This is a genomic window from Pantoea sp. Lij88, from assembly GCF_030062155.1.
Lineage (GTDB): Bacteria > Pseudomonadota > Gammaproteobacteria > Enterobacterales > Enterobacteriaceae > Pantoea.
Window position 1 is genome coordinate 2471446 of sequence record NZ_CP118269.1, and the last position, 57154, is coordinate 2528599.

Annotated in this window: 55 protein-coding genes (1 of these 55 cut by a window edge); 10 read left to right on the forward strand and 45 right to left on the reverse strand. The window is 55.9% G+C overall.

Features of this window, described 5'->3' with window-relative positions; all coding sequences use genetic code 11:
* Positions 1 to 1121, forward strand: the 3' portion of a protein-coding gene (locus tag PU624_RS15330; protein WP_283545675.1) for a ribosomal protein uL16 3-hydroxylase. The gene continues 7 nt to the left of window position 1, outside the view; the window shows 1121 of its 1128 coding nt (coding positions 8-1128); its start codon lies off the left edge, out of view; it ends in the stop codon at positions 1119 to 1121.
* Positions 1122 to 1190: 69 nt separating this feature from the next.
* Here PU624_RS15330 and pepT read toward each other — a convergent pair whose 3' ends face one another.
* From pepT to lolC, 5 genes are all read right to left on the reverse strand, one after another.
* A complete protein-coding gene (pepT, locus tag PU624_RS15335) occupies positions 1191 to 2420 on the reverse strand; it encodes a peptidase T (protein ID WP_283545676.1) in 1230 nt (409 codons plus the stop codon).
* A gap of 235 nt (positions 2421 to 2655) precedes the next feature.
* Entirely contained in the window at positions 2656 to 3489 is an 834-nt protein-coding gene (gene cobB / locus PU624_RS15340; protein ID WP_283545677.1) for a Sir2 family NAD+-dependent deacetylase, read from the reverse strand.
* 146 nt (positions 3490 to 3635) lie between these two features.
* Positions 3636 to 4880 carry a lipoprotein-releasing ABC transporter permease subunit LolE gene (gene lolE, locus PU624_RS15345; RefSeq protein WP_283545678.1) on the reverse strand — a complete coding sequence of 415 codons (1245 nt, stop codon included), beginning with the start codon at positions 4878 to 4880 and terminating at the stop codon, positions 3636 to 3638.
* Entirely contained in the window at positions 4880 to 5584 is a 705-nt protein-coding gene (gene lolD / locus PU624_RS15350; protein ID WP_283545679.1) for a lipoprotein-releasing ABC transporter ATP-binding protein LolD, read from the reverse strand. Before lolD ends, lolE begins: the two co-directional genes overlap by 1 nt.
* Positions 5577 to 6776: a lipoprotein-releasing ABC transporter permease subunit LolC gene (lolC, locus tag PU624_RS15355; RefSeq protein ID WP_283545680.1), complete on the reverse strand. Its 1200-nt coding sequence runs from the start codon at positions 6774 to 6776 to the stop codon at positions 5577 to 5579. The genes lolD and lolC overlap by 8 nt, the downstream gene beginning before the upstream one ends.
* A 247-nt stretch (positions 6777 to 7023) precedes the next feature.
* Here lolC and PU624_RS15360 point away from each other — a divergent pair, with 247 nt between their 5' ends.
* Entirely contained in the window at positions 7024 to 7233 is a 210-nt protein-coding gene (locus PU624_RS15360; protein WP_090962155.1) for a hypothetical protein, read from the forward strand.
* Positions 7234 to 7461: 228 nt separating this feature from the next.
* A complete protein-coding gene (gene mfd / locus PU624_RS15365; RefSeq protein WP_283545681.1) occupies positions 7462 to 10905 on the forward strand; it encodes a transcription-repair coupling factor in 3444 nt (1147 codons plus the stop codon).
* A gap of 141 nt (positions 10906 to 11046) precedes the next feature.
* Here the strand turns inward: mfd and PU624_RS15370 are convergent, their stop codons facing one another.
* The 10 genes from PU624_RS15370 to hinT form a co-directional block, all read right to left on the reverse strand.
* Entirely contained in the window at positions 11047 to 11589 is a 543-nt protein-coding gene (locus PU624_RS15370; protein ID WP_003849847.1) for a glycine zipper 2TM domain-containing protein, read from the reverse strand.
* A gap of 737 nt (positions 11590 to 12326) precedes the next feature.
* Entirely contained in the window at positions 12327 to 12821 is a 495-nt protein-coding gene (locus tag PU624_RS15375) for a DUF2569 domain-containing protein (RefSeq protein WP_283545682.1), read from the reverse strand.
* A gap of 210 nt (positions 12822 to 13031) precedes the next feature.
* On the reverse strand, positions 13032 to 13595 hold the full coding sequence (locus PU624_RS15380; protein WP_283545683.1) for an Ail/Lom family outer membrane beta-barrel protein: 564 nt from the start codon (positions 13593 to 13595) through the stop codon (positions 13032 to 13034).
* Positions 13596 to 14600: 1005 nt separating this feature from the next.
* The gene (locus PU624_RS15385) at positions 14601 to 15905 is read right to left on the reverse strand and encodes an NAD(P)/FAD-dependent oxidoreductase (RefSeq protein ID WP_283545684.1); all 1305 of its coding nucleotides are present in this window, start codon (positions 15903 to 15905) and stop codon (positions 14601 to 14603) included.
* Positions 15906 to 16117: 212 nt separating this feature from the next.
* Positions 16118 to 16660, reverse strand: a complete 543-nt coding sequence (gene ycfP / locus PU624_RS15390; RefSeq protein WP_283545685.1) for an alpha/beta hydrolase YcfP — start codon at positions 16658 to 16660, stop codon at positions 16118 to 16120.
* A gap of 40 nt (positions 16661 to 16700) precedes the next feature.
* On the reverse strand, positions 16701 to 17741 hold the full coding sequence (gene nagZ / locus PU624_RS15395; protein ID WP_283545686.1) for a beta-N-acetylhexosaminidase: 1041 nt from the start codon (positions 17739 to 17741) through the stop codon (positions 16701 to 16703).
* A 39-nt stretch (positions 17742 to 17780) separates the two neighbouring features.
* Complete coding sequence (gene thiK / locus PU624_RS15400) at positions 17781 to 18521, reverse strand: thiamine kinase (RefSeq protein WP_283545687.1); 741 nt, start codon at positions 18519 to 18521, stop codon at positions 17781 to 17783.
* Positions 18522 to 18585: 64 nt separating this feature from the next.
* Positions 18586 to 19182 carry a penicillin-binding protein activator LpoB gene (gene lpoB, locus PU624_RS15405; protein ID WP_283545688.1) on the reverse strand — a complete coding sequence of 199 codons (597 nt, stop codon included), beginning with the start codon at positions 19180 to 19182 and terminating at the stop codon, positions 18586 to 18588.
* Positions 19183 to 19193: 11 nt separating this feature from the next.
* The gene (locus PU624_RS15410) at positions 19194 to 19562 is read right to left on the reverse strand and encodes a YcfL family putative periplasmic lipoprotein (RefSeq protein ID WP_283545689.1); all 369 of its coding nucleotides are present in this window, start codon (positions 19560 to 19562) and stop codon (positions 19194 to 19196) included.
* A gap of 15 nt (positions 19563 to 19577) precedes the next feature.
* Positions 19578 to 19928 (reverse strand): purine nucleoside phosphoramidase, encoded by a 351-nt coding sequence (gene hinT, locus PU624_RS15415; protein WP_009090851.1) that lies wholly within the window; start codon positions 19926 to 19928, stop codon positions 19578 to 19580.
* 360 nt (positions 19929 to 20288) lie between these two features.
* On the opposite strand from hinT, the gene PU624_RS15420 reads away from it, so the two are divergent.
* Together PU624_RS15420 and bglB are read left to right on the forward strand one after the other, a co-directional pair.
* A complete protein-coding gene (locus PU624_RS15420; RefSeq protein ID WP_283545690.1) occupies positions 20289 to 21887 on the forward strand; it encodes an MFS transporter in 1599 nt (532 codons plus the stop codon).
* Positions 21888 to 21890: 3 nt separating this feature from the next.
* On the forward strand, positions 21891 to 23030 hold the full coding sequence (gene bglB / locus PU624_RS15425; protein WP_283545691.1) for a beta-galactosidase BglB: 1140 nt from the start codon (positions 21891 to 21893) through the stop codon (positions 23028 to 23030).
* Between the two features lie 54 nt (positions 23031 to 23084).
* Here bglB and ptsG read toward each other — a convergent pair whose 3' ends face one another.
* The 14 genes from ptsG to yceD form a co-directional block, all read right to left on the reverse strand.
* Positions 23085 to 24521, reverse strand: a complete 1437-nt coding sequence (gene ptsG, locus PU624_RS15430) for a PTS glucose transporter subunit IIBC (RefSeq protein WP_283545692.1) — start codon at positions 24519 to 24521, stop codon at positions 23085 to 23087.
* A 289-nt stretch (positions 24522 to 24810) separates the two neighbouring features.
* Positions 24811 to 25602: a metal-dependent hydrolase gene (locus tag PU624_RS15435; protein ID WP_283545693.1), complete on the reverse strand. Its 792-nt coding sequence runs from the start codon at positions 25600 to 25602 to the stop codon at positions 24811 to 24813.
* A gap of 18 nt (positions 25603 to 25620) precedes the next feature.
* A complete protein-coding gene (gene holB, locus PU624_RS15440; protein ID WP_283545694.1) occupies positions 25621 to 26610 on the reverse strand; it encodes a DNA polymerase III subunit delta' in 990 nt (329 codons plus the stop codon).
* Positions 26610 to 27242 carry a dTMP kinase gene (tmk, locus tag PU624_RS15445; RefSeq protein WP_283545695.1) on the reverse strand — a complete coding sequence of 211 codons (633 nt, stop codon included), beginning with the start codon at positions 27240 to 27242 and terminating at the stop codon, positions 26610 to 26612. Before tmk ends, holB begins: the two co-directional genes overlap by 1 nt.
* On the reverse strand, positions 27232 to 28251 hold the full coding sequence (gene yceG / locus PU624_RS15450) for a cell division protein YceG (RefSeq protein ID WP_283545696.1): 1020 nt from the start codon (positions 28249 to 28251) through the stop codon (positions 27232 to 27234). Before yceG ends, tmk begins: the two co-directional genes overlap by 11 nt.
* Positions 28248 to 29063: an aminodeoxychorismate lyase gene (pabC, locus tag PU624_RS15455; protein WP_283545697.1), complete on the reverse strand. Its 816-nt coding sequence runs from the start codon at positions 29061 to 29063 to the stop codon at positions 28248 to 28250. Before pabC ends, yceG begins: the two co-directional genes overlap by 4 nt.
* A gap of 91 nt (positions 29064 to 29154) precedes the next feature.
* Positions 29155 to 30396 carry a beta-ketoacyl-ACP synthase II gene (gene fabF / locus PU624_RS15460; RefSeq protein WP_283545698.1) on the reverse strand — a complete coding sequence of 414 codons (1242 nt, stop codon included), beginning with the start codon at positions 30394 to 30396 and terminating at the stop codon, positions 29155 to 29157.
* Between the two features lie 85 nt (positions 30397 to 30481).
* Entirely contained in the window at positions 30482 to 30718 is a 237-nt protein-coding gene (gene acpP / locus PU624_RS15465) for an acyl carrier protein (protein ID WP_003849865.1), read from the reverse strand.
* Between the two features lie 154 nt (positions 30719 to 30872).
* Positions 30873 to 31607: a 3-oxoacyl-ACP reductase FabG gene (gene fabG / locus PU624_RS15470; RefSeq protein ID WP_090962216.1), complete on the reverse strand. Its 735-nt coding sequence runs from the start codon at positions 31605 to 31607 to the stop codon at positions 30873 to 30875.
* A gap of 10 nt (positions 31608 to 31617) precedes the next feature.
* Positions 31618 to 32550: an ACP S-malonyltransferase gene (gene fabD / locus PU624_RS15475; protein ID WP_283545699.1), complete on the reverse strand. Its 933-nt coding sequence runs from the start codon at positions 32548 to 32550 to the stop codon at positions 31618 to 31620.
* Between the two features lie 16 nt (positions 32551 to 32566).
* Positions 32567 to 33520, reverse strand: coding sequence for a beta-ketoacyl-ACP synthase III (locus PU624_RS15480; protein ID WP_003849868.1), 954 nt, complete (start codon positions 33518 to 33520; stop codon positions 32567 to 32569).
* On the reverse strand, positions 33521 to 34561 hold the full coding sequence (gene plsX / locus PU624_RS15485) for a phosphate acyltransferase PlsX (protein ID WP_283545700.1): 1041 nt from the start codon (positions 34559 to 34561) through the stop codon (positions 33521 to 33523).
* A 25-nt stretch (positions 34562 to 34586) separates the two neighbouring features.
* Positions 34587 to 34757 (reverse strand): 50S ribosomal protein L32, encoded by a 171-nt coding sequence (gene rpmF, locus PU624_RS15490; RefSeq protein WP_003849870.1) that lies wholly within the window; start codon positions 34755 to 34757, stop codon positions 34587 to 34589.
* 14 nt (positions 34758 to 34771) lie between these two features.
* Complete coding sequence (yceD, locus tag PU624_RS15495; RefSeq protein ID WP_283545701.1) at positions 34772 to 35293, reverse strand: 23S rRNA accumulation protein YceD; 522 nt, start codon at positions 35291 to 35293, stop codon at positions 34772 to 34774.
* A 140-nt stretch (positions 35294 to 35433) separates the two neighbouring features.
* On the opposite strand from yceD, the gene PU624_RS15500 reads away from it, so the two are divergent.
* Positions 35434 to 36021, forward strand: coding sequence for a Maf family protein (locus PU624_RS15500; protein WP_283545702.1), 588 nt, complete (start codon positions 35434 to 35436; stop codon positions 36019 to 36021).
* Between the two features lie 13 nt (positions 36022 to 36034).
* Here PU624_RS15500 and rluC read toward each other — a convergent pair whose 3' ends face one another.
* Positions 36035 to 36991 (reverse strand): 23S rRNA pseudouridine(955/2504/2580) synthase RluC, encoded by a 957-nt coding sequence (rluC, locus tag PU624_RS15505; protein WP_283545703.1) that lies wholly within the window; start codon positions 36989 to 36991, stop codon positions 36035 to 36037.
* Between the two features lie 573 nt (positions 36992 to 37564).
* Between rluC and rne the strand changes: the two genes are divergently transcribed.
* Entirely contained in the window at positions 37565 to 41005 is a 3441-nt protein-coding gene (rne, locus tag PU624_RS15510; protein ID WP_283545704.1) for a ribonuclease E, read from the forward strand.
* A gap of 217 nt (positions 41006 to 41222) precedes the next feature.
* On the opposite strand, the gene flgL is transcribed toward rne, so the two are convergent.
* The 11 genes from flgL to flgB form a co-directional block, all read right to left on the reverse strand.
* Complete coding sequence (gene flgL / locus PU624_RS15515) at positions 41223 to 42188, reverse strand: flagellar hook-associated protein FlgL (protein WP_283545705.1); 966 nt, start codon at positions 42186 to 42188, stop codon at positions 41223 to 41225.
* 14 nt (positions 42189 to 42202) lie between these two features.
* Positions 42203 to 43852, reverse strand: a complete 1650-nt coding sequence (flgK, locus tag PU624_RS15520; protein WP_283545706.1) for a flagellar hook-associated protein FlgK — start codon at positions 43850 to 43852, stop codon at positions 42203 to 42205.
* A 123-nt stretch (positions 43853 to 43975) separates the two neighbouring features.
* The gene (flgJ, locus tag PU624_RS15525; protein WP_283545707.1) at positions 43976 to 44938 is read right to left on the reverse strand and encodes a flagellar assembly peptidoglycan hydrolase FlgJ; all 963 of its coding nucleotides are present in this window, start codon (positions 44936 to 44938) and stop codon (positions 43976 to 43978) included.
* Positions 44938 to 46047, reverse strand: coding sequence for a flagellar basal body P-ring protein FlgI (locus tag PU624_RS15530; protein ID WP_090962241.1), 1110 nt, complete (start codon positions 46045 to 46047; stop codon positions 44938 to 44940). The genes flgJ and PU624_RS15530 overlap by 1 nt, the downstream gene beginning before the upstream one ends.
* Before the next feature lie 9 nt (positions 46048 to 46056).
* On the reverse strand, positions 46057 to 46767 hold the full coding sequence (locus PU624_RS15535; RefSeq protein ID WP_283545708.1) for a flagellar basal body L-ring protein FlgH: 711 nt from the start codon (positions 46765 to 46767) through the stop codon (positions 46057 to 46059).
* A 60-nt stretch (positions 46768 to 46827) separates the two neighbouring features.
* On the reverse strand, positions 46828 to 47610 hold the full coding sequence (gene flgG / locus PU624_RS15540; protein WP_090962243.1) for a flagellar basal-body rod protein FlgG: 783 nt from the start codon (positions 47608 to 47610) through the stop codon (positions 46828 to 46830).
* A gap of 17 nt (positions 47611 to 47627) precedes the next feature.
* On the reverse strand, positions 47628 to 48383 hold the full coding sequence (locus PU624_RS15545) for a flagellar basal body rod protein FlgF (protein WP_010669843.1): 756 nt from the start codon (positions 48381 to 48383) through the stop codon (positions 47628 to 47630).
* A gap of 20 nt (positions 48384 to 48403) precedes the next feature.
* The gene (gene flgE, locus PU624_RS15550) at positions 48404 to 49660 is read right to left on the reverse strand and encodes a flagellar hook protein FlgE (RefSeq protein ID WP_283545709.1); all 1257 of its coding nucleotides are present in this window, start codon (positions 49658 to 49660) and stop codon (positions 48404 to 48406) included.
* A 26-nt stretch (positions 49661 to 49686) separates the two neighbouring features.
* Positions 49687 to 50361, reverse strand: coding sequence for a flagellar hook assembly protein FlgD (gene flgD / locus PU624_RS15555; RefSeq protein ID WP_283545710.1), 675 nt, complete (start codon positions 50359 to 50361; stop codon positions 49687 to 49689).
* A gap of 12 nt (positions 50362 to 50373) precedes the next feature.
* Entirely contained in the window at positions 50374 to 50778 is a 405-nt protein-coding gene (gene flgC / locus PU624_RS15560) for a flagellar basal body rod protein FlgC (protein WP_008925925.1), read from the reverse strand.
* Between the two features lie 2 nt (positions 50779 to 50780).
* Entirely contained in the window at positions 50781 to 51194 is a 414-nt protein-coding gene (gene flgB / locus PU624_RS15565) for a flagellar basal body rod protein FlgB (protein ID WP_013357439.1), read from the reverse strand.
* 154 nt (positions 51195 to 51348) lie between these two features.
* Here flgB and flgA point away from each other — a divergent pair, with 154 nt between their 5' ends.
* The 3 genes from flgA to flgN all read left to right on the forward strand — a co-directional run bounded on the left by flgA (position 51349) and on the right by flgN (position 52858).
* Positions 51349 to 52008 (forward strand): flagellar basal body P-ring formation chaperone FlgA, encoded by a 660-nt coding sequence (gene flgA / locus PU624_RS15570; RefSeq protein WP_283545711.1) that lies wholly within the window; start codon positions 51349 to 51351, stop codon positions 52006 to 52008.
* A 104-nt stretch (positions 52009 to 52112) separates the two neighbouring features.
* Positions 52113 to 52421, forward strand: coding sequence for a flagellar biosynthesis anti-sigma factor FlgM (flgM, locus tag PU624_RS15575; protein ID WP_090962252.1), 309 nt, complete (start codon positions 52113 to 52115; stop codon positions 52419 to 52421).
* Between the two features lie 5 nt (positions 52422 to 52426).
* Positions 52427 to 52858, forward strand: coding sequence for a flagellar export chaperone FlgN (flgN, locus tag PU624_RS15580; protein WP_283545712.1), 432 nt, complete (start codon positions 52427 to 52429; stop codon positions 52856 to 52858).
* 306 nt (positions 52859 to 53164) lie between these two features.
* Here flgN and murJ read toward each other — a convergent pair whose 3' ends face one another.
* From murJ to rimJ, 4 genes are all read right to left on the reverse strand, one after another.
* Complete coding sequence (gene murJ / locus PU624_RS15585; protein WP_283545713.1) at positions 53165 to 54703, reverse strand: murein biosynthesis integral membrane protein MurJ; 1539 nt, start codon at positions 54701 to 54703, stop codon at positions 53165 to 53167.
* A gap of 121 nt (positions 54704 to 54824) precedes the next feature.
* Positions 54825 to 55745: a Gfo/Idh/MocA family protein gene (locus PU624_RS15590; RefSeq protein WP_283545714.1), complete on the reverse strand. Its 921-nt coding sequence runs from the start codon at positions 55743 to 55745 to the stop codon at positions 54825 to 54827.
* Position 55746: 1 nt separating this feature from the next.
* Positions 55747 to 56388, reverse strand: coding sequence for a YceH family protein (locus PU624_RS15595; protein WP_283545715.1), 642 nt, complete (start codon positions 56386 to 56388; stop codon positions 55747 to 55749).
* Between the two features lie 16 nt (positions 56389 to 56404).
* Complete coding sequence (rimJ, locus tag PU624_RS15600; protein ID WP_283545716.1) at positions 56405 to 56995, reverse strand: ribosomal protein S5-alanine N-acetyltransferase; 591 nt, start codon at positions 56993 to 56995, stop codon at positions 56405 to 56407.
* Positions 56996 to 57154: the final 159 nt, after the last annotated feature.

Below are 57154 nucleotides of genomic sequence, written 5' to 3' on the forward strand. Positions count from 1 at the left end.
ATCAGCTCGATATTAACTGGCCCGATTTTATTCAGCGCTACTGGCAGAAACGCCCGGTCGTGCTGAAGCGTGGTTTTAAAGACTTTGTCGATCCTCTTTCACCGGATGAACTCGCCGGTCTGGCGATGGAAAACGAGGTGGATAGCCGCCTGGTCAGTCATCAGGATGGCAAATGGCAGGTCAGCCACGGCCCGTTCGAGAGCTATGATCATCTGGGAGAGAACAACTGGTCGCTGCTGGTCCAGGCGGTCAATCACTGGCATGAACCCTCTGCCGCGCTGATGCGCCCTTTCCGTTTCCTGCCTGACTGGCGTGTGGATGACCTGATGGTGTCGTTTGCCGTGCCTGGCGGCGGCGTCGGCCCCCATTTTGATCAGTACGATGTCTTTATTATTCAGGGCTCCGGCCGCCGTCGCTGGCGCGTCGGTGAGAAAGTGCCGCTCAAGCAGCACTGTCCGCATCCCGACCTGCTGCAGGTAGAGCCGTTCGACGCCATCATCGATGAAGAGCTGGAGCCGGGCGATATTCTCTACATCCCGCCTGGATTCCCGCATGAAGGCTACTCGCTGGAAAACGCTCTGAACTATTCCGTCGGTTTCCGCGCACCCAGCGGCCGCGAATTAATCAGCGGCTTTGCGGATTATGCCCTGGCCAATGAGCTGGGCAGCCTGCGCTTCAGCGATCCGGATGTGCCTTCACGCGACTGCCCGTCGGAGATTCTGCCGCAGGAGATTGAAGGCGTGCGTCAGCTGATGCTGGATGTGGTCAATCAGCCTGAGCATTTCGCTCAGTGGTTTGGCGAATTTATTTCGCAGTCACGTCACGAACTTGACGTCGCGCCGCCGGAACCGCCTTATCAGCCTGATGAAATTTATGATGCGCTGCAACAGGGTGATGCCCTGAGCCGGTTAGGTGGCCTGCGTGTTCTGACGATTGGTGATGCGGTCTATATCAACGGTGAGCGGGTTGAGTGTTCACGCCCTGATGTGATGGCGGTTCTGGCGAATCACTATCGCATCACGCTGGAGGATCTGGGGGATGCGCTGGATGATCCGGCTGTGCTGGCGCAGATCGCCGGTCTGGTGAATGCCGGTTACTGGTTCTTCGGCGACGAAGAATAAAACACAGAGCGCCATCCTGCGCGCCTGAATCAAGGCTCTCTGTCCGTGGTGGCAGAGAGCCTTTTTAATTTAACCCTTCTTCTGCGCCGCCAGTTCTGACAGACGCACAATCACTTCCACCGACTTCGCCATAATATTCAGCGACGCGAACTCATGCTTACCGTGATAGTTATAGCCACCGGTAAAGATGTTCGGGCAAGGCAACCCTTTCCACGACAGTGAGGAGCCATCTGTGCCGCCGCGAATCGGTTTCACTACCGGTTCAATATCGCAGTCACGCATCGCCTGTAAAGCCAGGTCAATGATGTGCGGGAACGGCTCGACCTTTTCACGCATGTTGCGATAGCTGTTAGTGATCTCAACGGTGACCGAGCAGTCAGGATGCAGGGTTTTGTTAATCTCCGCAGCAATCTGCAGCAGCGTCTGTTTACGCTGTTCGAAACTCTCTGTTTCGAAGTCACGAATGATATAGAGCATCTCGGCGTGTTCTACGCTGCCCTTGATCTGATGCAAATGGTAGAAGCCCTCATAACCGTCGGTGTACTGCGGTTTTTCGCTGGCCGGGACGGCGGCATGGAACTGATTTGCCAGCTCCAGCGCATTGACCATCACGCCTTTCGCGGAGCCCGGGTGCACGTTGTTACCGACGATTTTGACGGTGGCCGAGGCGGCATTGAAGTTCTCATACTCGAACTCGCCCAGATCGCTGCCATCAATGGTGTAAGCCCAGTCAGCGGCGAACGCTTCCACATCAAAGTGAGAGGTGCCGCGACCGATCTCTTCATCAGGCGTAAAGGCGACGCGGATCGCACCGTGCGGCGTATCGCTTTTTGCCAGTTGGGCCATCGCCGTCATGATCTCGGCGATACCCGCTTTGTCATCCGCACCCAGCAGGGTTTTGCCATCGGTGGTAATCAGCGTATGCCCGATCAGCTTGTGCAGCACCGGGAACATCACCGGCGACAGAATCTCGTTGCCATTTCCCAGCGCAATATCGCCACCGCGATAGTTTTCGATGATCTGGGGATTCACATGTTTCGCCGTAAAATCAGGCGAGGTATCCATGTGGGAGATGAAACCGATAACCGGCGTCGGCCAGTCAACATTGGCGGGCAAGGTGCCCATGACGCAGCAGTGATCGCTTAAGGTGACATCGACAAAACCCAGCGCCAGCAGCTCTTCCTGCAGCTGACGCGCCAGCGTCCACTGCCCTTCACTGCTGGGCACCTGGCGCGCCTGCGGCTTAGCCTGTGTCTCAACTGCCACATAACTCAAAAAGCGCTCAAGTAACTGTTCCATAGCCCATCCTTTATAAGTGCCGTCCGGTATTATTCACAGACCCGGCGGTCACAACGTTGCGTAAAATCATTCGCAGACAGGTTAGCGCTGTCGATGACCTTTGGGAAAGCAATAAGCCCGAAAAAAACGCCTGGTGACAAGATTGTTGCGGCAAACCTCGCAATGTTGACAACAGGGGGGCGGTTTAACACGATGAGACGGGCAAAAAATCAGGGGCGGCTATAGCCGCCCCTGCTTATTTATAAAGACCGCGCAGCAGCTTATGCACGAATTCCGGCACCACTTCGCTCGCCAGACCGTAATGCCGCTCGGCAAATTCGTTGCCCACCTGGCTCGGCTCCAGGTTCAGCTCAACGGTGTGCGCGCCCTGCAGTTTGGCTTCATGGACAAAGCCCGCAGCGGGATAGACATGGCCTGAGGTGCCGATAGCGATAAAGTAATCGGCCTGTTCCAGCGCCTGATAAATCTGCTCCATGCCCAGCGGCATCTCACCAAACCACACCACGTGCGGCCGCAGCGCAGAGGGGAACTGGCAGCAGGTGCAGCGGTCGTCCGGCGTGATATCACCGGTCCACTCAATCACCTGACCGCTGGTGACACAGCGCACTTTTAACAGCTCACCGTGCATATGCAGCACCCGGTTGTTGCCGGCACGCTCATGCAGATTGTCGATGTTCTGCGTAACCAGCAGGAAATTATCGCCTAACACCTGCTCCAGCTCAGCCAGTGCCAGATGGGCGGCATTCGGCTGAATCTCCGCCTCCTGCAGCTGCTGGCGGCGCGCATTGTAAAACCGCTGCACCAGCGCGGGATCGCGCTGAAAGCCTTCAGGCGTCGCAACATCTTCAACGTGGTGCTCTTCCCACAGGCCATCAGCCGCGCGGAAAGTCCGGATGCCGGACTCCGCTGAGATACCTGCGCCGGTCAGCACCACAACGTGCGGCTGAGGATGGGCGGCCAGTTCGGCCTGACGATCGCGCTCAAAAATGCGCTGGCGAAAGCGCTGATGCACTTTTCTCCGGGTTTTCTTCAGGCGGGCAAGTCGTATGCGGCGACGTGGTGTACGCATAAAATCTCCTGGCGTAGCAGCTGCGGCGAGCCGCTCTTAACAGATTCCGGGTCAACATCTCCCGATAGTAACGGTTGCTGAGGGCACTACCCAACAGCAAAGGTCTTAAACAGATGCGGCGCGAAAAAGATTCGCGCCGCATTTTATTACTGACCGCTTAATACCCGAGCCGGGTCAATTCGGCTGGCGCGTCTGGCGGGATACCAGCTCGCCAGCAGACTCAGCAGAATCGCGGTAATCAGTACTGAGAACACATCAATCCAGTGCAGTTCCGAAGGCAGGAAATCAATGAAGTAGATATCTCCTGCCAGCAGATGGTGGCCGGTAATCGACTCCAGCCCGCGCACCAGCGAGGTCAGGTTCAGCGCCACCAGCACGCCCGCGACCACGCCGCTGACGCTGCCCAGCAGACCGGCCAGCAAACCGTACCAGATAAAGATGGCGCGAATCAGCCGGTCTTTCGCGCCGAGGGTGCGCAGCACCGCAATGTCACTGCTCTTATCTTTGACCGCCATCACCAGCGTGGAGACGATGTTAAAGCAGGCGACACCAATCACCAGCACCATCGCCAGATACATGATGGCGCGGATCATCTGAATATCGCGGTACATGTAGCCGTAAGTGCCAATCCAGCTTTTGATGTAGACGTAGGAACGGGTCGCTTCACCGGCATCGCGCACCAGTTTCACCGCCTGGAACGGGTCGGTCATCTTCAGGGCGATGCCGGAGACGCTGTCTCCCATCTCCAGATAGTGCTGCGCATCGGCCAGCGGCACCAGCGCCAGACTGTGATCGAGCATGCCGCTCAGCTGCAGAATCCCGCTGACCTGCAGCCGGATACGTTTTGGCTGCAGCAGTTTGTTATCACCATCGTTGTTAGGGATCATGATAGTGATCCAGTCGCCCTGCTTCACGTTCAGCGATTTCGCAATGCCACCGCCGAGAATGATCTGCTGCTTACCGGCGGCAAAAGAGGACCAGGCGTTATCGGCCACAAACTGTGGCAGTGCGCTGAGGCGCGGCTCTTGTGCGGGATCCACACCTTTGACCTGCAGCGCCTCCAGCCGGGCCCCGCTCTCAATCAGGCCGGTGAAGTTCACGTAAGGCGCAGCGGCCGCAATGCCGGGCACCTTTTCAATCGGGGCAATCATCGACTGCCAGTGCTGAAACGGCTGATTGACCGCCTCGATCTCGCCGTGCGGTACCACCGCCAGAATGCGGTTGTTCAGCTCACGCTCAAAACCGTTCATGGCACTCAGGCCGATAATCAGTACGGCCACGCCCAGCGCAATCCCGATGGTGGAGATCACCGAAATCAGCGAAACCATGCCGCCACGACGGCGGCCCCGGCTAAAGCGCAGGCCCAGCAACAGGGATAACGACGAACCCATTACAGCGCTCCTGCCATAGTGAGCTGATCGCTTAACTGACCATCACGCATCTCCATCTGACGCGTCATGCGTTTTGCCAGCATCAGGTCGTGCGTCACCACCAGAAACGCGGTGCCCTGACGGACGTTCAGTTCGCCCAGCAATTCAAAAATAGCGTCGGCGTTACGCGCATCCAGGTTGCCGGTTGGTTCATCCGCCATCACCAGACGTGGACGGTTCACCAGCGCACGGGCGATCGCCACGCGCTGGCGTTCGCCGCCTGACAGTTCAGATGGCCGGTGCGCAGCGCGATGGTCCAGCCCGACCGCAGCCAGCATCTCACGGGCGCGATCCTGTGCTTCCGCTTTGGCGGTTTTACCAATCAGCAGCGGCATCGCCACGTTTTCCAGCGCGCTGAAGTCCGGCAACAGATGGTGGAACTGATAGATAAAGCCCAGCTCGCGGTTACGCAGCTCGGCTTTGGCCGACGAGGACATGGCATTCAGTGACTGGCCATCAAACACCACGTCGCCCGACGTCGGCGCATCCAGGCCGCCCAGCAGATGCAGCAGCGTACTTTTACCGGAACCGGAGCTGCCGACAATCGCCGTCAGTTCACCGGGCTTGAGGCTGAAAGCCACATTGCGCAGCACATCGGTCTGCACGCTGCCTTCCTGATAGCGTTTGCACAGGTCGCGGCACTGCAACAAAGGAGTGTTACTCATAACGTAAAGCCTCAGCAGGTTGAACGGCGGCAGCGCGCCACGAAGGATAGAGCGTAGACAACAGCGCCACAATCATCGCGCTGAGGGCGATGGTGACGACCTGCCACACATTAATATCAACCGGCAACGCGGCACCATCGAGGAACAGGCCAATCACCGGCATTAAATTGTTGAGCTGGCTGGCGAGCAGCACACCGAGCAGCGTGCCAAGCAGCGTGCCGATAATCCCGGCGCTGGCACCCTGCACCATAAACACCGCCACTATTTGCCGGCGCGTCAGGCCCTGGGTTTGCAGGATCGCCACTTCGCCCTGCTTCTCCATGATCAGCAGGCCCAGCGAGGTGATGATGTTAAAGGCGGCCACGGCAATGATCAGGCTCAGCAGCAGGCCCATCATATTCTTCTCCATGCGCACCGCCTGGAAGAGATCGCCTTTGCGCTCACGCCAGTCTTTCCAGACCAGCCCCTGGGGCAGCGTCTGCTGACTCAGACTGTCAACCGACAGCGGTTTATCCAGCCACAGCCGCCAGCCGGTAATATTCCCGGCCGGATAGCGCATGACGCGCGACGCATCCTGAAGATTGACCAGAATCTGATAACCATCGACTTCGCTGTTGGCAGCATAGGTGCCCGCCACGGTAAACAGACGCTGGCTCGGCACACGTCCCATCGGCGTGAACTGGCTGACCGACGGCACCATCAGACGCAGCTGATCGCCACGTTTTACGCCAAGCTGTGACGCCAGCTGTTCGCCGAGGATCACATTGTACTGTCCGGCCTGCAGCACGCTCTGCTGGGTGTTTACCAGGAACGGCGTCAGCGGATCTTTTTCATCCGGATTAATGCCCAGCATCACGCCAACGGAGACGCTGCGCGGGCTTTGCAACACCACATTGGCGGTGGTCAGCGGTGCAATGTGGTTAACGCCCTGCAGATTCAGCGAGGCGGCGGGTTGCTGTTGGGGATTGAGACTGCCTTTGTCGCTGGTAATCAGCGCCTGAGGCATCAGGCCAAGAATATTGCCTTCAAGTTCACGCTCAAAACCGTTCATCACCGATAAGACGGTGACCATCGCCAGCACGCCGAGCGTAATGCCAATCGTTGAGAGCCAGGAGACAAAGCGACCGAAGCGATCCGATGCTCGTCCGCGCATGTAACGCAGACCGATAAATAGCGCGACAGGTTGATACATGGAATCCAGTAAGCCGTTGCCTGAAAATAGGTAGTGGGATGATAAAGGAGCGGCTGGCTTTATGAAACCTCTAACCCTCTGAGTCGGCAGCAAAGTTGCATCCGGATGCGTCACCTTCAGCGTCAAAGCCGCGGAATAGCCGATAAAGCCGCCGCTTATTGACTGATTATTCAGCGCCAGGGCGAGTAGACTACAATCAGTCAGTGAGTAAAGGGTGATTCTTCGCCATGCAGTAGAGGGTGCGACCATGTTGAAATTTCCCAAAGGCAGCATCGTTAAACATAAATCCGGGGAGATCAGAGGCGAAATCATCAACGTCTTTGAGCAGGGAGATGCACCCGCCGGCTACTACGTGAAGTGGGATGACGGCAACCTCAGCTATCATCCTGAGCAGGAATTATCCTGGGCAAATATCGACCGCCCACGCATGCATTACACACAGCAATCCATAAAATAAAATGCCCGTTTAACCCCGTCGCTGGATGGCGACGGTGGTTTTTTCCGATCTCTCCCCAGACTCCGTCTATCCTCTCTCTATCCGCTGCATTACCCCTGACGCCAGGTAATGGCTGACCGATCCCCTTGTTCAGCGCGGCGCGGCAGGAAAATTGTGCCGCAAAGGTGATCCCCCTGACATAATATGGAATGATTACGTCCTGGAAAAATGGAGCAACCCCGAGATCCCATGCCCGAACAGACTCGTTATACCCTGCCCGTTAAATCCGGCGATCACCGTCAGCTTGGCCAGTTAATCGGCGCTGCGCACGCGGTGGAGTGTGCCAGCATTACCGAACGCCATGCTGGTCCGGTATTGATGATTACCCCCGATACCCAAACCGCCCTGCGTCTGCTGGATGAGATCCGCCAGTTTACCGATCTGCCGGTGGCACACCTCGCCGACTGGGAAACGCTGCCCTACGACAGCTTCTCGCCGCATCAGGATATTATCTCTGCCCGCCTGTCGACCCTCTACCAGCTGCCGGTGATGCAGCGCGGTATGCTGATCATGCCGGTTAATACCCTGATGCAGCGCGTCTGCCCGCACAGTTTCCTGCACGGCCATGCGCTGGTGATGAAGCAGGGACAAAAACTGTCACGCGACCGCCTGCGCGATCAGCTTGAGCAGGCCGGTTATCGCCATGTCGATCAGGTGATGGAGCATGGTGAATACGCCACGCGCGGCGCCCTGCTCGACCTGTTCCCGATGGGCAGCGATCAGCCCTATCGCATCGACTTTTTCGATGATGAGATCGACAGCCTGCGCCTGTTCGACGTCGACAGTCAGCGTACGCTGGAAGCGGTGCCAGAGATTAACCTGCTGCCTGCGCATGAGTTCCCCAGCGACAAAGCCGCCATCGAGCTGTTCCGCAGCCGCTGGCGCGAAATTTTTGATGTGCGCCGCGAGTCGGAGCATGTCTATCAGCAGGTGAGTAAAGGCACGCTACCTGCGGGCATCGAATACTGGCAGCCGCTGTTTTTTGAGCAGCCGTTACCCAGCCTGTTCAGCTATCTGCCGGACAACACCCTGATTGTGAACTGCGGCGATCTGGAAGGCAGCGCCAGCCGCTTCTGGCAGGATGCCGAGGCGCGTTATGAGAACCGCCGCGTTGACCCGATGCGTCCGCTACTGGAACCGGTCACCCTGTGGCTGCGCCCCGATGCATTAATGGGTGAACTGAAAGCCTGGCCACGCATCCAGATGACCAATGAGGTGCTGCCCGCCAAAGCAGCCAACACCAACCTCGGTTATATCCCGCTGCCAGACCTGTCCGTTCAGGCGCAGGCTAAAGCCCCGCTGGATCATCTGCGTCAGTTTATTGAGACCTTCAGCGGTGCGGTGGTCTTCTCCGTAGAAAGTGAAGGCCGCCGCGAGAGCCTGCAGGAGTTGCTGGCCCGCATTAAACTGCGTCCTCAGCCGGTGCATCGCCTTGATGAAACCGTTGACGATCGTTTCAGCCTGATGATTGGTGCCAGCGAGCGCGGCTTCATTGATATCCTGGGCAACCGGGCGCTGATTTGCGAAAGCGATCTGCTGGGTGAACGCGTCAGCCGTCGCCGTCAGGATACCCGTCGCACCATCAATCCGGACATTCTGATCCGCAATCTGGCGGAGCTGAGTCCCGGCCAGCCGGTGGTGCATCTGGAGCACGGTGTCGGGCGCTATATCGGCCTGACGACGTTAGAAGCGGGCGGCATTGAGGCAGAATACCTGATGCTCTCCTACGCCAACGACGCCAAACTCTATGTCCCGGTTTCATCGCTGCATCTGATCAGCCGCTATGCGGGTGGCGCGGACGATAACGCCCCGCTGCACAAACTGGGCAGCGATGCCTGGTCACGTGCACGGCAGAAAGCGGCGGAGAAAGTGCGTGATGTGGCGGCTGAGCTGCTGGATATCTATGCTCAGCGCGCCGCCAAAACCGGCTTTGCCTTTAAGCACAATCGTGAGCAGTATCAGCTGTTCTGCGAGAGCTTCCCGTTTGAGACCACACCGGATCAGGCACAGGCAATCAACGCGGTGCTGAGTGACATGTGCCAGCCGCTGGCGATGGACCGTCTGGTGTGCGGCGACGTCGGCTTCGGTAAAACCGAAGTGGCAATGCGCGCGGCGTTTCTGGCAATCGAAAACCATAAACAGGTCGCCGTGCTGGTACCAACAACCCTGCTGGCACAGCAGCATTACGATAACTTCCGCGATCGCTTTGCCAACTGGCCGGTCCGCATTGAGATGCTCTCCCGTTTCCGTACCGCCAAAGAGCAGGCGCAGGTGCTGGAACAGGCCAGCGAGGGCAAGATCGACATTTTAATCGGCACCCATAAGCTGCTGATGAGCGACCTCAAATGGCACGATCTCGGCCTGCTGATTGTCGATGAAGAACACCGCTTCGGGGTGCGTCACAAGGAGCGTATCAAGGCGATGCGTGCCGATGTGGACATTCTGACCCTGACCGCAACGCCGATTCCGCGTACGCTGAATATGGCAATGAGCGGCATGCGCGATCTCTCTATTATCGCCACGCCGCCTGCCCGCCGTTTAGCGGTAAAAACCTTTGTGCGGGAATTCGACGATCTGGTGATCCGCGAAGCGATCCTGCGTGAGGTTCTGCGTGGCGGCCAGGTCTACTACCTCTATAACGACGTTGAAAATATTGAGAAAGCAGCACAGCGTCTCAGCGATCTGGTGCCCGAAGCGCGTGTCGCGATTGGTCATGGCCAGATGCGTGAGCGCGATCTGGAACGGGTGATGAACGATTTCCATCATCAGCGGTTCAACGTGCTGGTCTGTACCACCATTATTGAAACCGGGATCGACATTCCGACCGCCAATACCATCATCATTGAGCGGGCCGATCACTTTGGTCTGGCACAGCTGCATCAGCTGCGCGGTCGCGTTGGCCGTTCACATCATCAGGCTTATGCCTGGCTGTTAACGCCGCATCCGAAGTCGATGACCGCTGATGCGCATAAGCGCCTGGAGGCGATCGCCTCACTGGAAGATCTGGGGGCCGGTTTTGCGCTGGCGACGCACGACCTGGAGATTCGTGGTGCCGGCGAGCTGCTGGGTGATGAGCAGAGCGGACAGATGGAGACGCTGGGCTTCACACTCTATATGGAACTGCTGGAGAATGCGGTCGATGCCCTGAAAGAGGGACGTGAGCCGTCACTGGAAGATCTCACCAGCAACCAGACGGAAGTCGAACTGCGGATGCCCGCCCTGCTGCCCGAGACCTTTATCCCGGATGTCAGCACCCGTCTTTCACTCTATAAACGCATCGCCAGCGCAGAAGCTGAAGAGGAGTTGCAGGAACTGAAGGTTGAGATGATTGACCGCTTCGGCCTGCTGCCCGATCCGGCGCGTAACCTGCTGGATGTGGCGATTATCCGGCTGAAGGCCCGCGCTGTGGGTCTGCGTAAGATCGAAGCCAGTGACAAAGGCGGTTATTTCGATTTTGCGCCGAAAAACAACGTGGATCCGGCCTGGCTGATAGGCCTGCTGCAGAAAGAGCCTCAGCAGTGGAAGCTGGATGGGCCGACACGACTGCGATTCACCCGTGAGCTGTCGGAAAGAAAGATTCGTATGGAGTGGGTGCAGGGCTTTGTTTCACAACTGGCTGAGCATCAGGCGTAACCCTCCTGCCCGCGCATTGCTGAGCTAATCGGTAAAGCGCGGGAGAGGAACACAAAAAAAGGCGCATCATCCGATGCGCCTTTTTCATTACTTATATTATGTCGTGCTGTGTGGCCGCGAGTGCGGCAAAGCTTTGCCCAATTACGCCTGGTCGCCGTTGAGAACGAGCTGACCATTGCGGTCCAGTGGAATACGTGTGCCGGGGTCATTTTCCATACGGATTTTACCCTGCTGATCGCCTATTTTATAGGTCACGTCATATCCCAGTTTTTTCTCTTGTTTGTCATACACTGTTTTGCAGCGCTGTTCGGTTGTGGTGTAAGTATCCCGATCCTGCAGTCCGCCCTGGACCTGATTACCGGCATAACCCCCCGCGACCGCACCTGCTACTGTCGCCACATCCCTGCCGCGACCGCCACCAAACTGGTGACCCAGCACGCCACCTGCCACTGCACCTAATACAGAGCCAGCAAGACGGTTTTCATCCTGTACGGCCCGACGGTGAGTCAGCGTGACATTACGGCACTCCTGACGTGGCTGTTTGATGCTCTCTTTGATTGGTGTTGCAGAGAGTACCTGAGCGTATTGAGGACCGCGATCAAACACATTCATGCCTGCTACGGCTGCAACACCCAGCGCTGCTGCCACACCAATACCGATACCCGCTAACATTGATTTATTCACAGGAAGTTCCTCCTGAAAAGTGTTACCGCGCAATCCTGCTGTTAAAGCATCCTCGTTAACTGAGGTATAACCGGCGTGCGCGACGCGCCGTGTTTGTTGAGATGAAGTTTTACAGATGGACCGAAAATGCAACATCAGACAAATGGAGGAAATTGGTTACTTTGCTATCAGGGCCAGTTTTTAGGAGAGTTCTGAGGTGAAGGGAGTTGTTAATAATGCTTTTGCTCTGATAATTAAATTAATCGAATCAATAAGATATCGTTTTTATGGCGTTATACAGAAGCTTACTGCCTGTAATGATAACGGCCTTTTCATCGTCACCCTAAGATATCCTCTTTTATGTCCCGTTATCGGGAACCTTCATTTCTGAAGCACTCAGACTTCAGGAATGAAGAAAAAGGAAACCCATCAAAATGCTCCCGGACGGACATTCCATAACCTCACCCGAGCTCACAATGGTGCTATCAGCGGTGAGGTCTTTGACGGAAACGCTATCGCCTGAATAGTCGGACCCTCTGACCACAATATTCTAGTCATGGTTAGCCTGAGGAAAATTCAGCAGTGGCAGATTTTTGAGCGTTCGGATAGTACTCAGCCTCTGTCCAGTAGTGAATGACAAGAATCATTTTCCTGGCAGCAGAGTAAATTCATTGATGAAAGCCTCTTGTTTTCAGACGAGGCTGGCATACCTGTCTGTAATGTTGTGGCACAACAATGAAACGAAAAGGCTCGCAGAATCAATGCACAAAGACTTTATTAATTCTGCTGGAAAAAATAAAATACGGTATCCATATCAGACAACTGATTGAGGCCCGGGCCAGCATACTGATAGCAGGCTGTGTAAGGGTTACGTGTAAAACCAAAGCAGGATAAAGCGTGCAAAAAGTCGCAAAGATAAGACCATATAAATAGTACGATATCATCATATATCTTGCTTTCACTTTCTTCTTAAAGAAGAACCAGCACGCCAGCACTGTTACCGGAAGATTAATAACAGATAACGCTAACAGTATAATACTAAAACTATTAATCATACCTTGTTTCTGGTAGGTGTCGGCAATCAACGAGACAATACTAAAACCATTATACAGCACCGTAAAAAAACCAACAATTAAACCTAAGGCTGGCAGATATAACACGCCATTAATCCTGCCCTCTTCTTTTTTTTCACAATTATCACAAAACCCTGACTCTTTGTTCTCTTCCGCTTCCTGACACTTAATGCATAACATATTCGCCTCCCTGCAGGTGTAATTATTTTTTTAATAAGATTAAAACCGGTTAATTCAGAAAGCCGACGTCTCTGGTCAGACAGCATCGGGTACTATTTTTTCAATATATCTAAGAACTGCCTTATTTGACCTTTATAAAACACGGTTCTTTCCAGAGTGCAAAAAAACAACCCTGACCAGATGATCAGGGTTGTGAATTTTAGCGTTTAATCAGAAACGGTAGCCGATGCCGATGTTGAAACCATTGATGGCAACATCCTGGTTATATTTCACGCGCGTACCTTCATAGCCCACGCTCACAGAGAGATTGCTGATCGGATTAACGACGACACCTGCACCGTAGGCAAGAGAGGTTTTATTTTCGCTGTACTCTTCGGACCAGGCGCCGAGATACGTCACGTTCTCATCCACTTTGGTATGGGCAACACCAATCAATCCATAGAAGCTGACATAGTCATTGATGCGATAGGCCGGACCTGCCATCAGTGAGTAATATTTCAGCTTGGTTTTTCCGTCATATCCACTGACATCGCCATAAAAATCTTCGCGCTCAGAAAAGCTTTCATCGCCTTTCATATAACTGAATGAACCAATAACACTGAGAGGAGAATCCCATTCATAGCGATACTGAACATTGACACCGCGAATGTTTTTGAAGTCTTCAACTTTGCTTTGAGCATAGCCGATAGAGACCGTGTGATTATCAGCCAGCGCATTGCTGCCCGCGAGCAAACCGCCACACAGTAATGCCAGCATCGTTAATTTAGAGGTCATCTGATTAATTCCTTTTCATAATTTAACATTATTTCCCTGCGCTTATCGCAGGACTTCGTTCCCTGAATCACCCATACCCGACGGAGTGGTTATCGCTTTATCTATCCGCCTGTACCGGCCAGGAATTTCCTGTAGCGCTCCGTGCCTTATGCTCAGATCGGCCGAAGTGCATCTGTTTATACCCGGATATCGTTAAAACAGGCTAGCCTGTGGAAATGTGGAGTTTGAATTACACTATTAGAAAATAGCATTTCGTCCATTTAATTTGAGTTAAGTCAGGAATTTCACCACCTGAATAACTGATGTACTTTATTTATTAATCCATTTTCAGGGCATTATTAGACCAAAAATAATCAGAGGTATCAATACCGCATCGCCACAAAAAAAGCAAAATCACTGAAAATATCATTGCTAATACATCCAGAAAACCACACCGTTTTATACAGTCTATTAACACAGATTATCAACTTACCTGCATATCCCCCGATATTGCTGAAGCCCCACGTTCCGGTGTCGGAACGATTTTATTCGCTATAGCCGTGGAAGCAATCATCACATCGTTCTCCCGTTTGCGATCTATGGAAGTCACATCAGAACTGCATCACGCGGCAGGCTTTATTACCGGTTCTGCTGGAGATATGGGCGTAATCAATACGACAGAAGACGGCTTTCTGTCGCAAATTGACAGCATGAAACTCCACCCACAACGGAATATTCCAGATGGCGACAGGACCAGGAGATAATTGAACTCACGTATCTCCTGTTACCCGGCCGGGTTGAGCGTTACTTTTTGATGAGGGGTGTAAATATCCAACTAAAACTTATGCTGCAATGCACGAGGCGCCTTTCACATCCATATTGAATTGATCAGGATAGCCGTTATTGATTGCGACTATGCCCTCGTCATTACAAACCGCTCCTCTCCCAGCATCGGCGTAAAATGGCTGTTGAGGGCATAAAAAAAGCCCCCTCAGAATCGAGGAGGCTTAGCTTTAACGCGGTTGCTTAGTGCAGCTTAAGTCGAGGGCGAATGACCCGGTTAATGCTGCCCACCAGCATCATCAGACCGGTTTTAAAGTAGCCATGCAGTGCGACCTGGTGCATACGATAGAGTGAGATATAGACAAAGCGTGCAATACGCCCTTCCACCATCATCGAGCCGCGCATCAGGTTGCCCATCAGGCTGCCGACGGTACTGAAGCGCGAAAGCGAGACCAGCGAGCCATGGTCTTTATAGACATAGGCTTTCAGCGGTTTACCGTGACGCTGCGCCAGGATGTTATCCATCGCGCGTGAGGCCATCTGGTGCGCCGATTGCGCGCGAGGCGGAACAAAACCGCCGCCCGGCAGGGCGCAGGAGGCACAGTCGCCAATCGCGTAAATGTCATCGTCCAGTGTGGTCTGCAACGTCTCTTTCACCACCAGCTGATTAATGCGATTAGTTTCCAGTCCGCCAATCTCTTTCAGGAAATCGGGGGCTTTAATCCCTGCCGCCCAGACCATCAGATCGGCTTCGATAAACTCACCGCCTTTAGTATTCAGGCCCTTAGACTCAGCGCTGGTGACCATGGTCTGCGTCAGAACGCGCACGCCCAGTTTGGTCAGCTCCTGATGCGCTGCGGCAGAGATGCGCGGTGGCAGTGCAGGCAGAATACGTTCACCCGCTTCCACCAGCGTCACATTGAGCGCTTCGCGTCCCAGGCCTTTGAAACCGTAACTGTGCAGCTGTTTCACCGCGTTATGCAGCTCCGCTGACAGCTCAACGCCCGTTGCACCGCCGCCCACGATAGCGATATTAACTTTCTCGACCTTGCCTTCGCTCGCCGAGAATTTCAGGAACAGGTTGAGCATTTCGTTGTGGAAACGGCGCGCCTGATGCGGGTTATCCAGGAAGATGCAGTTATCTTTAACACCCGGCGTACCGAAATCGTTTGAGGTACTGCCCAGCGCCATGACCAGCTGGTCATAGGCTACTTCACGCTGTGGTACCAGCACTTCGCCCTGCGCATTCAGCACTTCAGCCAGACAGATCACTTTGCGGCTGCGATCGATATCGGTCAGCGAACCGAGCTGGAACTCGAAACCGTGATTGCGGGCATGAGCCAGATAGCTCAGCGCATCAATGCCTTCGTCCATTGAACCAGTGGCAACTTCGTGCAGCAGCGGCTTCCACAAATGGCTGTGGTTACGATCAACCAGGATAATCTCGGCCTTCTTTTTACGACCCAGTTTATGGCCCAGCTGCGTTGCCATTTCCAGGCCGCCGGCTCCCCCTCCGACAATAACAATTCTCTTAACAGATGTAGTCAACTAAGACCCCCTCAAATTGTGAACCAAAAGTTAACCAAAGGTTAAATTAAACCTTAAGAAACATAGGGTTGGCGAAGTTAAAATCGCAATCTGCGGGCAGAATAGCATGGCGGGAAGAGGAGAACATAAGAATATTGATATACATCAAAGCGCGGAAATAAAACTCAGATAATTACGTAACGAAAACAGGCACCTTACGGTGCCTGACGGGTTTAACCTAATGTTTTAAAAGCTTTTATCCGCTGAAGATGTGGGGATATGTTTTTGAATTTGTGCCCTTCTGTCTCATCCCAGACGATTTCATAAAACGGATGCAGCTGGTCGGCGATGCGCTGGCTGTCCAGCGCCTCATCATGACGGGAAAGAAAGGTCAGACAGCGGTCACGATTGCGCTCGCGAAAATCGCTGACGCATTTGGTGGCGATGTCCTGATACTCCTCGGGCCGGTCGATCTTCCCTTCCATATTCTCCTGTGGAAAGAGGTTGGGATTGAAGATTGCCTGGCGTATGCCGCACAAAAACCCGATGCGCTCTGACCAGAAGCCACCCAGCCCGACGCCGCAAATCAGCGGACGGTCGTCGTCGGACAGCGTCAGCATTTTATCAGTCTCTTTCAGCAGAAACTGCATGTCATGTTTCGGATGGCGGGTGCTGTAACTGATCAACCTGACGTCAGGATCGATAAATTGCAGTTGCAGCACCTTTTCGTGATTGCCCGGACTGTTGGAATCAAAACCGTGCAGATAGATGATCATGATAATCCTCAGGGTTGAGATAGCGCCGGGCAGTTACTGCTTACCACGTCGCCTTATGAGCCAGCCAGCGTTCCTGAAGCGCACTCAGTTGCTGGGCATTGGTTTTCCAGCGATGCGTAGCCTGCAGCTCATCGCGGGTAAACCTGCCCTGATGATACAACTGCGTCACGCGCTCTGACCCGACCGGGATCAGGTTATCCAGCACACTGATGGCTCCCTGACGCTGATTGCAGACCAGAATCATGTCACAACCGGCAGAAAGGGACTGCTGCGCCCGCTCCGGATAGCTTCCCATCACGGCGGCGCCCTCCATTGAGAGATCGTCAGAGAAAATCACGCCGTCAAAGCCCAGCTGCTCGCGCAACACAGTTTTCAGCCAGTAGGGCGAACCACTGGCGGGCAGCGGATCCACGTCGGTGTAGATGACGTGGGCAGGCATGATGGCATCCAGCGCCTGCTCAGTAATCAGCTTGCTGAAGATCGCCATGTCATGCTCACGCAGCGTTTTTTCGTCGCGCGGATCGCGTGGCGTCTCTTTATGCGAATCGGCGCTCACCGCACCATGTCCCGGGAAATGTTTGCCGGTGGTCTTCATGCCCGCCTCGTGCATCCCCGCAATAAAGCGGCGGGCGACGGCAAGGGCAATGGCCGGATCGGCGTGGAAAGAACGGTCACCAATCGCGGCGCTGATATGACCAATGTCGAGTACCGGCGCGAAGCTGATATCGATATCCATCGCGATCATCTCGGCCGCCATCTGCCAGCCTGCCTGCTGCGCCATCTCACCTGCGGTTTCTGCATCGTGAAGCGCGGCGAAGGATTGCATCGCGGGCAGTTGGGTGAAGCCGTCACGGAAACGCTGAACGCGTCCGCCTTCCTGATCCACCGCCACCACCAGCCGGGAATGAGAGGCGGCGCGGATTTGCCGCACCAGTTCGGCCAGCTGCGCCGGATCGTGATAATTCCGGGCAAACAGAATTAAGCCGCCGACCAGCGGGTGCTTAAGGATATCGCGCTCTTCGCCATCCAGTTCATAGCCTTCGACGTCAAGCATCAGAGGGCCGGGTAAATGTGATCTCATAACCTTAATCCTGTAGCGTTACGCTGCTGCATAACGCGATTAAATCTGTTCCCAGCTCTGTCGCGCCAGCTGGTGTAATGTTTCGTCGTCGCCCTGTCCGGCACGGAGCTGATACCAGCTGGCCATCAGTAACCGCAGCCAGGGTTGCCAGCGTCTGACCTGCTGCACCAGCACGGGAAGCGGCAGCTGCATCGCTGCGGCATAGTCTGCCAGCCAGCCGGCCTGATGCTGCGGATCGCTGGCACAGACGGCCGCCAGCTCAAGCGCCACGTCGCCATCGGCGGCATATTCCCAGTCGATCAGACGCAGTCCTTCAGGACCCTGTATAACATTTCCGGCATGCAGATCCATGTGCAGCGGGGCCAGCCTGAGGGGCCGGGGTTCACCCTGTTGCGTCAGCCGCCTGAGCGCCCGTAGCCAGCGGTAATGCCGCTGTGGCGTCAGCTGCCAGTAGTGCCATAACAGGGATAACATCGGCAGACGATAGCCGGTCAGCGGCTGTTGATGCAGCTGTTGCAGCAGCGCCACGATCTGCGGACGCTGCTGGCTGAAGCGTTGTTCATCCAGCGTATCGCCCGCGCACCAGGTCAGAATGATCCCCTGACGATGGCCCGCCACGGGCTGCGGAGCCAGACCGCTGGTTCGCAGCTTCTGTAACAGACGGAATTCGCGCTGCCGATCCACAAACGGAATGGCCGGTTGCGGTGCCGCCCGCGCGATAAAAGTGCCGCGCGGGCTGACAATCTTCTGGCTGTGTCCGGTCAGACCCGCCAGCGGCATTATGGATGCCCTTTCTGGTTCTGGTTCGCCGGTGATCTGCTGAATTAACCGCTGGAAAGCCGGATTAATTCTGTGCAATGCCGTTGCCGGACCAGATGATCTCGCCGGTCTGAACCAGCATCAGCTGCATCTGCAGGGTCGGTGCTTTAACATCGCCGCGCGCGTTGCTGTAGAGCACATACTGCGCGTTAACGTTGCGCGCCAGGCCGATCGCTTTGCTGCGCGAGTTCAGGCTGTCATCCGGCGATAATCCCAGCGTCTGCTTTGCCTGCGCCAGTTGATCGGCAGAGACCAGGGTGAATTTACCGTTATTAGCCAGCGCATTCTGGATAGCCGCTGTGGCTTTGTCGCTTTGCAGCGCGCCATTGGTACTGTTTTTAATCCGATCTACCAGCAACACGCTGCCCGGCTCGGCGCTGGCGGCCTGTAACATCTGGGCCACCAGCGGCTGAACGGTCGCATCCCAGTTGATAGTGACCAGCTTCGGTGGCTGCGGCACAGGCTGAGGTTGCGGCACGGGCTCAGGTTGCGGAACAGGCTGCGCTGGCTCTGCAGGCTGGGTCGGTTCAACCGGTGCAGGCTGCTGTTGCTGTTTCAGGACACAGCCGGTCAGAATGAGCGCCATCAGGAGCGTTCCGGTACGATTAATACTGCGTATCACGATGAAAATCCTTAAAGATAGAGATAAAGACGAACCTTGCTGGCAGTCAGGTTACCCATTTGCGAAGCGGCGACAATGCTGCCCTGCGGTGGAACGGTGACGGTCTGCGCCGGTTCCTGCGGGGTGATTTCCAGCCCTTTGTCGTCGTACCAGTAGTAACGATAGTGCACAACAACCGGTGTTTCGCGCTGATTATAGAGCACGCTGGTGGCACGTTTCAGTCCATCGTTCTCATCCAGCGTCGGCTCATCGGTGATGATCCCTGCTGACAGCACAGAGGACTCCATCACCAGTGACTGTGAGGTATTGATCATTGGTTTATCACTGCTACAGGCCGTCAGGCAGAGCAGGATCGGCAGGCCAGTCAGCCAGGATCGCATAGCACGTTTCCGTTATCAGTTAGAGAGCATCGGACCCAGCGGTTCACCGCCCAGCAGATGCATATGAATGTGATAAACCTCCTGACCACCATGTTGATTGCAGTTCACAATCAGACGATAACCATTTTGATCGATGCCTTCCTGACGGGCGATTTTCGCCGCCGTGGTAAACATGCGGCCCAGCGCGTGCTCGTGCGCCGCTTCCGCCTCGTTGACCGTTGGGATCAGGACATTCGGCACGATTAAAATATGGGTCGGCGCTTTGGGCGAAATGTCGCGGAAGGCGGTGACCAGCTCGTCCTGATAAACCACATCAGCGGGGATTTCGCGGCGGATAATTTTACTAAAAATGGTTTCTTCAGCCATGGTGCAATTCCTTTAGCCTGAGTCGTAATCAATCAGTATGCGGGAGAAATTTGTTTTCTTTCAACCTCAGGACCACTTTTCTTGCATTGTTCGCCTGCCTTTGCAGCAGCCCCTCACGCCCCTGCCCGAAACGTCGTTATGAATGGCAGTAAAGCAGCCGTCATCACAGAAAAATGAAACGCTGTTTTATAAATTAGAATTGCACCACCCTTTTCTTTATCTGATTGCCACTTCAGCGCCAGCGCTTGCCAGATTGCGAAGGTTTAGCCCCTGCGTCAGCTCTACTTTGCTAATCAGTCCGGATGAGATGTCCGGCATCACCAGGGATAAACCGCCATACATTATCAAGGAGCATCAGACATGCGCTCACGTAAAATTGGTCTTGGCCACTATCTGGCCTATGGTTCCGGAGATTTTCTCGGAGCGGGCACCACGGCGCTGACTGCCGCCTGGTTGCTCTATTTTTACACCACCTTCTGTGGATTAACCCCGATTCAGGCCACGCTGATCTTCGCCGCTGCCCGCGTGCTGGATGCCGTGGTCAGCCCGCTGATGGGCTTTCTGACCGATAACTTCGGTTCAACCTGGCTGGGCAAACGCTTTGGCCGCCGCAAATTCTTTATCCTGCTCGGCATACCCTGTGTATTCAGCTATAGCCTGATGTGGGTCAGTGACATGAGTTTCTGGTGGTATCTCTGCACTTACCTGCTGTTTGATATCGTCTACACCATGATTCTGGTGCCTTATGAAACGCTGGTGCCGGAAATGACCGACGATTTCAAACAGAAGACCCGCTTCTCCGGTGCGCGCATTGGCCTGGCACAGCTCTCTGCCATTCTGGCGGCGTTTCTGCCCGGCATCCTGCTGGGAATGCTGGGCAAAGATAATCCGGACTCCTTTTTCTACGCCAGCCTGGTCTTCTCGGTGATTTGCGCGCTGGTACTGACGCTGGTGTGGTGCTTCACCTGGGAGCGTCATCCGGATGACTTTTCGGCTGAATCACGTCGTGCCGATCAGGAGAAGCAGCAGCTGACGCTGATGCAGAATATCAAACGGCTCTATGTCGAGCTGGCCTCCACCTTACGTATCCGTATCTTCCGCCAGCACCTTGGCATGTATCTCGGCGGTTACATCGCCCAGGATGTGTTTAACGCCGTCTTCACCTGGTACGTGGTATTTGTGCTGATGCAGAGCGCGCAGGTCGCCTCCAGCCTGATGGGCACCATGGCGGTCTTACAGTTTATTGCCGTGATGGTGATGATCCCGCTCTGCATCCGTATGGGACCGGCCCCGGCCTATCGTCTGGTGGTCATCCTGTTTGGCCTCGCGGCGCTCTCTTATGCCGGATTGTGGTATGCCGGAATGAACGACAACATGTCGCTGCTGCTGGTGATCTCCGCCGTCGCAGGGCTGGGACGTGGCGGCATCAATTATGTGCCATGGAACACCTATACCTATATCGCCGATGTGGATGAGGTGATCACCGGTCAGCGCCGCGAAGGAATCTTTGCCGGCATCATGACTCTGACGCGAAAAGCGTCGCAGGCTGGTGCCGTCATGCTGGTCGGTATCGTGCTGCAGCTCTCTGGCTTTGTCTCTGGCCAGGCCACTCAGGTACCCGGCGTCAGCCACACTATCCTGGTGATTCTGAGCATCGGCACCCTGGCCGTGCTGACCTGCGGCTTTCTCGTTTCACTGCGCTTTAAGCTGAATCTGCAGACGCACACCGTGCTGCGCCAGGAGACGCTGAAGATGCGCGACGCGGGCCGCATCGTGCCGGAGAGCATCACCCCGGAAGCGCGTGGCATTGTTGAAACACTGGCTGGTATGCCTTACGAGAACCTGTGGGGGAACAACAACATTGGCTTCCTCAATCGCAACAAGCCCGCACCAGCAAAACTCGCCGCACATTCCGCTCTGACCCCTTCTTTAAACCCGACCTTAAAACGACAGGAATAACCCATGACTGTATTTCCCGTTAAACACAGCAAATTATTGTGCCAGCCTGAGCATCTGCTGCCGCGCAGCGAACTGGTACAGCTGATTCAGAAGCTGACACAAAATCTGGTTAACATCACCGATGAAACAGGCGAATTTCTGTTGCGGCTGGACGATGGCCGGGTGATTGATACCAAAGGCTGGGCGGGCTGGGAATGGACACACGGCATCGGTCTGTATGGCATGCTGCACTACTATCAGCAGACCGGCGATCAGCAGACGCTGGCGATCATTGATGACTGGTTCACTCAGCGTCTGGCGGAAGGCACGCCGACCAAAAATGTGAACACCGCCTGTCCCTTTCTGACGCTGGCCTGGCGCTACGAAGAGACCGGTAACGCGGCTCTTCGGCCGGTACTTGAGCGCTGGGCCGAGTGGATGATGTATGAGATGCCGCGCACCGAACAGGGCGGCCTGCAGCACATTGTCTATAACAACGAAAACACGCAGCAGCTCTGGGACGACACCCTGATGATGAGCGTGATGGCGCTGGCTAAGATTGGCCAGTTGCTGAAACGCGATGAGTGGGTTGAGGAAGCAAGCTACCAGTTCCTGCTGCACACCCAGTATCTGATGGATCGCAAAACCGGTTTATGGTTCCACGGCTGGAACTTTGATGGCCGCCATAACTTTGCCGACGCGCGCTGGGCGCGCGGCAACAGCTGGGTGACGATTGTCATTCCCGACTTCCTGGAGATGATGAACTGGCCAGAACATCACGCGACCCGCCGCTTCCTGCAGCAGGTGCTGGAGAGTCAGGTCAGGGCACTGAAGGCCTGTCAGCACAGTAGCGGATTGTGGCATACCCTGCTCGATGATCCACACAGCTACCCGGAAGCCTCCGCCACCGCCGGGTTTGCCTATGGCATTCTGAAAGGGGTGCGCAAGCGTTACCTGCCCGCTGAGTATCGTGAGGTGGCAGAAAAGGCGCTGCGCGGCGTAATGGCCAATATCGATGAGGATGGCGAGCTGAAGCAGGTCTCCTTTGGTACCGCGATGGGCAGCAATCTGGATTACTACCGGACGGTTCCCCTGACCTCCATGCCTTACGGACAGGCGATGGCCCTGCTCTGCCTGACCGAGTATCTGCGCATTTACCTCTGAATCCCGGCCAAAAAAAAGCCCCGCTTAGCGGGGCTTTTTCATCTCAGTACATCATTACATGCTGCGGATGTAATCATCCATATCGGTTTTCAGGTTATCGGATTTGGTTCCGAAAATTGCCTGTACACCGGAACCGGCAACCACTACGCCACGGGCGCCGAGGTTTTTCAGTTCAGACTGATCCACTTTCGCCACATCGGCGACGCTGACACGTAAACGGGTGATACAGGCGTCGAGGTTAGTGATGTTCTCTTTACCACCAAACGCGGCCACCAGTTTGCCCGCCATCTCAGTACCGGTCGCAGTAGATTGCTCGCTGCTGCTGCTCTCTTCACGGCCAGGCGTTTTCAGATCCAGCTTCGCGATCAGAACGCGGAACACGGTGTAGTAAATCAGGCCGTAGATGATACCGATAATCGGGAACAGCCAGATTTTGCTGCTGTTACCGCTCAGCACGATAAAGTCGATCAGACCGTGTGAGAAGCTGGTGCCATCACGCATGCCGAGCAGGATACAGATTGGGAATGCCAGACCGGCCAGCAGCGCATGGATCACATACAGGATCGGCGCGACGAACATGAATGAGAATTCAATCGGTTCGGTGATACCGGTCAGGAACGAGGTCAGCGCAGCAGAGATCATGATGCCGCCGACTTTGGCACGGTTTTCAGGTTTCGCTGAATGCCAGATAGCAATCGCTGCCGCTGGCAGACCGTACATTTTGAACAGGAAGCCGCCAGAAAGTTTACCTGCGGTCGGGTCACCTGCCATGTAGCGCGGGATATCGCCGTGGAACACCTGACCTGCCGCATTGGTGTATTCACCAATTTGCATCTGGAAAGGAACGTTCCAGATGTGATGCAGACCAAACGGCACCAGTGCGCGCTCAACGACGCCATAGATACCAAAGGCCACGACCGGGTTCTGATAGGCAGCCCACTGTGAGAACTCCTGAATCGCGGCACCAACCGGTGGCCAGATAAACGAGAGCAGCACACCCAGCACAATCGCCGCCAGGCCAGAGATAATCGGCACAAAGCGTTTACCGGCGAAGAAGCCCAGATATTCTGGCAGCTTGATGCGGTAGAAGCGATTGAACATGTAAGCGGCAATGGAACCGGCGATGATGCCGCCCAGTACCCCGGTGTCGGCGAGGTGTTTAGCCTCGATCTCCGCCGCAGGCAGATGCAGCACCAGCGGGGCAACGACCGCCATGGTTTTCACCATGATGCCATACGCAACAACCGCTGCCAGCGCCGAAACGCCATCGTTATTGGTGAAGCCCAGTGCCACACCGATAGCGAAAATCAGCGGCATGTTGGCGAACACCGAACCACCCGCTTCTGCCATCACATGCGAAACCACTGCAGGTAACCAGCTGAAGTTGGCTGAACCGACCCCTAACAAAATCCCGGCGATCGGCAGAACCGATACCGGCAGCATCAGCGATTTACCGACCTTTTGAAGGTTGGCAAAAGCATTTTTGAACATAGCGTGAAGCTCCTGAGTATGAGTGCATATTTGCGCAGTGCGCGTGGCAAAGAGGGAGGATTCTTTGCCGGGCTGGCGGTGACCGCCTTTTGATTTATTACGAAGGGTAAAATAAATCCCGTTTTGTTACTTTGACGGCTATCACGTTTCGACAATCACAAGTGCGCACTTTGCGAAATTTCTGACTGATCCGTTCAGGTAATCGGCGATAAAAAGCTGACCCTGTCTGAAAAAACAGGGTCATATAAGCAGGTTACAGATTAATTACAGAGGCTGAAATAAAAGCCTGTCAGGCGCCCAGCTTGCTCATGGGAATATGAAACAGCGTGGAGAAGTTCTGAGTGGTGGTGGCGGCCAGTGTTTCCATATCCACGCCTTTTAAAACCGCCAGATATTCGGCAACATCGCGCGTATAAGCGGGCTGATTCTCTTTGCCACGGTAAGGCACCGGTGCCAGATAAGGCGAATCTGTTTCGACCAGCATCCGATCCAGCGGCACATAACGGGCGGCTTCGCGCAACTGTTCAGCATTGCGGAAGGTTACGATGCCGGAAAAGGAGATGTAGAAGCCCATATCCAGCAGTTTCGCGGCAGTAGGCTGATCCTCAGTGAAGCAGTGCAGCACCCCGCCGCAACGCTCAACCTGCTCTTCACGCAGAATCGCCAGCGTATCTTCGCGCGCATCCCGGGTGTGAACGATGATCGGTTTGTTCAGCGCGATACCGGTACGGATATGTTCCCGAAACGAGCGCTGCTGCTGTTCTTTGGTTTCTGGCTGATAGTGATAATCCAGCCCGGTTTCACCCAGCGCCACAACCTGAGGATCGGCAGAGAGCAGGCGAAACGCCTCAACGTCATAGGCCTCTTCCTGATTCAGCGGATGCACGCCACAGGAGAGCGCAATATTTTTTCGATCGCCAACCAGACTTTTCAGGGTGTGAAAACCGGGCAGCGTGGTGGCGATGGCCAGCATAAATTTCACATCACGTGCCGCCGCTTTGGCAATCACATCATCAAGGTCGCGATGGTTCTTTTCATAGTCCAGGCCATCGAGATGGCAATGGGAATCCACAATAAACATAATGACTCTCAGATAGGTTTAGCTGACCAGCGCAGGTTTCTGTTTATCCGCCCAGCTCAGGAGCTGATCGGTCAGCAATAATTCGCGATTGACTGACGCCACATGCAGTAACTGCTCGCGACAGCACATCCACTCCTGGGTGCTGCTGTTGAGCGCGCTGGCTGAAAAGTATCCGGCCAGCAGCTGCACCACATCCTGGCGATCGATATTACTCAGCCACTGACCGGCATTTTGCTGCCATTTCATCGCATCCAGCAGCAAAGAGAGCAGCCAGCCGATTCGCGCTGCGGCATCGTCCGCGTTCAGCGCAGGCAATAGCTGCAGGATATCCTGCTGCAACGCCGCGGGCAGCGCATCACAGAGCTTCTGGCGAGCCTGCCACGGACCGTTTTCCAGCAGGCTGAGTGCCGCACCGGGTGCGCCTGCGCTGAGGCGCAACGCTGCCAGCAGCATCTGCTCATCGTGCGAAGACTGCTTCTTCAGCCAGAGCAGACTTTGTCCTTCGTCCGGTGGCGTCAGATGCAGCGTCATGCAGCGGCTGCGCAGCGTGGCCAGCAGCCGTGAGGGATCACGGCTGCTGAGGAAGAACCAGCTGTTGGCAGGCGGCTCTTCCAGCGTTTTCAGCAGGGCGTTGGCTGCCGCTTCCGAAAGCTGTGCGGCATCCGGCAGCCAGACGACTTTCGCACCACCCTGCTGACCAAAGTGATACATCTTTTCCGTTACCTGGCGCACCGCATCGATGCCCAGCGTACTTTTGCCCTTCTCAGCTTCCAGGCGATACCAGTCAGGATGGGTATTGGCCTGCATCAGCTGACAACCGTGGCACTCTCCGCAACTTTTCAGGCCATCCCGCTGCTGGCACATCAGCCAGCGGCTCATCCCCCAGACCAGCGCCTCATCGCCCATGCCAGCCATCGCCTGGATCAGCAACGCGTGATGCGCGCGATTCTCCTGATGCTGGCTAATCACCTGACGGTAGGGCTGATTCAGCCACGGATACCAGTTCATCACGCCTGCTCCGCCAGCCAGCTATCCAGCGCCGTCTGAAGTGATGTGGTCACATCCGTCAGTGACTGAGTGGCATCGATTGTGAGGATGGTGGGATCCTCTGCGGCCAGCGCCAGATAGCGCGCGCGGGTGCGTTCAAAAAAGCGCAGCGACTCCTGCTCGATACGATCCAGCTCACCACGCGCACGGGCGCGCTGCAGACCGATGTCCGGTGTCACATCCAGATAAAGCGTCAGATCGGGGTGGAAATCTCCTAAGACGGCATCGCGCAGCGTCTGCATCAGTTCGCTGTCGAGTCCCCGGCCGCCGCCCTGATAAGCCTGAGAGGAGAGATCGTGACGATCGCCAATCACCCAGGCGCCACGAGCCAGCGCCGGTTTAATCACGGTCTCCACCAGCTGAACCCGCGCCGCATAGAGCATCAGCAGTTCCGCTTTGTCCGTCACCTGCTCACCCTCAATCCCCTGCTTGACCAGGACCCGCAGCTGCTCAGCCAGCGGCGTGCCGCCAGGCTCACGGGTAAAGACCAGATCGGTAATGCCACGGGCATGCAGCGTGGCGACGATGGCATCACGCGCAGTGGTTTTTCCGGCGCCTTCCAGGCCTTCAATGACGATAAACTTACTGTTCATTTTTTTCCTTCAGCGTCTGCCGGTAAACCTGCACCGCCTTGTTATGGCTGGCAAGATTGGTGGTAAATGTATGCCCGCCCTTGCCGTCTGCAACAAAGTAGAGATAGTTGGTTTTCTCGGGATGGGCCGCTGCCTGAAGTGAGGCTTTGCCCGGCATGGCGATCGGGCCAGGCGGCAGACCGTTAATGATGTACGTATTATACGCGCTGGCGGTCTCAAGATCTTTACGGGTCAGCGTGCCGTTATAGCTGTCGCCCATGCCATAGATGACGGTGGGATCGGTCTGTAACCGCATGCCGGTGCGCAGGCGATTGATAAACACCGAGGCTACGCGCGCGCGCTCTTCGCTGACGCCGGTCTCTTTCTCAATGATCGAGGCCATAGTCACCAGATCCTGTGGCGTTTTATAAGGCAGATTATCCGCCCGTCCCTGCCACACCTCATCAATGGTTTTTTTCATCCGCTCATGCGCGCGCTGCAGCAGCGACATATCGGTGGTGTTCGCCGTATAAAGATAAGTATCCGGGAAGAAGTTGCCCTCCAGTTGCTCAGGATCCACTTTGAGTGCGCTGGCAAGGGTGGCGAACTGATCGTCTTTCAGGGTGTGGCGGATATAGGGCGCTTTACGCAGCTCACTCAGCCACTCTTTCAGCCGCTGACCTTCCACGAACCGCACCGGGAACTGCGCCTCTTTGCCGCTGGCCAGCAGCTGTAACAGCGAGCGTACCGTCATGGTCGGCTCAAGCCGATAGGTGCCCGCTTTGAAGGTCGCCAGTTCCGGCTCCAGACGCAGCAGCGCACCAAACCAGAGGCTGTGCGGAATGATCTTTTTCTCTTCAAGCTGCGCTTCAAGCGCGACCCGGCCCGTGCCGGCGGGCAGTGTGTAGATCGTTTCCTGCTGAATGGTTAATGGGGTGGCCGCAAACTGCTTAACCTGCCAGTAACTCAGCACCGCCGCGAGACCCACAATCGCCAGCAGGCCGACGAGAATTTTTTTGCTTCGAATCATGATGCATCCATTATCTTTTCACAGCTTGCCTGCAGCTGATTAAACAGCGAGCGCTCAGTAAACTGTACCGCTTCAATCTGTCGGACCGGCAGAACCGGCATCAGCGCGTTACATATCACCACTTCATTAGCGGCGAGCAGTTGCGCCGGTTCGCTTTTTACAACCTGGCAAGCCTGACCTGCGGCAGCGAGTTGCGCCATCAGACTCCGCCGCATAATGCCATCCACCCCTGACGCTGAGAGATCGGGCGTGAAAATCTGCGTACCCTGACGCCAGAATAAATTGGCCGCACAGCATTCCACCACCCAACCTTCAGTGTCAAGCACCAGCGCCTCGTCGGCGTCTGTCTGGTCAAGATGAGCACGAATCATCACCTGCTCCAGGCGATTAAGGTGCTTGATACCGGCAAACTGGGGGTTGCGCGCCAGACGGATCGGGCTGAGCCGGAGCGACGCACCCCGCTGCTGTAGATCGGCGTAGTGTTGCGGCCACGGCGCCAGCGAGACGATTCGCGTGGGTTCACCACAGCCGTGTCGGCTGTAACCCCGTCCGCCGCTGCCCGCGCTGATGATGACTTTCAGCACCGACCGGGTTTGATCCTGCGCGGCCTGTTTCATCTCTGTCTCAAGCTGATGCCAGTCCACGCCACCCATCCATAACCGCGCACAGCTCTCTTTGAGGCGCTGGATGTGGCGCTCCAGCAGCACAATTTTACCCTGGCGCACGGCGGCGGTAGTAAAACAGCCATCCCCGAACTGCAGGCCGCGGTCGCTGGCGGCAAGCGTCGATTGTTTTAACCCGTTAATCCACATCGTTATCTCCTGAGCGTGACCCGTGATTTCAGCGCATTTTGCAGGATAAAAAAAGGCCCGCATCGCGGGCCTTTTTAGCAATCTACAACGATTACACTTTACGGAAAATCAACGAACCGTTGGTTCCGCCGAAACCGAAGGAGTTACACAGCGTGTACTCCAGTCCAGGAACCTGGCGCGCGGTGTGAGGGACGAAGTCGAGATCGCAGCCCTCATCCGGATTATCCAGGTTAATGGTCGGTGGAATGGCCTGGTCGCGCAGAGCCAGAATCGAGTAAATCGATTCCACAGCGCCTGCGGCACCCAGTAAGTGTCCGGTCATTGATTTGGTTGAGCTGACCATTACGCTGCTGGCTGCTGCCCCAAAGACCGATTTCACCGCCTGCGCTTCCGCTTTATCACCGGCTGGCGTGGAGGTACCGTGCGCGTTGACATAGCCGATCTGCTCTGGCGTAAGCTGAGCATCACGCAGCGCATTGATCATTGCCGCCGCGGCACCTGAACCATCTTCTGGTGGTGAAGTCATGTGGTAGGCATCGCTGCTCATACCAAAACCTACGATTTCTGCGTAGATTTTTGCACCACGTTTCTTCGCATGTTCGTACTCTTCGAGTACGACAATACCCGCGCCGTCACCCAGCACAAAACCGTCACGATCTTTATCCCACGGGCGGCTGGCCGCTTGCGGGTTTTCGTTACGGGTTGAGAGAGCACGTGCGGCACCAAAACCACCGACGCCTAAAGGCGTACTGGCTTTCTCTGTGCCACCTGCCAGCATCACGTCAGCATCGTTATAGGCGATGATACGTGCGGCATGACCGATGTTGTGCACACCGGAGGTACAGGCTGTCGCGATAGAGATGCTTGGACCTTTCAGGCCATACATGATGCTGAGATGACCCGCCACCATGTTAACGATGGTTGAAGGCACAAAGAATGGGCTGATTTTGCGCGGGCCGCCGTTGACCAGTGAAGTATGATTCTCTTCAATCAGACCTAAACCACCGATGCCGGAGCCAATTGCTGCGCCCATACGGCCTGCGTTTTCGTCGGTAATCACCAGACCACTGTCCTGCATGGCCTGCATACCGGCCACAATGCCGTACTGGATGAAGGCATCCATCTTGCGCTGATCTTTGCGCGAGATGTAGTCATCACAATTAAAATCTCTTACCAGACCTGCAAAACGTGTTGCATAAGCACTGGTATCAAAATGGTCGATCAGGGTAATGCCGCTCTGACCGGCAAGGAGAGCACTCCAGGTAGACTCTACGGTATTGCCGACAGGAGACAACATGCCAAGACCAGTCACAACTACACGACGCTTAGACACGTTCGTCCTCCAGGGAGGGGAAATAGGGAACTATGTGGGACAAACAAAAAAATCAGGCGGTCGAGCGACCGCCTGAAGATATTCATTAGCCTTTATGGCTATTGATATAGTCGATCGCTGCCTGAACGGTAGTGATTTTCTCAGCTTCTTCGTCTGGAATCTCAGTATCAAACTCTTCTTCCAGAGCCATCACCAGCTCAACGGTATCAAGAGAATCGGCACCCAGGTCTTCTACGAAAGATGCAGAGTTGGTGACTTCTTCCTCTTTCACACCCAGCTGCTCACTGATGATTTTCTTAACGCGTTGTTCGATATCGCTCATACTATTTAATTTCCTATCAAAACTCGCTTACGCGATGGTTTTCGTAGTGTATAAAATGGTGAAAAAGATGCAACAAAATCCCGGCTGGTCGAACCACGATTTTGCGTTATTTTGCGGTTTTAACCGCAAATAAAGCAAATGATTTCGTGATTTATCAGACCATGTACATTCCGCCATTGACGTGCAGCGTTTCACCTGTGATGTAGGCTGCTTCGTCAGAGGCTAAAAATGCAACAGCATTGGCGATTTCCTGAGCATCGCCTAAGCGACCCGCAGGCACTTCCGCCAAAATACCGGAACGTTGATCTTCGTTCAGTGCCCGCGTCATGTCAGTCTCAATAAAGCCTGGAGCCACGACGTTGACGGTAATGCCACGTGACGCGATTTCGCGCGCCAGTGATTTGCTAAAACCAATCAAACCCGCTTTTGCTGCCGCGTAGTTTGCCTGGCCCGCATTACCCATGGTTCCAACAACGGAACCAATGGTGATGATACGGCCCACGCGCTTTTTCATCATGGCACGCAGGACCGCCTTAGAAAGGCGGAATACCGATGTGAGGTTGGTATCGAGGATATCCGCCCACTCATCGTCCTTCATGCGCATGAGGAGATTATCACGCGTAATGCCTGCATTATTGACTAAAATATCCACTTCGCCAAATTCAGCGCGAATATTCTCTAAAACGCTGCTGATTGAGTCAGCGTCAGTCACGTTCAGTAACAGGCCTTTGCCCTTGTCGCCAAGGTAAGCACTGATGGCGTCGGCGCCACTCTGGCTGGTTGCAGTACCCACAACTTTAGCGCCACGTGCCGCCAGGGTTTCTGCAATCGCACGACCAATGCCGCGACTCGCGCCGGTAACCAGCGCAACTTTACCTTCAAAGCTCATGATTTTCCTCTTATTCCTTACCGAGTGCAGCCGCTAGGGATGCGGTATCGTTAACGGCAGCCGCAGTGAGGCTATCGACAATACGTTTCGTCAGTCCGGTCAGGACTTTACCTGGACCCATCTCCAGGAGCTGCGTCACGCCCTGTGCTGCCATCGCTTCCACGCTCTCAGTCCAGCGAACCGGGCTGTAGAGCTGACGAACCAGCGCATGGCGGATGGCCGCAGCGTCGATCTCAGCTTTCACATCGACGTTGTTGATCACGGGCACCGCAGGTGCATTAAACGTAATGCTTTCCAGCGCAACCGCCAGTTTATCGGCAGCAGGCTTCATCAGTGCGCAGTGAGAAGGCACGCTGACCGGCAGTGGCAGGGCACGCTTAGCGCCCGCGGCTTTACAGGCAGCGCCTGCACGCTCAACGGCTTCTTTGTTACCCGCAATGACCACCTGGCCTGGCGAATTGAAGTTAACCGGTGAGACAACCTGGCCCTGCGCGCTCTCTTCACAGGCTTTACGAATAGCCGCGTCATCCAGGCCAATAATCGCCTGCATCGCGCCGGTCCCTTCTGGCACCGCTTCCTGCATCAGTTTGCCGCGCAGTTCAACCAGCTTCACTGCATCAGCAAAGTTAAGCACACCCGCGCAAACCAGCGCTGAATATTCACCCAGGCTGTGACCGGCCATCAGGACAGGTTTTTCACCGCCCTGCTGCTGCCAGACACGGTAGATGGCCACGGAGGCGGCTAACAGCGCAGGCTGAGTCTGCCAGGTTTTGTTCAGCTCTTCAGCCGGACCCTGACTGACTAACTGCCACAGATCATATCCCAGTGCGTCAGAGGCTTCACGGAAGGTCTCTTCAACCCGCGGATAAGTCGCTGCTAATTCAGTCAGCATGCCCACGGTCTGTGAACCCTGACCTGGAAAAACAAATGCAATTTGCGTCATCTTTCGTTCCTGTCAATCAAAAGCGAACCAGTGCAGAACCCCAGGTGAATCCACCACCAAAGGCTTCCAGCAAAATAAGGTGTCCGGGTTTGATGCGGCCATCACGAACCGCTTCATCCAGTGCGCTTGGCACCGATGCGGCAGAGGTATTGCCATGACGATCCAGCGTGACGACCACTTTATCCATGGTCATGCCGAGTTTTTTCGCGGTGGCGCTGATGATGCGCAGGTTAGCCTGGTGCGGCACCAGCCAGTCCAGCATTTCGCGATCGAGATTATTGGCCTGCAGCGTTTCATCAACGATGTGAGCCAGCTCGGTAACGGCGACCTTGAAGACTTCGTTGCCTGCCATGGTGACATACGCAGGCTGATCCTGATGGGCACGATCCTGATAAGGCAGCGTCAGCAACTGGGCGTAGCGACCATCAGCATGAAGATGGGTAGAGATAATCCCCTGCTCTTCGCTCTGACCCAGCACGACCGCACCCGCGCCATCACCAAACAGGATGATGGTGCCGCGATCTTCCGGATCCAGTGCGCGCGCCAGGACATCAGCGCCAATCACCAGAGCATGCTTAACCGCGCCATTTTTGATGTATTGATCGGCCACGCTCAGTGCATAGGTGAAACCTGCACAGGCGGCAGCGAGGTCAAATGCCGCGCAGTCTTTGATCTCCAGCATTTGCTGGATCATGCAGGCGGAGCTTGGGAAGGCGTGGCTGGAAGAGGTTGTGGCGACAATGATCAGCCCAATCTCGTTCGCGTCAACGCCGGCCATTTCAAGGGCGCGTTGCGCCGCGCTGAATCCCATGGTGGCGACGGTTTCGTCAGGCGCTGCAATGCGGCGCTCACGGATGCCGGTACGGGTAACAATCCACTCGTCCGACGTCTCCACCATTTTTTCCAGATCGGCATTGGTGCGAACCTGGCTGGGCAGATAACTGCCCGTACCGATAATTTTGGTATACATCTAGACTTTGTCACTCCTGGCTAATACAGCATCAAGGCGCGCAGCAATTCGCTCGGGAATTTGCTGCCTCACCGCCTGCTCTGCCTGTTCTATCGCCACGGCGAACGCGTGTTGATTTGCTGCGCCGTGACTCTTGATCACTGTTCCGCGCAATCCTAACAGACAAGCGCCATTGTATTGGTCAGGGTTGAGTTGTCCGAAGCGCTTCGCCAGACGTTTCCGGATTAAGCGTCCCAGCAACTGAAGCCACCATGACCGTTTTTTACCTTCCCCTGATGAATTCAGCAGAGAAAGAAACATTCTTACCACGCCTTCCATGGTCTTCAGCGTGACGTTTCCGACAAAACCGTCACAGACCATCACATCCGTTTTACCGGTGAGCAGCTCGTTACCTTCAAGGTAACCAATATAGTTGATTTGCGGTGATTCTCGCAGCACTACCGCGGCATCGCGGATGGTTTCCAGCCCTTTGGTCTCTTCATGACCAATGTTGAGCAACGCGACACGGGGCCGTGGAATACCAAGCACATGCTCAGCCATCACCGACCCCATCACAGCAAACTGCACCAGCATCGCACTGTCTGAGTCAACATTCGCACCCAGATCCAGCACCACGGTTTTACCCTGTTGCTGATGCGGTAAAACGGACATCAGCGCCGGACGTTTAATGCCATCCAGCGGTTTTAATAAGAGTGTCGACAGCCCCATCAGCGCACCGGTATTTCCGGCGCTGATGCAGGCCTGAGCACGTCCCTCTTTGACCATTTCCAGCGCCACGCGCATTGAACTGCCGCGACTGTTCCGGATGGCCTGAGCGGGCCGCGCATCACTTGCAATAACCGATTCGGCAGGGATCACCTGCAAACGCCCCGTCAGGGAGGAATCCGCTTTGGCAAGCAATGGCGTGAGGGTGTCGGGATGTCCGACCAGAAGAAGGAATAGTTCCGAATGAGAGGCCAGTGCCTGCAATGCTGCAGGCACTGTCACGCAGGGACCGAAGTCCCCGCCCATGGCATCAATCGCCAGGGTCAAACGTGTCAAGGTATCGCCTTGCTAAGCAAGAAACTTACTTAACGATAACCTTGCGACCGCGGTAGTAACCGTCCGCAGTGATGTGGTGACGCAGATGAGTTTCGCCAGAAACTTTATCTACTGACAGAGCAGCAGTGGTCAGCGCATCGTGCGAACGACGCATACCACGCTTAGAACGGGTGGGTTTATTCTGTTGTACGGCCATGGACCTTACTCCTATTACTTACGCTTTAAACTGGCTAATACGGCAAATGGATTTGGTTTCTCCGCCTCAGGAGGCAGTTTGCCAAAGACCATGTCCGCCTCGGACACTTCACAGTGTTCAGAATCGTGCACCGGAACGACCGGCAGTGCGAGAATCAGTTCATCCTCGACAACCGCCAGCAAATCGATCTCACCAAACTCGTTGACATCGACCGGCTCGTACGCTTCCGGTAATGCCTCGGCCTGCTCTTCAGAAGAGACAGGGCTGAAGCAATAACTCACTTTTACGTGATGGGGAAAGGTCTGGTTGCAGCGCTGGCAACGCAACGTCACGTGTACTTCAGCAGTACCCGTCAGTACCGCCAGACGTTGGTTATCAACCGCAAACGACATGGCACAATCCACATCACTGTCCACACTAACGACCGACTCGGCCACACGCTCCACCTGTACAGATGTGTAGACACCCTGATAATCAAGGCGCTTCTGAGCGGTGCGGACAGGGTCCAGCGTTAGGGGTAATTTTACCTTTTGCATAGGGCGCGCATATTAACTTTGTAATGTCATAGAGTCAAAGAAAAAGGCCGTTAAACAGCATCTTTCAACCACTATTCGCATCCAGTGCGGCGCACAGTTTAAAATGACTGTCACCAATTCGCTATTACTATTGAAAAAAAATGACACCCTCGATTCTTTTAGCTTCAACTTCGCCCTTCCGGCAGGCATTACTGCACAAGCTGGGCCTGCCTTTTATTACCGCTGCGCCTGAGGTGGACGAGACGCCCCAGGCAGGTGAAACCGCAGAAGCGCTGGTGATTCGCCTGGCCACAGCAAAAGCGAAGGCGCTGGCAAAAACGCATTCCGGCCACTGGATCATCGGTTCTGATCAGGTCTGTGTGCTCGACGGCCAGATTACCGGAAAGCCTCATACGGCTGAGAATGCGCGGGCGCAGTTACGTGCCGCCAGCGGTAAGGCCATTACTTTTTATACCGGCCTGGCCCTTTTCCACCCGGACAGCGGCCAGCTGCAGCAATGTTGCGAGCCCTTTGTGGTGCATTTCCGCGCGTTAACCGACGCCGAAATTGCCGGGTATGTGGAAAAGGAGCAGCCGCTTCAGTGTGCAGGCAGTTTTAAAAGTGAAGGTCTGGGGATTTGTCTGTTTGACCGGCTGGAAGGTCGCGACCCCAATACACTGATCGGACTGCCGCTGATTGCACTGAATGAAATGCTACTGAAGGCCGGCATCAACCCTTTAACGAGCTGATGCCGGAAGGCGATTACGCTTTCATCTGACGCAGTTTATTCAGGCACTGCTGCAGCCCATTATCCAGTGGCGCTTCGACCCGCATCACTTCGCCGGTGCCAGGATGGGTGAAGGTCAGCGCCGCTGCGTGCAGGAACAGGCGTTTTAAACCGGTTGACGCCAGCTGACTGTCAAAGTCACGTTCGCCGTAGCGATCGTCGAAGGCGATAGGATGGCCGGCATGCAGCGTATGCACACGAATCTGGTGGGTGCGGCCGGTGACCGGACTGGCTTTTACCAGCGTGGCAAACTCAAACCGCTCTTCCACTTTAAAGCGGGTTTCCGACGCTTTGCCTTCGCTGCTGACGCGAACCACGCGCTCGCCGCTCTGCAGAATATTTTTCAGCAGCGGCGCCTGAACCACTTTCAGGTGTGACGGCCAGTTGCCGCGCACCAGGGCGAGATAATCTTTCTGCATCCCCTTTTCACGCAGTTGCTCATGCAGGGAACGCAGCGCCGAGCGTTTTTTTGCGACCAGCAGGATACCGGACGTGTCACGATCCAGGCGATGCACCAGTTCCAGGAAGCGTGCTTCAGGCCGCAGGGCACGTAATCCTTCAATCACACCGAAGCTGAGTCCGCTACCGCCATGCACGGCGGTGCCGGAAGGCTTATTCATCACCAGCAGCGACTCATCTTCAAAGAGGATGGCATCTGCCAGTGAAGCCACTTTCGCCAGTTTGGGAGAAACAGCATCTTCGTCGCGTTCCGCGACCCTGACCGGCGGAATGCGTACCTCATCGCCCTCTTCAAGCTTGTACTCGGGCTTGACGCGTTTTTTATTCACCCGCACCTCGCCTTTGCGTACGATGCGATAAATCATGCTCTTTGGCACACCCTTGAGCTGGGTGCGCAAAAAGTTATCAATGCGTTGTCCGGCATTTTCAGCCGTGATGGCGACAAAATGTACGCTGGGATTCTCTGTTTTCATGGCGGCGATTCTAAATAGTGTCCCCTGATAGCGCCACCCCTTTTTCTGTGCTTAACTCAGGCGTTGATGTGGCGGCAGATCGCCTCTCTGCTGACTTTTTCAGCAAAGTGCTGTTTTGTCCGACACATTAGCGCTTTAAATGTAAAGAAACTTCACAAGCTGGCTAAAGTCGCCTTGCTATATGAAGGTTAGCAATGGAATAATGTTTGAGTTTCTTACCTGAAGCATTTCAGGGCAGAAAACGAGCGAAATTGTCATTTTGCCGGATTGAGCAGACACGCAGCAATGGCGTAAGACGTAATGCGAAATCAGGCACTTAGCGGGCTGCGGGTTGCGGCCTGGACAACAGTATGGGGTGCACGGGTTTTCTTTATCCTCTCAGGCATTTCCACTATCTGGTGCTGTTTTCCCTTATGAAAAACAGGCCACCGACGTTATTTGCGCCCCTCGCGCGGTCGACAGCCGTGAGGTTGACGACATTGCACTAAGTCACGGGGCCATCGGTTGATACTCGTCCAGGGTAACTATGCCCGCAGCTGTAATCACTCATGAAAGAATAACGAGTAAGTCACGATGAAAAGAATGTTAATAAACGCAACTCAGCAGGAGGAGTTGCGCGTTGCCCTGGTTGACGGTCAGCGTCTGTACGATCTGGATATTGAAAGTCCTGGACACGAACAGAAGAAAGCCAACATCTACAAAGGTAAAATCACTCGCATTGAACCCAGCCTTGAAGCTGCGTTTGTCGATTACGGCGCAGAGCGTCACGGTTTCCTCCCTTTAAAAGAAATCTCCCGCGAATACTTCCCTTCCAGCTACAACGCACACGGTCGTCCGAATATTAAAGACGTACTGCGTGAAGGTCAGGAAGTTATTGTTCAGATCGATAAAGAAGAACGCGGCAATAAAGGCGCTGCGCTCACCACCTTTATCTCTCTGGCGGGCAGCTACCTGGTACTGATGCCGAATAACCCACGCGCAGGGGGTATCTCCCGCCGCATCGAAGGTGACGACCGTACCGAACTGAAAGAAGCACTGTCGGCGCTGGATCTGCCGGAAGGCATGGGCCTGATTGTCCGCACCGCGGGCGTCGGTAAATCTGCCGAATCGCTGCAGTGGGATTTAAGCTTCCGTCTTAAGCACTGGGAAGCGATTAAGAAAGCCGCTGAAAACCGCCCTGCTCCGTTTCTGATCCATCAGGAAAGCAACGTGATCGTGCGTGCCTTCCGCGACTACCTGCGTCAGGACATCGGTGAGATTCTTATCGATAACCCGAAAGTGCTGGAACTGGCGCGTCAGCATATCGCTGCGCTGGGCCGTCCGGACTTCAGCAGCAAAATTAAGCTCTACACCGGTGAAATTCCGCTGTTCAGCCACTATCAGATCGAATCGCAAATCGAATCCGCCTTCCAGCGTGAAGTCCGCCTGCCTTCCGGTGGCTCGATTGTGATCGACAGTACCGAAGCGCTGACCGCTATCGATATCAACTCAGCACGCGCAACGCGCGGCGGTGACATCGAAGAAACAGCCTTCAACACCAACCTTGAAGCGGCCGATGAGATTGCCCGTCAGCTGCGCCTGCGTGACCTGGGCGGCCTGATCGTTATCGATTACATCGATATGACACCGGTACGCCATCAGCGCGCAGTTGAGAACCGTCTGCGTGAAGCTGTCCGTCAGGACCGCGCCCGCATTCAGATCAGCCACATTTCACGTTTCGGCCTGCTGGAGATGTCCCGTCAGCGCCTGAGCCCGTCATTAGGTGAATCCAGTCATCACGTCTGCCCACGCTGTAGCGGCACCGGCACCATCCGTGATAACGAGTCACTGGCGTTGTCCATTCTGCGTCTGATTGAAGAAGAAGCGCTGAAAGACAACACCAAAGAAGTGCACGCCATTGTTCCGGTTCAGGTTGCGTCTTACCTGCTGAACGAAAAACGTGAAGCGGTTAACGCGATTGAGAAACGCCAGGGCGGCGTGCGGGCGATCATCGTTCCTGATGACAAGATGCAGACCCCACACTACTCCGTGCTTCGTGTGCGCAAAGGCGAAGAGACGCAGACCCTGAGCTATCATCTGCCGAAGCTGCATGAAGCCGAAATGGCGATGCCGTCGGAAGAGGAACATGCAGAACGTCGTCGTCCTGAGCAGCCTGCTCTGGCCGCGTTTGTGATGCCTGATGCGCCTCCGGCACCGGTCGAAGTTGAGCCAGAAGTGCAGCGCACCGACGTTCAGCCAGCAGCAAAAGCTGCACCCGCTGTGGCTGCCCCTGCTACCGTCAGCACCGGTTTCTTCGGACGTCTGCTTGGCGGCCTGAAGAAAATGTTCGCAGGTGATGAAGCCCCTGCTGCCGCGCCAGTGGCCGCTGAGGTTGCTGAACCGCAGAAAGCGTCTGAAAGCGAGCAGGAAAGTAACAACGGCCGTGGCGAGCGCCGCAGCAACAATAACAACCGTCGTAACAACAATCGTCGTGAACGTACGCCGCGTAACGGTGATAACGCCCAGTCGCGCGAAGGCCGTGAACCACGCGAAAGTCGTGAGCCGCGTGAAAGCCGTGAACCGCGCGAAAGCCGCGAGCCGCGTGAAAATCGCGAGCCGCGCGATGGCAATAACAACCGTCGTAACAAGCGTGAGTCTCAGCCAGGTGAAGTTCGCGAAGAGCGTCCGGCACTGAGCGAAGAAGCGCGCCAGCAGCGTGATGAGCAGCAGCAACAGCGTCGTGAACAGCGTGCTGAGCGTCAGCGTCGTCGTCAGGAAGAGAAACGCGCCGGTGAAGAAGCCGCCAAAGTGGCTGAGCAGCCGGAAGTGGTCGCTGAAGTCCTGGACGTGACCGAGGTGCAGGATGATGAGCGCGTGCAGGTTATGCCGCGTCGTAAGCCGCGTCAGCTGAACCAGAAGGTGCGTGTTGATGATAACCGTCCGCCTATGCCAGCCGAAGCCAGCGACTTTGCCCAGCCTGCTGAAGTGACTCAGTCTCAGCCTGCTGAGGTTGCACAGCCGCAGCCTGAGTTCCAGGCGCAGCAGAGTGACGAACAGGATGACAACGACAACCGTGATAACGCCAATATGCCGCGTCGTTCACGTCGTTCGCCGCGCCATCTTCGCGTGAGTGGACAGCGTCGTCGTCGTTACCGTGATGAGCGTTACCCGACGCAGTCAGCCATGCCTCTGGCCGCTGCCGCTGCCTCCCCTGAGATGGCATCCGGTAAAGTCTGGATTCGCTATCCGGTAAGCCAGGCCAGCGAAGAGCAGCTGCAGAATGTGACGCATGAGACACCTGCGTATAACCCGGAAGAGACAGCAGACGCCACCCGTACGCTGCCGGTCGCTGCCGCCGTTGAATCTGTAGCTCAGGAAGCGCCCGTGCAACACGCCGAGCCACAGGCAGAAACGCCAGTGCCGGTTGTCAACACGGATGATACCCGTGCTATCGAGACCCCGGTTGACGAGCAGCCTTCTGTTGTTCCGGCTGCCGAAGAAGCGAAAGCAGACGCTGTCGCGGCTGAAGCCGTACCTGCTGAGCCCGTCGCTGAAGCGCCAGTGGTGACCCCTGCTGTTGATGCCGTTGAGACTGTTCAGGCTGCAGAAGTTGCACAGCCTGCGGTTGAGACTGTTCAGCCTGCAGAGGTTGCTGAGCAGTCAGCTACCGATGTGAGCGAAGCGATCGCAGCCGAAGTTGAAGAAGTGCTGAAAGCGCCGGTCGCAGCAGAAGCTGAAACCGCGCCAGTCACTGAACCGCATGCTCCGGTTGCCGCACGCGATATCGCGCCTGCAGCACCGGTGACAGCCGCCGAATCGGTTGCATCAGTACCTGCAGCCGCTGTGCCGAATGACGGTACACGCTGGAAGCACTTTGCTTCTGCGCCGATGACTAAAGCGCCTGCGCCAGTCTGGCAGTCAGCGCCGGCTCCGCAGAGTGACTGGGTGCGTGCACCGTATGAGTTCGACGGTCGCGGTTCTGCCGGTGGTCATAGCGCCACCCATCAGGCCACTGCCCCGGCAACCAAGCCGTAACGCCTAAGCTGTTGTAAACCGAACCCCGGCCTCTGAGCCGGGGTTTTTTTATGGCTGCGAGCCTGCCTTTCAGCCGTTTTAAATCAACCCGCTCTTAATACCTTCTGGTTCCCGGCCGCGGCTGAATCGCAGGCAAAAAAATCCCACCCTCCTTTAGCGGGAGGGTGGGAAAAAGTAAGCGCATCCGGTTAAAGTACGCTCAAAATTTCTTGTCAGACTACGAATTCATCTGGAACAGCGACATCTTGGACATATCAGTAAAGGTCTTGTAAGACGCCTGAAGTGCCGTCTGCTTCATGGTGTAGCTGGAAGCCGCTTCCGTTAAATCCACGTTAACCAGGTCACTCATCTGCGAGCTATAGATCACACTGCGGTCATCGCCCTGCGCATTCAGCGTATCGATCTCTGAAAGCTGAGTACCAATCTCAGAACGCACTGTTAAAACATTATTCAGTGAGTTACCCAGACCACGGTTGGTTTTATCCATCGCATCCTGGAAGGTCTGTTTAGTTGCGGCGTCAGCACTATCCTGCGGCACTTTCAGTGCAGCAATGGCGCTATCCAGCATCTTAAACACGTTAGTTTCACTGGCGCTGCCATCCGGCTCTTTGGTGGCATTGCCGGAGATGGCCATAAAGATATTGTCACCGGTATGACCCACGGTCATGGTACGGCTGGTGTCGACCTTCTGGGTGATCGCATCAGTGCCGCCTGCGTAACTGACGCCGGTGCCTGCCGTATCAACAAACGGCGCGCTGTCGGTTTTGTAACCGGCAAAAATATAGCGGCCATTGGCATCCTGGCTGTTTGCCTGGTTCAGCAACTGGGCGCGAATACCCTCCAGCTGGGTGGCAATCGAGCCGCGGTCGTTATCGCTCAGCGTACCGGTTGAACCGTTGACGATCAGTTGCTGCGCAGTAATGATCCCATCGGTGACGCCTTTCAGCGTATTCTCTTCCAGTGACAGGCCCTGCTCGGCAAAGGTACGCGCCAGCTCATACTGTTTGCCCTGCTGCTGGGTTTGTGACAACACCACAGCACGGGACGCAGCAATCGGATCGTCCGAAGGATTGTTGACACGGCGGCCGCTGGAGAGCTCCTCGCCTGATTTCAGCCAGGAGGCCTGTGAGTCAGTGATGCCGCGCACCTGCTGCTCAAAAATCATATTTGTACTGATTCGCATGTTATCTCCTGCCCTTAGCGAATATTGATCAATGCATTAAACACGGTGCTGGCAGTCTGCAGCACCTGCGCATTGGCCATGTAATATTGCTGATATTTAGTCAGGTTGGCGTACTCCTCATCGAGGTTTACGCCTGAGACCGATTGCTGGCGTTCGGTCAGCTGACTGACCACGCTTTTCTGTGTATCGCTGGTGGTTGCCAGTGAACTGGTTTTGTTACCCACGCTGCTGACGATGGTAGCGTAAGCCTGTGACAGCGTGGCGTTGCCGCCGACCAGCTTCGCATCCTGCAGATTCAGCAGTTTTTGCGCATTACGGTTATCACTCTCACCGCCAACGGCACCAGCTGCGGCCACCTGAGATTCATTGGTGATCGCAACGGACATGTCGTTCACCACGTTCTGCACCGGCTTCACCAGGAAGCTGTCTTTGGCAGCGGGTGCAGGCGTACCAGCGACGGTCAGCTTCAGGCCATCAAAGCTTAGCGTAGTGTTGCCACTGGCATCGGTACCCGGCGTGATGGTCACGGCGGTGCTGTCCGAAGCACGGGTGGCGCTCCAGTTAGTACCGTCAAAGCTGACGTTATAGTTGGTGGCTTTCAGCGCGCTGGTATCGGTCCACTCTGCGGTCACGGAGGCAGCGGTGCTGTTTTTGCTGTTGCTCACCACCAGCGGGCTGCCGATATTGAAGAAATCGACGCCCTGATTGCCGTTGCTGTCAAAGCCCTGCTTGTGGACATCGTTAAAGCTGGTCGTAAACGCCGCCGCTAACTGACCCAGCTGGTTCTGTGCCAGATCCAGATCCTGAGTGCGGAAGGCCAGCAGACCGCCCAGTGAACCGGTGGTGATCAGCTTTTCCGGGATCTCGACGTTGCCCGCCTGCTTATCGACATAGCCGATAGTGGTGCGCGCCGGATCGCTGCTGGAAGGCATCGCCACCAGATCGTGAGATTTGTCGCCGTTCACCAGCGTCAGGCCATTCGCCATCGCAACCGTGTAGCCGCCATCCTGCTGCGACACCGTCACGCCAACGACGTTATTCAGGGTATTCACCAGCTGATCGCGCTTATCGAGCAAATCGTTAGGTGTGGCGCCGTTAGCAGTACTCAGTTTGCCAATCTGCTTGTTAAGATCGGCGATTTGGCTGGTAATGGTGTTGACCTGCTTGATGCTGGAACCGACATCCGCATTGACGCTGTTCTGCATATTGTTCAGGTATTGCGCCGAGGTCTGGAACTGGCTGACCAGACCCTGTGCGTTGCTGAGCATTGACTGACGCGCTGACGGATCGTTGGCGTTGCTGACCACGTTCTGCAGGTTGGTAAAGAAGCCCTGCAGCGAGGTCGACAGGCTGGTCGTCGAGGTCGACAGTAAATCGTCAATGTTAGAAATCTGGCTATGCTGGGTGTTTACCGCGCTGTAGTTCGCGCTGGAACCGCGCAGCTGCGTGGCAATAAATGCATCATATTCACGTTGTACACCGGTGATATTCACGCCGTTACCATAATAGCTATTGCCCTGCAGGGTACTGTTCGCCTGCGCCAGTACCGTGGTCTGACGTGAATAGCCCGCCACGGTGTAATTGGAAATATTGTTACTGGTGGTGCTCAGAGCGGCCTGCGCGGCACTCAATCCACTCATCGCGGAGTTAATTATGCTGGACATCTCGGTTCCTTACGTTCCCCGTCAACCGGGCTGGCAGACATCAAAGTGGGCGCCAGCAGGCGAAAACGCTTCTGGCTATAGGGATGTTATCGGCTTGCTTAAGTGAAACTTGAGGCGCAATGATCAGAACAGGTCGCCCATATCCTGGCTGTACGCTTTGACGACTTTGTCGCCCATACTTTTAAATTGCTGAATCATTCCTACCAGCTTTTGCGCATATTTCGGATCGGTGGCGTAGCCTGCCGCCTGTAATGCCTGGGCACCCTGCTCTGCGGAGGTGGCATTGGTCACCGCCGCATAGCGTGGGTTTTTGGTCAGGAGTTTGACGTAGTCGGTCAGCGCTTCGAAATAGGAGTTATAAACACGGAAGCTGGCACGGACTTTCTTCGCTTCGCCCTGCTCATATTCGGTGGTCATGATATCGGTGGTATCACCTTTCCAGTCGCCGCTGGCTTTAATCCCGAACACGTTGTAGCTCGGTTTGCCGTCGCGGGTCAGGATCTGACGCTGGCCCCAGCCCGACTCCAGCGCAGCCTGCGCCAGAATCAGGTGATGAGGAATGCCACTCTGCTGACTGGCAGCCTGTGCCGGTTGCGTCAGCTGGGCGATAAACTCGCGGCTGTCGCTGGGCAGGCCCGTCGGTGACGCGACCGGTGGCAGACGCGGCATCGCCTTACGCACAATCTGCTCCAGCTGCTGCGCGACCATGGGTGTTGCGCCGCTGGTACTGAGAATAAAGCTGTTATCCAGCTTCATCGGCACCGTACCGGCTTTTTCATCCGGCGCGGTGGCGGGCTGCATCTGTTTGACGATGGTTTCCGCCAGGCCAAGGCCGCGCTTACCCATCTCCTGTGCAATCTGCTGGTCATACATAGAGGTAAAGAGTTTGGTCTGTTCGTTGCCCATAATCCCGTCCTGTGGCAACGCCTCGCGCATACTCTTCAGCATCATCTGTACAAACATCCCTTCAACCTGACGCGCAACCTGCAACGCCTGTCCTTTCGGATCGGTGCTGGCCTTGTGTTTCAGTTCATTCAGGGAGCGGCTGTCGAAAGCCGCACTCGTTACAGATTGCATATCAGCCATCAGATGATTTCCAGTTTGGCACGCAGACAGCCAGCACTCTGCATCGACTGCAGAATCGACATCAGTTCGATAGGTGACGCACCCAGCGCATTCAGCGCACGCACCACGTTGTTCAGGTTGGCGCTGGCATTAACACGTTGCAGCGCACCGCCGGTCTGGCGCAGATCGATCTGGGTCTGCGTCGTCGCCACCGTCTGACCACCGGCCAGTGGTGTGTCAGGCTGACTGACGTTCTGCTGCTGGTTAACCGTTACCGACAGGTTGCCCTGCGCGACAGCACACTGATTCAGCGTCACTTCGCGGTTCATAACGACTGAGCCGGTACGGGAGTTGATGATTACTTTGGCATCTTCAACCGGAATCGAGACATCAATGTTCTGGATCTCAGCCAGCAGACGCACCTGCGCACCATTATTAGGTGACACACGGATCTGCACGGTACGGGCATCCAGCGGCTGCGCTGCGCCGTAACCGCCACGGGCGTTGATCGCATCAGCAATACGCTGCGCCATCGAGAAATCTTCGCTGTTAAGCTGCAGGTTAATGGTGTTCTGCGTACCAAAGTTGCTCTGCAGTTCACGCTCAACGGTTGCACCGCTGGTAATACGGCCACCGTTCAGCTGGTTAACCTGAACACTGCTGCCGCCCGCTGAGGCACCCGCACCACCGACCAGGATGTTACCCTGCGCCAGCGCATAGACCTGGTTATCGACCCCTTTCATCGGCGTCATTAACAGCGTACCGCCGCGCAGGCTTTTGGCGTTACCCAGTGATGAAACCACCACATCCAGGGTCTGACCCTGACGGGCAAACGACGGCAGTTTGGCGGTGACCATGACGGCCGCCACGTTTTTCAGCTGCATGTTGGTTCCGGTCGGAACGGTAATGCCGAGCTGTGACAGCATGTTGCTCACGGTCTGCGTGGTAAATGGCGTCTGGGTGGTCTGGTCACCCGTGCCATCCAGACCCACGACCAGGCCGTAGCCCAGCAGCTGGTTATCACGTACGCCCTGTACCGTGGTTAAATCACGAATCAAATCGGCTTTGGCCAGCAGGCTTACGCCCAGTAGCAGCGCCAGCCCGGCGCGTAACAGCGTTAACTTTTTCATTGAAACCTCTTACATCGGCGAGATGTTCAGGAAGAAACGCTGGAACCAGCCCATGGTCTGCGCCTCATTGATGTAACCATTTCCGACGTACTCAATACGTGCATCGGCGACAGCGGTAGATAACACGGCGTTACTGGCGCTGATGGTGCGTGGGTTGACCACGCCCGAGAAGCGAATGAACTCCGTGCCCTGATTAATGGCGATCTGTTTTTCACCGACCACGTGCAGGTTGCCGTTTGACAACACCTGATCCACGGTGACGGTAATGGTGCCGGTAAAGGTGTTATTGGCGGATGCGCCGCCTTTACCTGCGAAATCATTTTTGCCTGTTGCGTCGATATTGGCTTTTTCGCCACCTGCACCCACCAGGCCTGCCAGACCGGTCGGCACCGCACTCACACCAAAGCTGTTGCTGCCATCGCGGCTGGCATTGGCTGAGGAGCTTTTGCTGGCGCTGACGTTTTCCTGCAGCGTGATGGTCAGGGTGTCGCCAATGTTGCGTGGACGACGATCTTCAAACAGCGGCTGATAGCCGTAGTTCAGCGGCGCGACGCCCTGGAATATCGAGCCGTTGACCACCGGTGGCGCGGACGGCATAGGTTGCGCTGTGGTTGCACCTTCGACCAGCGGGGTACGCGGGACCAGGGCACATCCGTTGAGAGTTAGCAGCAACGAGGCAACTAACCAATGTCCAGGCTTGAGAATCTGTTGCTTCGCCACGGCGTCACGACCTTATTAATGTCTGTCATTCAGGCCAGCAAGGGCTGGCCCTGTTCGGGATTAAAGCTGCGTTAATTTCGCCAGCATCTGATCAGAGGTACTGATCGCCTTGCTGTTGATTTCGTAAGCGCGCTGCGTCTGGATCATGGTGACCAGCTCTTCCGCCACGTTAACGTTCGAGGTCTCGGTATAGCCCTGATAGAGCAGACCCGCGCCGTTCTGGCCTGGGGTGCTGTCCGTCGGTGCGCCCGATGCCTGCGTTTCCTTATAAAGGTTCTCACCCACGCTATCGAGACCGGCGTCATTCATAAAGGTGCTCAGAGTTAACTGACCGACCTGCGCGGCCTGAGCCTGACCCTGCTGGGTCACACTGACCACACCGTCACGCGACACCGTAATGCTGGTGGCGTTGGCCGGAATGGTGATGCCTGGCTGCACCGGGAAACCGGAGTTGGTAACCAGCTGGCCGTTCTGATCAACCTGAAACGCGCCGTCACGGGTATAGCCAGAGGTGCCATCCGGCATCTGAATCTGGAAATAACCCTGGCCGTTAATGGCGATATCTTTTGAGTTGCTGGTCTGCGACAGGTTGCCCTGAGTATGCAGACGCTCAGTCGTCACCGGACGCACACCAGTACCGATCTGCAAACCGGATGGCAGCGTCGTCTGCTCTGATGACTGAGTGCCCGGCTGGCGCATGGTCTGGTACATCAGATCTTCGAACACGGCACGTGAACGCTTAAAGCCGTTGGTGCTGACGTTTGCCAGGTTGTTGGCAATGACGTCCATGTTCATCTGCTGCGCATCAAGACCGGTCTTAGCGATCCATAAAGAACGAATCATGTTGTTATCCTCGTGCCTTAACCCATGCTCAGGAGCTGGTTGGCTTTTTGTTCATTTTCGTCGACGTTGGTGATGACTTTCATCTGCATCTCAAAACGTCGGGCGTTGGCGATCATATCGACCATGGTTTCAACCGGTTTGACGTTGCTGCCTTCCAGCACGCCAGGCATCACCTGCATGGTGGCATCGGCCTGCAGCGCCGCACCGCGGGTTGCCTGCGTCGACGCAGTAGGACGGAACATGCCATCATCACTGCGCTGCAGCTCCTGCCCGGTTGCCCGGACCAGCTTCAGCTTGCCCAGCTGAACCGTGGCGTTCGGTGAATCACCGGCATTCAGCCCGGTGATCGAGCCGTCAGCCGCAATGGTGATTTCCGTGCCCTGCGGGATCACAATCGGACCGCCATCGCCCATCACAGGATTGCCCTGAACCGTCAGCGTACCGGTCGGACTGATTTGCATATTGCCGTTGCGGGTATAGGCTTCGCTGCCGTCAGCGGTACGCACCGCCAGCCAGCCATCCTGCTGCACCGCCACATCGAGCGGACGCTCGGTGTAATCCATCGCGCCCTGACTCATATCGGCGCCCGGTGTAGAGGCGGCGACCAGCGTACGGGTCGGCAGCGACCAGCCACTCACCGGCACCGCGCGCAGCGCATTCAGCTGCGCACGAAAACCAGGTGTAGAGGCGTTGGCGAGGTTGCTGGCGGTAACCGCCTGCTGATCCAGCGTCTGGCTGGCCGCGCCCATCGCGGTATATATCGCGTGATCCATATGGCAATCCTGTTAGCGAATTAACGTAAGTTAACCAGCGTGTTGAGAATCTGGTCCTGAGTTTTGATGGTCTGCGCGTTCGCCTGATAGTTACGCTGCGCCACGATCATATTCACCAGCTCTTTACTCATGTCGACGTTGGACGATTCCAGTGCGCCGGCGGTCAGTGAACCAAAGGTGCCGGTGTTAGCCAGACCGACAGCTGCCTGACCAGATGCGCTTGAAGCCTGCCAGACGTTGTCGCCCTTAGACTGCAGACCTTCCGGGTTAGAGAAGCTCGCCAGGACAATCTGACCCAGCAGCTGGGTTTTCTGGTTTGAGTAGCTGCCGGTGATGGTGCCGTCATTATTGATTGCGTAGCTGGTCAGATCGCCAGGTGCATAACCATCCTGCGTCGGGCTGCCAAAGTTGGTGGCGCCGGTGTTCTGCTGCAGGCTGCCCAGCATGCTCAGGTTGATTGGCTGATTGGCTACTGCGCCATTGGCGCCGCCCACGTTCAGCGTCAGGCCGACGGTGCCATCAGTCGTGCTGCTGACAACCGCGCCGCTGGCATCCAGCTTAGAAACGCTGGTCAGCTTACCGCTGGTGTCAAAGGACATACGGAAGTCACCCGCGGAGGTGCCGGTGGTGCCATCGATGGTCCGCACGGTCCAGCTGTTGCTGGTGGTGTCTTTCGAGAAATACATGTCGAGCGCGTGGTCATTACCCTGCGAGTCGAACACGGTTGCCGTGGTTTTCTTGTTGTAGCTGTCTGCGTTCGCCGTCGAGAAGGTAGTTACGGTTGGCGTGGTATCCGTTGAGTTCAGGTTGGCAACCAGACCGGCGGTCGTAGTCGCGCGGGCTGGCATCTGCTCGGTAGGGATACGCAGCGCAACGGGGTTAGCACCGGCCTGGATGGTAGCCGGTGAACCGCTGGCCGGATAGCCGGTCACATTCAGACCCTGGGTGTTGACCAGGTTACGGTTAGCGTCCAGCGTTAACTGGCCATTACGTGAATAGAAGACGCCGCCGCTGCTGTCGGTCATACGGAAGAAACCGTTACCACTCAGCGCAACATCCAGGCCACGGCTGGTGGTGGTGGTCGCACCGTCGTTAAAGTTCTGGATTACCGCAGCCACTTTGGTGCCGAGGCCGACGTTAGAACCGGCAAACATATCGGCAAACGCGATGGTGCTCGATTTAAAGCCCGCAGTTGCGGAGTTAGCAATGTTGTTACCGATGACATCAAGGTTACTTGAAGCAGCACCAAGGCCGCTGACCGCTTGGGAAAATGACATTTATTTGTTTCCTGTTTACAGGTTAATCAGAGAATCTGACGTACGTCGTCAAGGGTGGCGGAGCCCATGGTGCCGAGATCCAGTTTTGTGGTGTTGTTCGCAGTACTCACCCCATTGACGTAGGCGTAGTTAAGCGGTTGTGCCACCAGTTGTGTGTTGCCATTGCTTGCGGCAATCGCAACGCTGTATTTACCATCCGGCGCGACAGAGCCATCGGTCAGCTTGCCGTCCCACGAGAAGGTGTGCACGCCAGCGCTGAGCGCGCCCAGATCGACGGTGTCGATTACGTTGCCACCAGCATCTTTAATCGTGGCGGATGCGCCGGTTGAGGCTGAGGCCAGCTCAACACCAAATGGCGTTGTGGTGCCCTTGCCTACCAGAATCTGTCCGCCATTGACCATCACGCCATGCCCAATCAGCGTCGAGCTCTGCAGTGACTGGCTGGTGGTGATCTGGCCGGAGATCGATCCCAGCGTGGTATTCAGTTTTTCAATGCCGCTCAGGGTATTAATCTGTGCCAGCTGTGTGGTGAGCTGGCTGTTATCCATTGGATTAGTGGGATCCTGGTTCTTTAACTGTGTTACCAGCATGGTCAGGAACTGGTTCTGCAGATCCTGCGCATTGTTGCCGGTGCCACTGGTGTTGGAAGAGCTGAGGACCGTGGGGTCCAGCTTTTCATTAACGCCTACCGCGATAGCCATAAATTTTCTCCGTTATTGCCCGAGGGTCAGGGTTTTCATCATCATCGACTTCACGGTGTTGAGCACTTCGACGTTGGCCTGGTAACTGCGTGACGCCGACATGGTGTTGACGCTTTCAGAAACCACATCCACGTTCGGCATCTTCACGTAGCCTTTGGCATCTGCCATCGGATTGCCTGGGTCATAGACCAGCTTCGCTGGCGTGGGGTCATCCACGATTTTTGCCACTTTCACACCGCCGGTCGCTGAGCCTGGTGCCGCATCGGTCTGGAAGACCACCTGCTTGGCCACATAAGGCTTACCATCGGGCCCGGTGACGCTGTCGGCGTTCGCCAGGTTACTGGCACTGACGTTTAATCGCTGTGATTGCGCGGTCATCGCTGAGCCGGCAATGTCAAAAATATTCAGCAAGGCCATAATTATTGCCCTTGTAACACACTCATCATGCCTTTGATCTGGCTACTGATGAGGGTGAGGTCGGTTTGATATTTCAGGCTGTTATCCGCGAACTGCGTACGCTCACGGTCCATATCTACGGTGTTGCCGTCGGCAGCCGGCTGGTCAGGTATGCGATAAAGCATATCCATCGATGGCGCGCCGTTTGTCTGTGCTTCAATGTGACGAGCTGACGTGACTTTTAACGCCATGCTGCTGCCTTCTGCACGGCCATTGGACATCACCCGACTCAGCTCGCTGGCAAAGTCGATATCCCGGGCCTGATAACCAGGGGTATCGGCGTTGGCAATATTTGACGCCAGGATCTCCTGACGTTGAGCACGCAGGTTGAGGGCCTCCGTACCAAATTTCAGCGCCGCATCCAGTTTGTCGAGCATGTTTCCTCCGCGTATGAGAATTTTGAGTTCGCAGCTTAATTTGAAAAAGCAAGCCGTCATCGTCTGAATAGCGACCCAAATGACCGCTATTTTGACAATTGAGGATTTTTCTTAACGGTTACACTCGTCGCCATCATCAGTGAGGAAATGCACAATGCGTCGATATCTGACCCTGCTGACCAGTCTGCTGGTCGTGATCGCCCTGCCAGCTTCTGCCGGGGATCTCAATGCACAACTGAATCAATTTTTTAAAGCGCGTGACGCCCAGCATGCTGAAGGCATGGTCGTGGTGGTACGCACGCCGAAAGAACAGTGGCCAGCCTGTGACGTGCCGCAGTTCACTCTGCCCGGCAACAGCCGGCTGTGGGGGAATATGAGCGTGGCGGCAAACTGCGGTGAGAACCGCCGTTATATTCAGGTCCAGGTTCAGGTCACCGGTTCTTATCTGGTCGCGAACCGGTTGCTGAGTCAGGGCAGCAGCGTCAGCGAGAGTGATTTCTCTCTGCAGACCGGCCGCCTTGATACGTTGCCCGCCCGCGCCCTGCTGAATGCGGACTCGGTCGCCGATGCTGTCGTGCTGCGCGATATCCAGCCAGGACAGCCGATTAATCCGTCTACGCTGCGTCAGCCGTGGCGGGTCAAGGCGGGTCAGAATGTGATGGTGATTGCCAGCGGCGACGGATTCGACGCCAGTGGTGAGGGCAAGGCGCTGAATAACGCCGCCCGTTCACAGTCGGTCCGGGTCAGGATGGGAAATGGTCAGGTTGTCAGCGGTAAGGTACGAGAGGATGGGAATATTCTTATAACGCTGTAAAGTGTTAAAGAAGCCCGTAGTGCTGCCGATAGAAGAATCAACTAAGCGAAAACGCTATTCTGATTCAGGTGGCAGACTTCCCCTGACCGTACAGGAGCCCGAACATGAGCATTGACAGAACGCAACCTCTGAAACCCGCCAGCACCGTACAGAGCCGCGATAGCAGTGAGTCCGGTAACAGCAAAGTGCGCCAGAGCGCCAGCCCGGTAGCAGCCGCTACAACGCCTGCAGCAGCCCAGGTGAGCCTGAGCAGCGCGCAGTCGCAGCTGATGCAGCCGAGCAGCAAAGATATTAATGTCGAGCGCGTTGAACAACTGAAAACCGCCATTCGTAATGGCGAACTGAAGATGGATACCGGCAAAATCGCCGATGCGCTGATTGCCGACACCAAGGCGTATTTAGAGGGTAATTAATTCCCATGAGTAATTTGCAGACCACATTAGATAAGATGCAGGACGTGCTGGCGTCGCTGTCAGCCGTGCTGGAAGAAGAGCAGCAGCAACTGGCGGCCGGAAATATTAACAGCAACCTGTTGCAGCGTATCACCGAAGATAAAAGCGCGCTGCTCAGCACGCTCAACTATCTGGATGAGATGCGCCGCACCGCTGAACAGAGTCAGGCGACATCGGCACCTTATCGTGGGCAGAACGACATGGCGCGCCGCTGGGACAGTATCCAGCAGCACTCCCGTCGCCTGCAGGATGCCAATGTTCATAATGGTATGCTGCTGCAGCATCAGATTCGCTACACCGAGAATGCGCTTGAAGTGCTGAAGCCGCATCAGACCCAGGCCTTCTATGGCCCGGATGGGATGGGAAAAGGCCAGACGACGTTAAGCCGTAAAGCCTGAACCGAAACGTAGCGTAAAAAAATCCCGCCTGGTGCGGGATTTTTTATTGGTGCGTTTTTTCCTTCACCATGATTAGCTTTGAAATTGAGCCTGCACAGGGAATAGGGGCAGATCGGAAAGACGCTAAAGCCAATCCCTGGCCGCTCGGCCCGCGCGATTACGCACCTCATCCCTGAGGTGCGCCCGTTGCCGGGCCAACGCTTCGCGTTGTTCAAAAACGCTCCCGGCGTTTTTGTCCATGGCGCGGGACGCTTTCCTCCTCTGCCCCTGATCCCTGCGCGTTGAATTTATTTATTGCGGCAAGCTTTACACAGTCGTGCGCCGTGCATAGTCGCGCAGCCGGAAGCCCAGCAGCCCCAGCGCCAGGAAATAAGCCCCGCCGCCTACTGCACAGACCGCAGCCAGGCGCAGCAGTCGCCACAGCATCGAACCCTGCTCCCAGTCAGGCATCCACTGCAGCATGGCAAACAGTGCGCCAGCCATCACCACCACGGCGATCAGCAGGCGGATCAGGAAGCTGCTCCAGCCCGGCTGCGGCATAAAGATCTTTTGCTTACGCAGCTGCCAGTAGAGCAGCGACGCATTCAGACAGGCCGCCAGACCAATTGACAGTGACAGACCGGCATGTTTCAGCGGGCCAATAAACGCCAGGTTCATTACCTGCGTCATGATCAGCGTGATAATCGCGATTTTCACCGGCGTTTTGATGTCCTGACGGGAATAGAAGCCCGGTGCCAGCACCTTGACCACAATCAGTCCCATCAGTCCGACGGAGTAGGCGATCAGGGCGCGCTGCGTCATCAGGGCATCAAACGCCGTGAATTTACCGTACTGGAACAGCGCCACGGTCAGCGGGCCGGAGAGCATGCCCAGAGCAACAGCGCTGGGCAGCGCCAGCAGGAAACAGAGGCGCAGTCCCCAGTCCATCAGTCGGGAATATTCATCATGATTGCCGCTGGCAAAACTTTTGGCCAGCGACGGCAACAGAATGGTGCCCAGCGCCACGCCCAGCACGCCGGAGGGGAACTCCATCAGGCGGTCGGCGTAGTACATCCAGGAGACCGAACCTGACACCAGGAACGAGGCGAAGATGGTGTTGATAATCAGCGAGATCTGGCTGACTGAGACACCCAGAATGGCGGGCCCCATCTGACGCATCACCCGCCAGACGCCCGCATCACGCAGATTCAGGCGCGGCAGCACCAGCATCCCGAGCTTCTTCAGGTGGGGCAGCTGATAGCCGAGCTGCAGCACGCCGCCCGCGACCACGGCCCAGGCCAGCGCCATGACCGGTGGATGGAAGTGCGGCGCGGCAAACAGCGCAAAGCCAATCATGCTGACGTTCAGCAGGGTCGGCGCAAAAGCTGGCACCGAGAAGCGGTTCCAGGTGTTGAGCACCGCACCCGCCAGGGACGCCAGCGAAATCAGCATAATGTAGGGGAAGGTCACCCGCAGCAGCGAGCTGGTCAGGGCAAACTTATCAGGACTGTCGGCAAAGCCGGGGGCCGTAACCATGATGACCCAGGGCGCAGCAATCATCCCCGCCACCGTGACCAGCGCCAGCGCCAGCGTCAGCAGCCCGGAGACGTAAGCCAGGAACAGTTTCGTCGCCTCTTCGCCCTGCTTGCTTTTATATTCAGCCAGAATCGGCACAAAGGCCTGGGAAAATGCGCCTTCAGCAAAAATACGCCGCAGCAGATTGGGAAGTTTGAACGCAACAAAGAACGCATCGGTCGCCATTCCGGCGCCAAACACCCGCGCCACGATGGCATCACGGGCAAAGCCCAGTACGCGGGAAAACAGGGTCATTGAACTGACCGCTGCCAGCGATTTCAACAAATTCATAATTGACGGCGCATCCTGAAAAGAATCGGCAAAAAAGGAGAATTAGCGCGGGCACCTGAGGATGCCCGGCGACAGTCTACTGCCACGGAGGGAAATGACCAGCACGGAGTGTTACAAGGCGTTATTCGCGGGTCGCCTCACGCCACAGCTTTTCCACCACACGCTGCGCCATCAGTGCCTGCTCACCGCTGGTTTCAGGCTTCGTCTGATTTTGTACGCAGTCGATGAAATGACGCGCCGCACCGCTGAAACCGCGCTGCGTGAGATGGCTCTGCCAGGCGGGGGGTGGCGTGATCAGCAGGCCGTCGCTACTTTCTTCCTGCCAGTCGCGCATCTCGCTGATGTCGATGCATTTACCGTCACACACCGCACTGACCCGCTCGCGCTGACTGCCTGCGCGCCGGTGCATGCTGGTGGTGATCGTTAATCCTTCAACGTTGAAATGGTGCTCGGCATAGAGCATCTGGCCCTGTTCGTTGGTGTCGATGCGCCCCTGCACCTGGCGAAACGGCTTGCCGCCCAGCCAGAGTGCGGTATCCACCACATGCAGGTAGTCATCGAGCAGGGTAAAGCGGAGATCCTGTGGCCCGACGCTGTCGCTGCGGTGCTTTTCAATCCGCAGAGAAGCCGCGCCAGCCATCTCCGCCCACAGCTGCTGATAGCGCGGGGCGAACCGGCGGTTAAACGCCACCATCAGTTTACGCTGGCGTTTTTCCGCCAGCGCTACCAGCGCCTCCGCCTGCTCCAGGGTTTCAGCCAGCGGCTTATCAACGCAGACATCTTTTCCTGCCAGCAGCAGCGCCCTGACGACGTCATAGTGCGTGGCAGTGCTGCTGTGGACAAAGACCGCGTCACAGGCAGCAGCCAGATCATTCAGCGAACCAAAACATGGCATGCGATAGCTGTCACAGATCGGGCGGGCTTTGGCCTGGTTCGGAGAAAATGCGCCCACCAGCGTCCAGTCTGTTGCGGCCGACAGCACCGGTAGCCAGGCTTTCTGTGCGATACCGCCTAATCCCACCACGCCAATACGTAATGTCATCTCAGCTCTCCGGTTGCAGCAGTTGGGTAAGTTGGGCCTTAAGCGCCGCGACCTGCTGCTCCAGTGTGGCGACACGCGCCGCCAGATCGCCCTGCTCTTCCGGCGCGTCGGTGTCGGCCTGCGGTTGATCACTTTCCTCGCCCAACAGATGCATAAAGCGGCTTTCGCGCTTGCCAGGCTCACGCGCCAGACGGATCACCTGCGCACTGTCGTCGCGCTGCATCAGGCCTTCCAGCGTCTGCTCGACTTCGCTGACATCACTGAACTCGTGCAGGCGACCGCTGCGGGTGCGTAACTCGCCCGGCGTCTGCGGGCCGCGCAAGAGGAGCAGAGTCAGGACGGCGACTTCCGCGCTGTTGAGCTTCAGTGTGCCAAAGGCGGAGTTACAGAAACGCTGCTCATATTTCACCACCCGCTGCCCGGCGGCACTGCTGGCCGTGATCAGATGCCGTTTTTCCAGCAGGTCGAGCTGATTCTGCACCTCGCTCTCACTCAGCTCCATTACCGGCTCGCGGTTCGATTTCTGGTTACAGGCCACCACAACACCGTTCAGTGACAGCGGATACTGCTCCGGGGTGGTTACCTGCTTCTCCAGCAGGCAGCCCAGTACGCGCAATGCCTGCGCCGATAAAACCATCTTCATGCTCGCATCCTCACACTTATCCACGCCGGTCAGGCGTCCATTCCCGCAGGGTTAACGCTGTCAGCACGTGATCCTGCCAGCGTCCGTCAATGAGCAGATAATCTTTTGCGTATCCCTCTTTCTCAAAACCGAGTCGCGCCAGCAGATCGCCGCTGCGCTGGTTGTGCGGCATGTAGTTCGCCATGATGCGGTGAATGTGCTGCTGGCGCTGCATATAGCGGATAGCCGCCTGCAGCGCTTCGAACATCAGACCCTGTCCCTGCCACTTTTCACCCAGTGAATAACCGAGATAGCAGGCGTGAAACGATCCGCGCAGCACGTTGCTGAAGTTCGCCACGCCCCGCACTTCGGTTTCATCGCTGTCCATGAGAACAAAATAGAAGGCCGTTCCCTGCTTATGCATGTCGGAAATCAGCCCGAGCCGTGCCTGCCAGCCCGACGGGTAGCAGTGGCTGTCATCGCGCACCGGCTCCCAGGGTTTTAAAAACAGGCGGTTTTCCGAATAGTAATCTGCCATTCGCCAGGCATCACGTTCGTGAACCAGACGGACCACCAGACGATCGGTGGTTAATCGCACCCTGGGCGCGGCAGAACGATAGCCAAACATCCTGACTCCTGAAATCAATGGCTGATAGAGATGAGCCGTCATTACCCGGCTTTCACTATAACCGCCGCCTGGGCTGCGGTAAAACGTTACAGCGGTTTCACCATAAACAGGTTGATTTTGCTCTGTTATCCCAGCGGTCAACAATTGGTGCTGGCGGCG

What these genes read in the sequence shown, in the direction of transcription:
- hinT (WP_009090851.1), bottom strand. Translation starts at nt 19,928, where the DNA reads ATGGCTGAAGAAACCATTTTTAGTAAAATTATCCGCCGCGAAATCCCC.
- fabG (WP_090962216.1), bottom strand. Translation starts at nt 31,607, where the DNA reads ATGAGCTTTGAAGGTAAAGTTGCGCTGGTTACCGGCGCGAGTCGCGGC.
- yceD (WP_283545701.1), bottom strand. Translation starts at nt 35,293, where the DNA reads ATGCAAAAGGTAAAATTACCCCTAACGCTGGACCCTGTCCGCACCGCT.
- PU624_RS15360 (WP_090962155.1), top strand. Translation starts at nt 7,024, where the DNA reads ATGTTGAAATTTCCCAAAGGCAGCATCGTTAAACATAAATCCGGGGAG.
- thiK (WP_283545687.1), bottom strand. Translation starts at nt 18,521, where the DNA reads ATGCCGCTGGCGGGTCTGACCGGACACAGCCAGAAGATTGTCAGCCCG.
- PU624_RS15530 (WP_090962241.1), bottom strand. Translation starts at nt 46,047, where the DNA reads ATGAAAAAGTTAACGCTGTTACGCGCCGGGCTGGCGCTGCTACTGGGC.
- PU624_RS15375 (WP_283545682.1), bottom strand. Translation starts at nt 12,821, where the DNA reads ATGTTATGCATTAAGTGTCAGGAAGCGGAAGAGAACAAAGAGTCAGGG.
- mfd (WP_283545681.1), top strand. Translation starts at nt 7,462, where the DNA reads ATGCCCGAACAGACTCGTTATACCCTGCCCGTTAAATCCGGCGATCAC.
- holB (WP_283545694.1), bottom strand. Translation starts at nt 26,610, where the DNA reads ATGAACTGGTATCCGTGGCTGAATCAGCCCTACCGTCAGGTGATTAGC.
- flgC (WP_008925925.1), bottom strand. Translation starts at nt 50,778, where the DNA reads ATGGCCTTGCTGAATATTTTTGACATTGCCGGCTCAGCGATGACCGCG.
- PU624_RS15380 (WP_283545683.1), bottom strand. Translation starts at nt 13,595, where the DNA reads ATGACCTCTAAATTAACGATGCTGGCATTACTGTGTGGCGGTTTGCTC.
- fabD (WP_283545699.1), bottom strand. Translation starts at nt 32,550, where the DNA reads ATGACGCAAATTGCATTTGTTTTTCCAGGTCAGGGTTCACAGACCGTG.
- PU624_RS15410 (WP_283545689.1), bottom strand. Translation starts at nt 19,562, where the DNA reads ATGCGATCCTGGCTGACTGGCCTGCCGATCCTGCTCTGCCTGACGGCC.
- rluC (WP_283545703.1), bottom strand. Translation starts at nt 36,991, where the DNA reads ATGAAAACAGAGAATCCCAGCGTACATTTTGTCGCCATCACGGCTGAA.
- tmk (WP_283545695.1), bottom strand. Translation starts at nt 27,242, where the DNA reads ATGAACAGTAAGTTTATCGTCATTGAAGGCCTGGAAGGCGCCGGAAAA.
- rpmF (WP_003849870.1), bottom strand. Translation starts at nt 34,757, where the DNA reads ATGGCCGTACAACAGAATAAACCCACCCGTTCTAAGCGTGGTATGCGT.
- flgA (WP_283545711.1), top strand. Translation starts at nt 51,349, where the DNA reads ATGCGTCGATATCTGACCCTGCTGACCAGTCTGCTGGTCGTGATCGCC.
- flgN (WP_283545712.1), top strand. Translation starts at nt 52,427, where the DNA reads ATGAGTAATTTGCAGACCACATTAGATAAGATGCAGGACGTGCTGGCG.
- nagZ (WP_283545686.1), bottom strand. Translation starts at nt 17,741, where the DNA reads ATGAGATCACATTTACCCGGCCCTCTGATGCTTGACGTCGAAGGCTAT.
- ptsG (WP_283545692.1), bottom strand. Translation starts at nt 24,521, where the DNA reads ATGTTCAAAAATGCTTTTGCCAACCTTCAAAAGGTCGGTAAATCGCTG.
- flgE (WP_283545709.1), bottom strand. Translation starts at nt 49,660, where the DNA reads ATGTCATTTTCCCAAGCGGTCAGCGGCCTTGGTGCTGCTTCAAGTAAC.
- flgJ (WP_283545707.1), bottom strand. Translation starts at nt 44,938, where the DNA reads ATGGCTGATATGCAATCTGTAACGAGTGCGGCTTTCGACAGCCGCTCC.
- PU624_RS15480 (WP_003849868.1), bottom strand. Translation starts at nt 33,520, where the DNA reads ATGTATACCAAAATTATCGGTACGGGCAGTTATCTGCCCAGCCAGGTT.
- ycfP (WP_283545685.1), bottom strand. Translation starts at nt 16,660, where the DNA reads ATGATCATCTATCTGCACGGTTTTGATTCCAACAGTCCGGGCAATCAC.
- PU624_RS15590 (WP_283545714.1), bottom strand. Translation starts at nt 55,745, where the DNA reads ATGACATTACGTATTGGCGTGGTGGGATTAGGCGGTATCGCACAGAAA.
- acpP (WP_003849865.1), bottom strand. Translation starts at nt 30,718, where the DNA reads ATGAGCGATATCGAACAACGCGTTAAGAAAATCATCAGTGAGCAGCTG.
- PU624_RS15500 (WP_283545702.1), top strand. Translation starts at nt 35,434, where the DNA reads ATGACACCCTCGATTCTTTTAGCTTCAACTTCGCCCTTCCGGCAGGCA.
- lolE (WP_283545678.1), bottom strand. Translation starts at nt 4,880, where the DNA reads ATGGGTTCGTCGTTATCCCTGTTGCTGGGCCTGCGCTTTAGCCGGGGC.
- flgM (WP_090962252.1), top strand. Translation starts at nt 52,113, where the DNA reads ATGAGCATTGACAGAACGCAACCTCTGAAACCCGCCAGCACCGTACAG.
- cobB (WP_283545677.1), bottom strand. Translation starts at nt 3,489, where the DNA reads ATGCGTACACCACGTCGCCGCATACGACTTGCCCGCCTGAAGAAAACC.
- lolC (WP_283545680.1), bottom strand. Translation starts at nt 6,776, where the DNA reads ATGTATCAACCTGTCGCGCTATTTATCGGTCTGCGTTACATGCGCGGA.
- rne (WP_283545704.1), top strand. Translation starts at nt 37,565, where the DNA reads ATGAAAAGAATGTTAATAAACGCAACTCAGCAGGAGGAGTTGCGCGTT.
- yceG (WP_283545696.1), bottom strand. Translation starts at nt 28,251, where the DNA reads ATGATTCGAAGCAAAAAAATTCTCGTCGGCCTGCTGGCGATTGTGGGT.
- flgK (WP_283545706.1), bottom strand. Translation starts at nt 43,852, where the DNA reads ATGTCCAGCATAATTAACTCCGCGATGAGTGGATTGAGTGCCGCGCAG.
- PU624_RS15435 (WP_283545693.1), bottom strand. Translation starts at nt 25,602, where the DNA reads ATGTTTATTGTGGATTCCCATTGCCATCTCGATGGCCTGGACTATGAA.
- flgD (WP_283545710.1), bottom strand. Translation starts at nt 50,361, where the DNA reads ATGGCTATCGCGGTAGGCGTTAATGAAAAGCTGGACCCCACGGTCCTC.
- PU624_RS15545 (WP_010669843.1), bottom strand. Translation starts at nt 48,383, where the DNA reads ATGGATCACGCGATATATACCGCGATGGGCGCGGCCAGCCAGACGCTG.
- pepT (WP_283545676.1), bottom strand. Translation starts at nt 2,420, where the DNA reads ATGGAACAGTTACTTGAGCGCTTTTTGAGTTATGTGGCAGTTGAGACA.
- flgG (WP_090962243.1), bottom strand. Translation starts at nt 47,610, where the DNA reads ATGATTCGTTCTTTATGGATCGCTAAGACCGGTCTTGATGCGCAGCAG.
- rimJ (WP_283545716.1), bottom strand. Translation starts at nt 56,995, where the DNA reads ATGTTTGGCTATCGTTCTGCCGCGCCCAGGGTGCGATTAACCACCGAT.
- flgL (WP_283545705.1), bottom strand. Translation starts at nt 42,188, where the DNA reads ATGCGAATCAGTACAAATATGATTTTTGAGCAGCAGGTGCGCGGCATC.
- bglB (WP_283545691.1), top strand. Translation starts at nt 21,891, where the DNA reads ATGACTGTATTTCCCGTTAAACACAGCAAATTATTGTGCCAGCCTGAG.
- flgB (WP_013357439.1), bottom strand. Translation starts at nt 51,194, where the DNA reads ATGCTCGACAAACTGGATGCGGCGCTGAAATTTGGTACGGAGGCCCTC.
- pabC (WP_283545697.1), bottom strand. Translation starts at nt 29,063, where the DNA reads ATGTGGATTAACGGGTTAAAACAATCGACGCTTGCCGCCAGCGACCGC.
- murJ (WP_283545713.1), bottom strand. Translation starts at nt 54,703, where the DNA reads ATGAATTTGTTGAAATCGCTGGCAGCGGTCAGTTCAATGACCCTGTTT.
- lolD (WP_283545679.1), bottom strand. Translation starts at nt 5,584, where the DNA reads ATGAGTAACACTCCTTTGTTGCAGTGCCGCGACCTGTGCAAACGCTAT.
- PU624_RS15595 (WP_283545715.1), bottom strand. Translation starts at nt 56,388, where the DNA reads ATGAAGATGGTTTTATCGGCGCAGGCATTGCGCGTACTGGGCTGCCTG.
- PU624_RS15420 (WP_283545690.1), top strand. Translation starts at nt 20,289, where the DNA reads ATGCGCTCACGTAAAATTGGTCTTGGCCACTATCTGGCCTATGGTTCC.